The 44633-nt window shown below is 61.1% G+C and carries 39 protein-coding genes (1 of these 39 cut by a window edge); 18 read left to right on the top strand and 21 right to left on the bottom strand.

Annotation, left to right across the window (positions count from 1 at the left end):
• The first annotated feature begins 174 nt into the window (after positions 1-174).
• Complete coding sequence (locus PQQ52_RS14695) at positions 175-1635, top strand: NAD-dependent succinate-semialdehyde dehydrogenase (protein ID WP_408212247.1); 1461 nt, start codon at positions 175-177, stop codon at positions 1633-1635.
• Between the two features lie 864 nt (positions 1636-2499).
• On the top strand, positions 2500-4674 hold the full coding sequence (locus tag PQQ52_RS14690; RefSeq protein WP_408212245.1) for a carbohydrate-binding protein: 2175 nt from the start codon (positions 2500-2502) through the stop codon (positions 4672-4674).
• Positions 4675-4881: 207 nt separating this feature from the next.
• On the opposite strand, the gene PQQ52_RS14685 is transcribed toward PQQ52_RS14690, so the two are convergent.
• From PQQ52_RS14685 to mdlC, 6 genes are all read right to left on the bottom strand, one after another.
• Entirely contained in the window at positions 4882-5544 is a 663-nt protein-coding gene (locus tag PQQ52_RS14685) for a dihydrofolate reductase family protein (protein ID WP_408212242.1), read from the bottom strand.
• A 167-nt stretch (positions 5545-5711) separates the two neighbouring features.
• Positions 5712-6206 (bottom strand): GNAT family N-acetyltransferase, encoded by a 495-nt coding sequence (locus PQQ52_RS14680; RefSeq protein WP_408212239.1) that lies wholly within the window; start codon positions 6204-6206, stop codon positions 5712-5714.
• 97 nt (positions 6207-6303) lie between these two features.
• Positions 6304-7440 (bottom strand): porin, encoded by a 1137-nt coding sequence (locus PQQ52_RS14675; RefSeq protein ID WP_408212236.1) that lies wholly within the window; start codon positions 7438-7440, stop codon positions 6304-6306.
• A 210-nt stretch (positions 7441-7650) separates the two neighbouring features.
• Positions 7651-8922 carry an MFS transporter gene (locus PQQ52_RS14670; RefSeq protein ID WP_408212283.1) on the bottom strand — a complete coding sequence of 424 codons (1272 nt, stop codon included), beginning with the start codon at positions 8920-8922 and terminating at the stop codon, positions 7651-7653.
• A 395-nt stretch (positions 8923-9317) separates the two neighbouring features.
• The gene (locus PQQ52_RS14665) at positions 9318-10769 is read right to left on the bottom strand and encodes an aldehyde dehydrogenase (RefSeq protein WP_408212234.1); all 1452 of its coding nucleotides are present in this window, start codon (positions 10767-10769) and stop codon (positions 9318-9320) included.
• Between the two features lie 56 nt (positions 10770-10825).
• Complete coding sequence (gene mdlC, locus PQQ52_RS14660; RefSeq protein WP_408212231.1) at positions 10826-12445, bottom strand: benzoylformate decarboxylase; 1620 nt, start codon at positions 12443-12445, stop codon at positions 10826-10828.
• Between the two features lie 111 nt (positions 12446-12556).
• On the opposite strand from mdlC, the gene PQQ52_RS14655 reads away from it, so the two are divergent.
• Positions 12557-13465: a LysR family transcriptional regulator gene (locus tag PQQ52_RS14655; protein ID WP_408212228.1), complete on the top strand. Its 909-nt coding sequence runs from the start codon at positions 12557-12559 to the stop codon at positions 13463-13465.
• A gap of 151 nt (positions 13466-13616) precedes the next feature.
• Here the strand turns inward: PQQ52_RS14655 and PQQ52_RS14650 are convergent, their stop codons facing one another.
• Positions 13617-13943 carry a DUF4148 domain-containing protein gene (locus PQQ52_RS14650; protein WP_408212226.1) on the bottom strand — a complete coding sequence of 109 codons (327 nt, stop codon included), beginning with the start codon at positions 13941-13943 and terminating at the stop codon, positions 13617-13619.
• A 271-nt stretch (positions 13944-14214) separates the two neighbouring features.
• Entirely contained in the window at positions 14215-15231 is a 1017-nt protein-coding gene (locus tag PQQ52_RS14645; RefSeq protein WP_408212223.1) for a GlxA family transcriptional regulator, read from the bottom strand.
• 373 nt (positions 15232-15604) lie between these two features.
• On the opposite strand from PQQ52_RS14645, the gene PQQ52_RS14640 reads away from it, so the two are divergent.
• The 5 genes from PQQ52_RS14640 (at position 15605) to PQQ52_RS14620 (ending at position 20243) form a co-directional block, all read left to right on the top strand.
• Positions 15605-16558, top strand: coding sequence for a choline ABC transporter substrate-binding protein (locus tag PQQ52_RS14640; RefSeq protein WP_408212220.1), 954 nt, complete (start codon positions 15605-15607; stop codon positions 16556-16558).
• Between the two features lie 154 nt (positions 16559-16712).
• The gene (gene cdhC, locus PQQ52_RS14635; RefSeq protein WP_408212218.1) at positions 16713-17642 is read left to right on the top strand and encodes a 3-dehydrocarnitine:acetyl-CoA trimethylamine transferase CdhC; all 930 of its coding nucleotides are present in this window, start codon (positions 16713-16715) and stop codon (positions 17640-17642) included.
• Between the two features lie 78 nt (positions 17643-17720).
• Positions 17721-18686, top strand: a complete 966-nt coding sequence (locus tag PQQ52_RS14630; RefSeq protein ID WP_408212216.1) for an L-carnitine dehydrogenase — start codon at positions 17721-17723, stop codon at positions 18684-18686.
• Positions 18687-18786: 100 nt separating this feature from the next.
• Positions 18787-19293, top strand: coding sequence for a thioesterase family protein (locus PQQ52_RS14625; RefSeq protein ID WP_408212213.1), 507 nt, complete (start codon positions 18787-18789; stop codon positions 19291-19293).
• A gap of 2 nt (positions 19294-19295) precedes the next feature.
• Complete coding sequence (locus PQQ52_RS14620; protein ID WP_408212210.1) at positions 19296-20243, top strand: alpha/beta hydrolase; 948 nt, start codon at positions 19296-19298, stop codon at positions 20241-20243.
• A gap of 20 nt (positions 20244-20263) precedes the next feature.
• Here PQQ52_RS14620 and PQQ52_RS14615 read toward each other — a convergent pair whose 3' ends face one another.
• Both PQQ52_RS14615 and PQQ52_RS14610 read right to left on the bottom strand, forming a co-directional pair.
• Positions 20264-21106, bottom strand: coding sequence for an alpha/beta hydrolase (locus PQQ52_RS14615; RefSeq protein WP_408212208.1), 843 nt, complete (start codon positions 21104-21106; stop codon positions 20264-20266).
• Positions 21107-21328: 222 nt separating this feature from the next.
• Entirely contained in the window at positions 21329-22105 is a 777-nt protein-coding gene (locus PQQ52_RS14610; RefSeq protein ID WP_408212281.1) for an NAD(P)H-dependent oxidoreductase, read from the bottom strand.
• Between the two features lie 70 nt (positions 22106-22175).
• On the opposite strand from PQQ52_RS14610, the gene PQQ52_RS14605 reads away from it, so the two are divergent.
• A complete protein-coding gene (locus PQQ52_RS14605; protein WP_408212205.1) occupies positions 22176-23090 on the top strand; it encodes a LysR family transcriptional regulator in 915 nt (304 codons plus the stop codon).
• An 87-nt stretch (positions 23091-23177) separates the two neighbouring features.
• On the opposite strand, the gene PQQ52_RS14600 is transcribed toward PQQ52_RS14605, so the two are convergent.
• Positions 23178-24059 carry an aldo/keto reductase family oxidoreductase gene (locus tag PQQ52_RS14600; RefSeq protein ID WP_408212202.1) on the bottom strand — a complete coding sequence of 294 codons (882 nt, stop codon included), beginning with the start codon at positions 24057-24059 and terminating at the stop codon, positions 23178-23180.
• A gap of 106 nt (positions 24060-24165) precedes the next feature.
• Here PQQ52_RS14600 and PQQ52_RS14595 point away from each other — a divergent pair, with 106 nt between their 5' ends.
• The 5 genes from PQQ52_RS14595 (at position 24166) to PQQ52_RS14575 (ending at position 29933) form a co-directional block, all read left to right on the top strand.
• A complete protein-coding gene (locus tag PQQ52_RS14595; protein WP_408212200.1) occupies positions 24166-25059 on the top strand; it encodes a LysR family transcriptional regulator in 894 nt (297 codons plus the stop codon).
• A gap of 267 nt (positions 25060-25326) precedes the next feature.
• Complete coding sequence (locus PQQ52_RS14590; protein ID WP_408212197.1) at positions 25327-26544, top strand: sensor histidine kinase; 1218 nt, start codon at positions 25327-25329, stop codon at positions 26542-26544.
• A gap of 56 nt (positions 26545-26600) precedes the next feature.
• Positions 26601-27089, top strand: coding sequence for a GNAT family N-acetyltransferase (locus PQQ52_RS14585; protein ID WP_408212194.1), 489 nt, complete (start codon positions 26601-26603; stop codon positions 27087-27089).
• A 551-nt stretch (positions 27090-27640) separates the two neighbouring features.
• Positions 27641-29479: a S10 family serine carboxypeptidase-like protein gene (locus PQQ52_RS14580; RefSeq protein WP_408212192.1), complete on the top strand. Its 1839-nt coding sequence runs from the start codon at positions 27641-27643 to the stop codon at positions 29477-29479.
• A gap of 61 nt (positions 29480-29540) precedes the next feature.
• Complete coding sequence (locus PQQ52_RS14575; protein ID WP_408212189.1) at positions 29541-29933, top strand: 2-oxoglutarate dehydrogenase; 393 nt, start codon at positions 29541-29543, stop codon at positions 29931-29933.
• An 84-nt stretch (positions 29934-30017) separates the two neighbouring features.
• On the opposite strand, the gene PQQ52_RS14570 is transcribed toward PQQ52_RS14575, so the two are convergent.
• The 3 genes from PQQ52_RS14570 to PQQ52_RS14560 all read right to left on the bottom strand — a co-directional run bounded on the left by PQQ52_RS14570 (position 30018) and on the right by PQQ52_RS14560 (position 31904).
• Positions 30018-30413, bottom strand: coding sequence for a hypothetical protein (locus PQQ52_RS14570; protein ID WP_408212187.1), 396 nt, complete (start codon positions 30411-30413; stop codon positions 30018-30020).
• A complete protein-coding gene (locus PQQ52_RS14565) occupies positions 30410-31351 on the bottom strand; it encodes a hypothetical protein (RefSeq protein ID WP_408212184.1) in 942 nt (313 codons plus the stop codon). The genes PQQ52_RS14570 and PQQ52_RS14565 overlap by 4 nt, the downstream gene beginning before the upstream one ends.
• Positions 31352-31703: 352 nt before the next feature.
• On the bottom strand, positions 31704-31904 hold the full coding sequence (locus PQQ52_RS14560) for a hypothetical protein (protein ID WP_408212181.1): 201 nt from the start codon (positions 31902-31904) through the stop codon (positions 31704-31706).
• A 4-nt stretch (positions 31905-31908) separates the two neighbouring features.
• Between PQQ52_RS14560 and PQQ52_RS14555 the strand changes: the two genes are divergently transcribed.
• Positions 31909-33183 (top strand): metallophosphoesterase family protein, encoded by a 1275-nt coding sequence (locus tag PQQ52_RS14555; protein WP_408212178.1) that lies wholly within the window; start codon positions 31909-31911, stop codon positions 33181-33183.
• Positions 33184-33230: 47 nt separating this feature from the next.
• On the opposite strand, the gene PQQ52_RS14550 is transcribed toward PQQ52_RS14555, so the two are convergent.
• Entirely contained in the window at positions 33231-33602 is a 372-nt protein-coding gene (locus PQQ52_RS14550) for a lysozyme inhibitor LprI family protein (protein WP_408212175.1), read from the bottom strand.
• Positions 33603-33930: 328 nt separating this feature from the next.
• Between PQQ52_RS14550 and PQQ52_RS14545 the strand changes: the two genes are divergently transcribed.
• Positions 33931-36261: a patatin-like phospholipase family protein gene (locus PQQ52_RS14545; RefSeq protein ID WP_408212173.1), complete on the top strand. Its 2331-nt coding sequence runs from the start codon at positions 33931-33933 to the stop codon at positions 36259-36261.
• Between the two features lie 20 nt (positions 36262-36281).
• Here PQQ52_RS14545 and PQQ52_RS14540 read toward each other — a convergent pair whose 3' ends face one another.
• The 3 genes from PQQ52_RS14540 to PQQ52_RS14530 form a co-directional block, all read right to left on the bottom strand.
• A complete protein-coding gene (locus tag PQQ52_RS14540) occupies positions 36282-37412 on the bottom strand; it encodes an ATP-binding protein (protein ID WP_408212278.1) in 1131 nt (376 codons plus the stop codon).
• 558 nt (positions 37413-37970) lie between these two features.
• On the bottom strand, positions 37971-38756 hold the full coding sequence (locus PQQ52_RS14535; RefSeq protein WP_408212171.1) for an alpha/beta hydrolase: 786 nt from the start codon (positions 38754-38756) through the stop codon (positions 37971-37973).
• A gap of 186 nt (positions 38757-38942) precedes the next feature.
• Positions 38943-39647: a response regulator gene (locus tag PQQ52_RS14530; protein ID WP_408212168.1), complete on the bottom strand. Its 705-nt coding sequence runs from the start codon at positions 39645-39647 to the stop codon at positions 38943-38945.
• Between the two features lie 225 nt (positions 39648-39872).
• On the opposite strand from PQQ52_RS14530, the gene PQQ52_RS14525 reads away from it, so the two are divergent.
• Together PQQ52_RS14525 and PQQ52_RS14520 are read left to right on the top strand one after the other, a co-directional pair.
• On the top strand, positions 39873-40850 hold the full coding sequence (locus tag PQQ52_RS14525; RefSeq protein ID WP_408212166.1) for a DUF535 family protein: 978 nt from the start codon (positions 39873-39875) through the stop codon (positions 40848-40850).
• 279 nt (positions 40851-41129) lie between these two features.
• On the top strand, positions 41130-41510 hold the full coding sequence (locus PQQ52_RS14520) for a DUF2917 domain-containing protein (RefSeq protein ID WP_408212163.1): 381 nt from the start codon (positions 41130-41132) through the stop codon (positions 41508-41510).
• 180 nt (positions 41511-41690) lie between these two features.
• On the opposite strand, the gene PQQ52_RS14515 is transcribed toward PQQ52_RS14520, so the two are convergent.
• The 3 genes from PQQ52_RS14515 to denD all read right to left on the bottom strand — a co-directional run.
• Positions 41691-42263: a hypothetical protein gene (locus PQQ52_RS14515; protein ID WP_408212161.1), complete on the bottom strand. Its 573-nt coding sequence runs from the start codon at positions 42261-42263 to the stop codon at positions 41691-41693.
• A gap of 559 nt (positions 42264-42822) precedes the next feature.
• Positions 42823-44025 (bottom strand): 3-oxoadipyl-CoA thiolase, encoded by a 1203-nt coding sequence (pcaF, locus tag PQQ52_RS14510; RefSeq protein WP_408212158.1) that lies wholly within the window; start codon positions 44023-44025, stop codon positions 42823-42825.
• Between the two features lie 466 nt (positions 44026-44491).
• Positions 44492-44633 carry the final stretch of a D-erythronate dehydrogenase gene (gene denD, locus PQQ52_RS14505; RefSeq protein ID WP_408212156.1) on the bottom strand. It continues 839 nt past the right edge of the window, so the window shows 142 of its 981 coding nt (coding positions 840-981); its start codon lies off the right edge, out of view; its stop codon occupies positions 44492-44494.

Raw genomic sequence — 44633 nt, 5'->3', positions numbered from 1 at the left:
CAGGGGCGACGCTAATAAACCAATAACAATTCAAGGAAAGGCCAACGCCGCAGGCACACAGACAGCAAGCACCAAACAGCCAAAGGAAAGACCAACGCCACAGGCACACAGAACCAGCAACCGCCGAGCAGGCAAAAAACCCGCCCCCCCAAAGCCCCAGGAGCAAAACCCAAAATGCCGACGCTAGTCCTAAAAGACCCTACTCTCCTAAAAACAAAATCCTACATAGCAGGCGAATGGCAATCCGCCGACGACGCCACAACATTCGAAGTAAAAAACCCGGCCACAGGCGAAACAATCGCCACCGTGCCCCGCATGGGCACAACAGAAACCCGTCGTGCAATCGACACAGCAAACGCCGCATGGCCAGCATGGCGAGCAACCACCGCCAAACACCGCGCCACGATCCTGCGCAAATGGCATGACCTCATGCTGGAAAACGCCGACGACCTGGCAAAGATTCTGACCACCGAACAAGGCAAACCCCTCGCCGAAGCCAAAGGCGAAATCCTCTACGCCGCCTCGTTCCTGGAATGGTTCGCGGAAGAAGGCAAACGCGTCAACGGCGACACCATCCCCACGCCAGCAGGCGACAAACGCATTGTCGTGACGAAAGAACCGATCGGTGTCTGCGCGGCCATCACGCCGTGGAATTTCCCGGCGGCCATGATCACGCGTAAAGTCGGCCCGGCCCTCGCCGCCGGCTGCCCGATCATCGTCAAACCGGCCGAAGCCACGCCGCTGTCGGCACTCGCCCTCGCCGTACTGGCCGAACGCGCCGGCGTGCCGCGCGGCGTGTTCAACGTCGTCACCGGCGAGCCGAAAGCCATCGGCGCGGAAATGACCGGCAATCCGATCGTGCGTAAATTGTCCTTCACGGGCTCGACGCCGGTCGGCCGTTTGCTCATGGCGCAATGCGCGCCAACAGTCAAAAAGGTGTCGCTCGAACTCGGCGGCAACGCACCGTTCATCGTCTTCGAAGACGCGGATCTGGACGCGGCCGTCGCGGGCGCCATCGCATCGAAATATCGCAATAGCGGCCAGACCTGCGTCTGCACGAACCGCTTTTACGTGCACGATAAAGTCTACGACGCATTCGCAGAAAAACTGCGCGTTGCCGTCGAACAACTCAAGGTCGGCCGCGGCACCGAAGATGGCGTCACGCAAGGACCCCTCATCAACGAAGCCGCTGTGCTCAAGGTCGAATCGCATATCGAAGACGCCCTCGCCAAAGGTGCACGCATCATCACCGGTGGCAAGCGCCATGCGCTCGGTCACGGCTTCTTCGAGCCCACCGTGCTCGCGGATGTCACCCCCGCCATGAAAGTCGCACGCGACGAAACCTTCGGCCCGCTCGCGCCGCTGTTCCGTTTCTCGTCGGATGAAGAAGTGATCCGCCTCGCCAACGACACGGAATTCGGCCTCGCCTCGTACTTCTATAGCCGCGATATCGGCCGCGTCTGGCGCGTCGCGGAAGCGCTCGAATACGGCATGGTCGGTATCAATACCGGGTTGATCTCCAACGAAGTCGCGCCGTTCGGTGGCGTCAAGCAATCCGGTCTTGGCCGCGAAGGTTCGCATTACGGCATCGACGACTACGTTGTCATCAAGTACATGTGCGTCGGCGGGATCTGAGTCTTTACTGTAAAGGCGCGAATTCGAGGCTCATGGAGGAACATCCACGAAGGTACCGGCGACCTTCATCGTCTGGGCTTCATTGAATGTGACTCGATGAAGCACTACGATGCACGTTGTCCTGGAGAAGCGCCGACGGAACCCGGAACCGAATCGCCACGCGAAAAGCCAGGACCGCATACCAGAAGCCGCCCGCAGGACCTAATACCGTTCAGCCAAGGTCCTTTTTCAGGTATCGAACTGTGTAACGGAAAGGTCTGGATTTGACGGCCCGAGCGCAAGTGCGCCCGGGCCGTTTTTTCGTTGGGACGTTGCTTGAGGCGTGCGCGCAAAAGCGTGAGCTAGGCGGGGAGCCTGCCGTACGAACGCGTGGTTGCCGCCCGTGTCATTTCGTATTGGATCGTGTGAAGCGCGCGAATGAAGCTCAGGTCCTCCCACGCGCGCCTGGCTTCGAGTGCGGCTTTTGGCAATGATTCCCAGCTTCGATATACAGCTGGTCGTCTATGCGTTGGCAAATGCTGTGACCAACGTTGCCCAGAAAGTCGAGGTTGTCAAACCTTCCGTCGCGGGTCTGTTCATTGGCAAATTCATACAGAACGTGAAAAGAGGTATCGGGACGAACCGCCGCGGACAATCCCCTTAAACACCCCATCGTTCCGACCACCTCTTGTCACTCGAATAACGTCGCTGCATCGATCAACCAAGCAGCGTGCTTTTATCTTTTACGCATAAATTTCTGTATCCCTAAACATTCCCACGTGCTGGGATAACAAAAAAGGTTTTGGAGGTCCAGAGCAGAACTGAATATAGTCACTCCCAAAACAGCCCTGCCGCAAGAGTCAAGAGTTCAACCAGGAGACAGACATGAACCTGCTCGTGTACAGACGTTGTGTCATTTCGCTGTTAACCGCATTAACCGTGAGTGTGTCGCTGGGTTTGTCGGGTTGTGGCGGCGACGCGTCGGACGGTAGTGGCGCCGCCGCTTCGCTGAAGAGTCAGCAGGTCGCGGCAGCCTCTGCCGCGCAAAGCGAGTCCGCGGCGCAGCAAAGCCGCCGCGTCTCGCGTCAAATCGCCGTAGTGCCGCCGCCAATGGGATGGTCGTCATGGAACAGCCTTGCGGAGAACGTGAATTACAACACGATCAAGGCCGAAGCCGATGGCCTTTCCGCACTGAATGCGCAGATAAAATCCGGCGCGCAGTACCAGTACGTGAACACCGATGAAGGCTGGTGGACCTCAGGGACGAGGGACGCCAACGGCAACTTCGTCATCGACAACACGCAATGGCCGGGTGGCATGCAGGCCATCGCGCAATATATCCATAGCAAGGGACTGAAAGCGGGCATCTACATCGATGCCGGCCCGCAGGGTTGCGGCACGCGAACCAATGGCACGCATTTCGTCGGTAGCGATTTCGCGCACTACGATCAAGACTTTCTGCAATTCGCGCAGTGGGGATTCGACTTCGTGAAGGTCGACTTCTGCGGGGGCAGCGCAGCCGGGTATGATCCGCAGCAAGCCTATACGGCCATCGCCGATGCGATCGACAAGGCGTACGTGCAGACCGGCCACCGCGTGACGCTCAGCATCTGCGACTGGGGAACCATCGCCAATAACAGCACGTACCCCGACTTCAACGAGGGGCCGTGGGCGTGGGCCGCCGGGGTTGGCCGGATGTGGAGAACGACGGGCGACATCTATGGGCCGAACAGCGGTGCGCCGAATTTCGGCAGCGTGACCGGCAACTTTTTTGGCAACTACCACCCCGAGGCTCAGCACACCGGCTTCTACAACGACCCCGACATGATGGTGGCCGGTATGGGCATGACGGCGGTTCACGATCAGTCGCACATGAGCCTGTGGGCGATCGCCGGCGCGCCGCTGATTCTCGGCAACGACCTGTCGAAGCCGCTGACCGCGGATGCCACGCGGTTGATGACCAATACCGACGTCATCGCGGTCGACCAGGACCCGCTTGGCACACAAGGCGTAAAGGTCGCACAGTCCGGCGCACAGCAGGTGTGGGCGAAGCTGCTAGCCGGCCAGGGACAGCGTGCTGTCGTGCTGTTCAACAACGGAACGACCGACGCGCCGATGACGATCACGTGGCAGCAACTCGGCCTCGTGCCAAGCGCGCGGGCGACCGTGCGTGATCTGTGGGCCGGCAAGCAACTCGGCTCGTTTGCCGCTTCGTACACGGCACCCACGGTGCCGGCGGGCGGCGCCGTGATGCTCTCGGTAAGCGGACAGGACGTCGCCGCGACGACCTACCAGCCGACCTCACTTGGCGGTGGTGCATCGTACACGCACTGCCCGGACTGCGACGGCGGCAGGATCGTTCGGGGACTTGGCACGGTAACCTTCGGCAACGTCGCATCGACCGGCACCGGCGGCTACGTTGAGATTGCCTATGCGAACCGCTCTCGCGAAACGTTGACCGCACAACTTTCGACAGACGGCGGCCAGCCGACCACCGTGGCATTTCCGCCGACCGGCGGCGAACGGCACGTTGGCACGGTCACGGTCTATGTGCCGCTGCAACCCGGGGCTAACTCGCTGACGTTGTCGAGCGCGGACAGCTCCGCGCCTGCGCCCGAGATTGGCACAGTCTCTGTCGTCGCCGGCCCGGTGACGCTACCGCCATTCAAGGCGGCCTACGAGGCAGAGGCATCGAGCAGCGTACTCGCCGGTGGCGCGCGTATTTCGGCATGCGGCGCTTGTTCGGGCGGCTCGGACGTCGGCTATATTGGCAACGGCGGGACGTTGACGATCAACAACATTAGTGTCCCTGCGGACGGCACCTACACCGTGTTGGTGGGTTATGCGAACGGCGACTCGGCGCCGCGCTCCGCGGACATCAGCTTTAACGGATCAACGCCTGTCACGGTGTCATTTCCGCCGAGCGGTGGGTGGAGCACCATCTCGACTCTCGCTGTAACGGGCACATTCAAGTCGGGCAACGCGAATGCGCTGATCTTCTCGAATCCTTCGGGTTGGGCACCGGACATCGATGGCGTTGGCGCGCCCGCAGCGCAGTAGCTTCAGTTGAAAGAGCCGCGCCGCCGTCTCGAGCGGCGGCGCAAACGTCAAATCAGGGAAACAGGCAGTGTTGATCTGGTCCGCGCGCTGCTTCATGCCGAACTTCCGAACCCGACCCAATGCTGGCGGTCGGTGATTGGAAAAGCGGATACTCAACGTCCAGGCTAAGGCCGCGTCCCGTCAGGGACGTCGGCCTTCAGCGAGTGCTTAGGCGTCCGTGTCCCCCTGGCGCCGTAGGACGACATGCGTGGCCTTCTCTGACGCTACGAATTCAACGCATTCGTATCCCAAAGCCCGCAAGTCAACCCCGCCGAACAGCGATTCTCCCCGACCGAGCAGGACCGGCGAGATAGCAATGTGCAGTTCATCAATCAGGCCCTCACGAAGATACTGCCGGATTGTGTCCGGTCCACCGCCGATCCGCACGTCCATTCCGGCAGCGGCCTCGCGTGCACGGTCGAGCGCCTCGCGAATGCCTCCTGTTATGAAGTGGAACGTCGTGCCGCCCTCCATCTCGATGGGAGGACGAGCATGATGGGTCAAGATGAAGACTGAAACGTGATACGGTGGATTGTCTCCCCACCAGCCTTTCCAGTTTGTGTCCGGCCAGTCCCCACGAATGGGTCCGAACATGTTCCTCCCCAGAATCCAGGCTCCAACATTCTGAAAGCCACGGGCGGCGAAATCATCGTCAACCCCGGTCGTACCACCGTCCTTGCCGAACAGGGACCGCTGGAACGTGCGTGTTGGGACCAGCCACTGATGCAGTTCCGTCCCGCCTACGCCGAGCGGATTGTTGATGTCCTGATTCGGGCCTGCTCCGTATCCGTCGAGCGAGATGGTAAAGCCATTAACGCGAACTCGTGTCATCGTTTGCCCCCATTTAGACGCCTAACGTATTGTGGACAGAAAATCTGCATGGTTTGCCGGAACTACGCAAAATATTCTGGCAGCATATTTCTGCTTAACCCCATGTCTTCAATAGAAATTTTCTGAATTTATAAGCTGGCATGCAGCAGTAAACATCCACCTGAACACTACAAGTACTCTGATTGTGTCAATGGCATTGCACAGCAGCTTTGGGCCCATTTGGCCGAACCCGGCAGTTCGGTAGGACCGAGTTCGCCCCATCGCTGCCACCCGACCCGATGTCGTGAGGTTACGCTGATATAGCGGTAGCCCGCCGCTCTGGCCGAGCGCTCAGCGTATTCCAGCAGGCTGCGGCCTATTCCTGTTCCCCTGGCGGAAGGTGCTACGGCCACGTTGTCCAGTAGCATCGCATCCTGCTCCGGGACGAGCACAAGAATGCCTTGTATCGTGCCTTCCCGCTCGACAACATAGACCCTGCCCTTGCCGATCAAGGCCTCATAGTCATCCAACATGGGCCCCGGCTGCCGCCCGATACGATGCATATAAGGCGAGTAGGCCTGTCGAACGATTTCCTCGATAGCTTGACGGTCGGCAGGAATGGCGAGGCGGGGATCGGGATACATTGTCATGTTTCGCAAGTATTCGACTGAAGGCGCGGTCATGAATATAGTAGCTCGCTCATGAGGCAAAGCACCGATCCGGCGTGACGCAATTGATGGACCTCCGAACGAAGTCCGCGAAGTCCGATCAGCTTGTCCCTCAGAACGAATGGCGAATACCGGCCATCACACCAAGTTGCCCGATGCCCGGCGCCGGCGTCGTGCCACCGCCGCCCTGGCTCACCGTATAAGCGGCATGCGGGCTATTGAACAGATACGCGCCTTGCAGGTAAACCGCGGAACGTTTCGACAACAAATACGTCGTGCGTAGCGCGGCGATTGTGCCACGGGTATCGTCGGCACGATCGATGATGCGGTACACGCCGCCGTCCAGGATGAACGCAGGCGTCACGTTATACGCAGCGGTGACGTAGTACAGATTCGAGCGCACGTCCGGTAACGCCGGAGCCACCGTTTCGACATGACGGCCGAGCCAACCCGCCCCGAGTTTCACCGGCCCGATATGTCCGTAACCGTTCAACTGCATCCGCACGTCCTTGTCGCCAGGTTGCGTCAGTGCAAAAGGCGCCGTGCCGTCGTACAGATTCGCGGCCGCGCCCGGGCCGCCGCGTTGTTCGTCGTAGGCGCTCGCCACGCCGTAGCCGTTCAGGTCATAGCGCAGCATCGCGGACCATTCGCGGCAACTCTGCGAACTGCCCGGAATCGATCCCACACAGGTGCCCTGCCCCGGTGAATTGCCAGTGCCTGCTGAATCGCGGCCGAAGGAATAGGTCGCCCCGAACGTGAAGCCCGAGAACGTGCCTTTGTACGCAATCGTATTGTCGCTGCGCGCGCTCGGCATGTACTGATCGAACGACCCCGTGCCGCCGTAAATGTCCGGACCGAGCAGATCGGAATCGAGTATCGCCCAATACGTCATCGTGTACTGACGGCCGAACGTCAACGTGCCGTACGGACTCTCGAGACCTACGTAAGCTTGCCGCCCAAACAGCCGCCCACCCTGATTGAGCGTGCCGCCCCTGGTGTTAAAACCGCTTTCCAGCACGAATACCGCGGACAAGCCGCCGCCCAATCCTTCCTTGCCGCGAATCCCCCAACGCGATGGAAATTCGCCCGTGATGCCCGGCATGCGCACAAGACTATCACCCGCCGCGTTCGAATGCGTCACCAGTTCGATACCGGTATCGATGATCCCGTACAACGTCACGCTGCTCTGTGCGAACGACGAGGCGCTAATTCCGAGCAACATACTGCCCAAAGCGAGTGTGTATTTCATTGTCTCCGTGTCTCCCTGGCTGGTGCTTTGTATGAGCGCGCACCGATCCGGATGCGTCCCATACGCAGCGTTTTTATGTAGCGATACTAATGACTGACGTGACGATACCGACCGATGTTCAAGCCGTCCGATACGCTAAAGATTGACTGCTTCAGGTAGCGACGATCCGCGCGTCGCGCGCGATCGCCGCGATTCAGGACATTGCGTCCCTCAAACGCCCGGCTTCGGTATATGGCGCTTGACCACCATCAGCGCGAGCATCACGATGACCATCGCGATCCCGAGCATCCACAAGTACGACGATGCGCCGCCGGCCGTAATCACCACCGCGCCCGCAAACGCGCTGGCAATCGCGCCGAGCCGGCCGAATGCCAGCGCCGATGCAGTGCCGGTTGCGCGCACACGGGTCGGATAGACGTAAGCGCACAGCGCAAACATTGTCGACTGGACTGCGTTGACGAACAGTCCATGCACGCCCAGACCGAAGATCAGTAAGCCCGTGTGATCGGAGATGTTCACGCCGAGCAGCAACAACGCGCTCGCCGCGCCACCCGCGCTGCAGAGAATCAACGGCCAGCGCGAACCGGTGCGAGCGATCACCACCGCGCACAGCAACGCGCCCATCACGCCGCCCAGGTTGTAGGCGGTGAGCCCAGAACCCGCTACCGAAACCGACAAGCCCTGCGTGCTCAGCATTGTCGGCAACCAGCTAAAAGCGCTATAGACGGCCAGCAGGCACATGCAGAACGCGCACCAGATCGCCACCGTATCGAGTGCCAGGCCTTCGCGGAACAACGCGGTAAAACCGGTGTGCTTTTCAGCGGCCTGTTCGCGAACGTCGGTAAAGACGCAATGGCTTGCCACAGGACGCGACATACGGCCAAGCAGGCGTTTGAGTTCCGGCCAGCGCTGCGGCCGCCGGGCGAGAAAGCGCGGCGATTCGGGCAACGTGAAGAACAGCAACACGCTGAGCGCCAATGGCAGCACGCCGCCGATCAGGAACAATCCGCGCCATCCATACGTCGGCAGAATTTCGTGCGCGAACAAGCCCGCCACCATGCCGCCGAGCGGCACGCAGACGATCGTCGCGGTGACTGCCAGTGTGCGGCGGCGAGCCGGTGTGAACTCGGCGGTCATGGTCGTCGAACTCGGCAACGCGCCACCGATGCCGAGGCCGGCGACAAAGCGCAGCACGGCAATCGTCACAACGTCGGGGGCGAAGCTGATCCCGCAGGTGGCGGCGCCGAACACCAGCACGCTGCCGATCACCGCCCAGCGTCGGCCGAAGCGATCGGCCAGCAGTCCGGCACATGCGCTGCCTATGCCCATGCCGATCAAACCGGCCGCCACCACCGGCGCAAAAGCCGCGCGCGCGACACCCCATTCCTTGATCAGCACTGGAATCGCAAAACCGATCAGCTGACTATCGAAGCCGTCCAGAACGATCGACAACGCCGCAAGAAACACCACGAGCTTCTGCATCGTGGTGTAGGGGCCTTCGTCGAGCGTGCGGCCGATGTCGACCGCGTGACGTCCCTCTTCGAGTCCTGCCTGATGGCCGGCGTGCGACGTGTCGGCCGCTTTGGTTGCCGCATTGGCCGGGCCGGCTGGTGGTACATAACTACTCATGTAGCTGTCTCCTGGTTTGTGCGCGCGATCTGAGCGCCGCGCTTTTGTCGTCACGCTCTTTTGTCACGCTTCTTTGGTGAAGCTTTTTTGATCACGTTTTTCAATCAGTATGTGAGCGAGCGGCCGGCTTTTGACATTGCCGTTTCGCGCAAAAGCCATGACATGCAGGCATGGCTTTCACGCCACGCACATCGCTGCGGTGAATGAGCGCGTAGCGATGCGCAGCGGCCGCTGCGACACTCGGCCCGTCAGAACGGGTAATGACGTGGCGTGGTCTGCACGGTAATCCAGCGCAAATCCGTAAACTCAGCGATTCCCGCCTGCCCGCCGAAACGCCCAAAGCCGCTGCCTTTCACGCCGCCAAACGGCATGTGCGCTTCGTCGTGAACGGTCGGCCCGTTGACATGGCAAATGCCCGACTCGATGCGCCTCGCGACATTCATCGCGCGTGCCACATCGCGGCTGAACACCGCCGACGAAAGCCCATACTCGTTGTCGTTCGCACAGGCGACGGCTTCGTCTTCGCCGTTCACCCGCACGATGCCCTTCACGGGCCCGAACGATTCATCGGCGTAGATGCGCATGGCGGGCGTGACGTGATCAAGCAGCGTGGCGGGCATCAAGGTGCTGTCCGCCTTACCGCCGCAGACGAGCGTGGCGCCTTTGGCCAGCGCGTCGTCGATCAGCGCATTGCAGCGCTCCACCGTACTCATATCGACGACCGATCCCAGCACTACCGGCCCCTTGCGTGGGTCGCCGAGCGGCAAGCCGCGCGCTTTCTGCGCGAGCCTGGCAACGAACGGGTCCGCGATCCGTTCATCGACGATGATCCGCTCCGTCGACATGCAGATCTGCCCTGAGTTGGCGAACGCGCCGAACGCAGCGGCGTTGACGGCTGCATCGAGATCCGCGTCGTCGAGCACGATCAATGGCGCCTTTCCGCCGAGTTCCAGTACCGACGGCTTCAGATAGCGCGCGCACGTGGCCGCGATGATCTTGCCGACTTGCGTGGAGCCGGTGAAATTGACGCGCCGCACTTTCGGATGCGCGATTAGCGCCTCGACCACCGCGCCAGCATCGGCCGGTGCATTGGTGACGAAGTTCACCACGCCCTGCGGCAAGCCCGCTTCCTGCAAGACTTCGATAATCAGGCCGTGCGTGCCGGGGCAAATCTCCGAGCCCTTCAGTACGACCGTATTCCCGCACGCGAGCGGCAATGCAATGGCACGCACCGCCAGGATCACCGGCGCATTCCACGGCGCGATGCCAAGCACGACGCCCGCCGGTTGACGCACGCCCATCGCGAGACTGCCGGGCACGTCGGACGGAAACAGCTCGCCGCCGATCTGCGTAGTGAGCGCCGCCGCCTCCATCAAACCGCCGGCGGCGAGATGCACGTTGAATCCCACCCACATCGCCGACGCGCCCGTTTCCGCTGCCATTACCGCAGCGAACGCAGCGCTGCGCGCTTCCAACGCATGCGCCGCCTTTATCAGCAGTGCGCGGCGCTCGCTCGGCCCCATCGCGGACCACGCTGGAAATGCCGCCGCCGCGGCATTGGCGGCGGCTACCGCGTCGGCGACAGTTGCCGCGGGGGCACGCGTCGCGACTTCGCCATCGAGCGGATTGCGCCGTTCGAAGGTGGCGCCGTTGCTCGCCTGCACCGCTGCGCCGTTGATCAGCATTGAAATGCTCTGCATCGTGTTTGTCTCCTGCGAAAAGTTTTTTGAATGCGGACGAGAGCTGAGTTCGAGCGTCAAGCCACGACGACTTCGACCAGCATCGGTCCGGACGACGCCAACGCGTCGCGCAAAACGTCACGCAGGCGTTCGGCATCGGTCACGCGCGTGCCATGGCAACCCATGCCCGCAGCAAGTGCCACGAAGTCGAGTCCTGGCAGATCGGTGCCTTGCACCAGATCGTCTGGACCAAAACCGAATTCCGGCGCGAAGTCCTGCAACGCGGCATAGCGTGAATTGTTCAGGATCACGAATGTGAGCGGCAATTTCATCTGCACGGCGCTATAGATCGCCTGAATCGAATACATGCTGGAGCCGTCGCCGATCAGGCCGATCACGCGCCTGCCGGGCTTCGCCAACGCGACGCCGACAGCAGCCGGCATGCCGAAGCCCAGGCCGCCGCTGTCCATCGTGTAGAACGTGCCGCTGCGCGTGAACGGCAGGTAGTTCTGCACCGCCGGCCGCGCGCTCGGCGCCTCCTCGACCACGATATCGTCCGCATTGCGCACCTCGGCGAGCGTCTGCAACGCGAACGCCACCGACATCAATGGCGACGGTTCCGCGCGGGGACGCGCGGCGCGTGGCGCGGGCAACGGGCGTGCCTTTGGTGCAATCCGGGTCAGCAGGTCGGCTACGCCGAGGCGAATATTGCCGACCACCGCGGTGCCGGCCGGCACCCACGCCGCAATAGCCGGATCGTCGATCAACTGGCATAGCGTCGCACCGGCGGGCAGATGCGGTCCGTGGCCTTCGACGTGATATGTGAAAGCCGGCGCGCCGATCACGAAGATCAGGTCATGGCCGCCGAGCAGCTCGACGATCTTCTCGCGCATGGCCGGCAGGAAGCCGGCGAACAGGCGATGGTCTTCGGGGAACGCACAACGGCCTGTCATCGGCGCGACGAACACGCGGGCATTGTGGCGTTCGGCGAGACTCACGACTTCGTCCCAGCCGCCGGCGCGATCGACTGCGCCGCCCACCACGAAAGCCGGCCGCTCGCAGGCATCGAGCGCCGCGCCGATCTGCTCCAGCACGAACGGTTCCGGGCGCGTCTCTGTACTGACCACGCGCGCCGGCACCGGCTCGGCAGCACGGTCCCAGTCGTCGACGGGAATCGACACCAGCACCGGCCCGCGTGGCTCCTGCATCGCGACGTGATAAGCGCGCGCGATCGCCAGCGGCACGTCTTCGGCGCGCGCCGGTTCGATGCTCCATTTGACGTACGGCTTCGGCAATTCGGTGGCTTGCGTCGATCCGAGAAACGGGTCGAACGGCAGAATCGAGCGGGCCTGCTGGCCGGCGGTGATCACAATCGGAGTGCGATTGCGGAACGCGGTAAAGATATTGCCCATCGCATTGCCCACACCCGCCGCCGAGTGCAGATTGACGAATGAAGCGTTGCGGGTAGCCTGCGCGTAACCATCGGCCATGCCGACCACGGACGCTTCCTGCAAGCCCAGCACGTAACGGAAATCTGGTGGGAAATCGCGGAACAGCGGCAATTCCGTCGACCCCGGGTTAGCGAACACCGAAGTCATACCGACGCGTCGCATGAAATCGATCACGGCGTGGCGCACAGTGAACGGTACATGTTGAGAGAGCCCCAATGCGTCTGAACGGGGCGCGTTGCTGGTCATGCCTGTCTCCAATAGTTGCGGCCGATGAGCGCCGTTTCCTGATGGCTCATTATCTGAAGCTCGAGGTTGATTGAAAATTGCCTTTTTTGAGAAAAGGCATTACTTTTTCGCATGACTTTCAATCTTCAGCAATTGCACGCGTTCGCAACCATCGTCACGAGCGGCAGCCTGGGCCGTGCCGCGGAGGTGCTGCACGTCACGCAGCCCGCGCTGAGCCGCACCATCAAGCGGCTCGAGGATCAGGTCGGCGCACCGCTGTTCGAACGGCACTCGAAGGGTATGCAGCTTACTGCGATCGGCAGCGCGCTGTTGCCGCACGCGACCCTGCTGCAGCGCGAAGCCGATCATGCACGCGAGGAAATCGATGCGATGCGCGGCCTCGCGAAAGGGACGATTCGCGTCGGTGCGGTGGCGAGCATCGCAACGCTCGTGCTGCCGCTCGCGGTGAGCGGCGTGCTCGCGCGCTGGCCGAATCTGCGTGTGGAGATTATGGAGGGCGTGTGGGACCGGCTTGCGGACAGTCTGATGAAACACGAGATCGATCTCGCGCTCAGCATGGCCGTGCCCGACACGGACGAGATTGCCGCGATCGCCGACTGCAGGTGGGAAGACACGAGCTTTGTGGTCGCGGCACTCGATCATCCGCTGCGAAACAAGGTGGATTTATCGCTTGCCGACACGCTCGACCAGCAGTGGTGTGTGCCGCCACGTGGCACGGGTCCGTTCGAGCACATGCAGCATGTGTTTGCCGAGCATGGGCTCGGCATGCCGCCGATTGCCGTCGAGACGCGCTCGATCACGGTGCTGAAAAGCCTGGTGACACGCGCGGGATTTCTGAGCTGGATGGCTACGCCGATGTACGACACCGAAAGCGCGGCCGGCGTGTTCGATACGCTGCCGATTCCGGGTTTGGTCGCACGCCGCACGTTGACGGCGTTTCGGCGCCGTCAGGGGATTTTGCCGAGTCCGGCGGTGAAGTTGCTGGAACAACTCAGACAGTTGACTGCCGTTCCGGGTTGAACGGCTGTACGCGTCCGGAAGAAACTACGAGCGCCGATTACTTCGGTTAACGCTCGATCGCGCAGCCGCCTTCCACTTTGCGATGAAAGCAGGCCTGCTGCGCGTTCTTGCCAATCAAACAGGCGCGAGACGACTGCTCACGCCTCGGTCATTAATGACCGACGTTGACGACCGGAGCCGAGTACGAACTCGGCGTCACTTCGGTGCGGCTACCTGCTTGCGACGACCCGTTCGTGGCCGAACCATAACCGCTGGCTTGACCCGCGCCGTTTTGTGCGGCAACACGCGCCTCAGCAGCCTGAATGTTCGCCGGATAATCGTCGGTATTCGCTGTTGCCGGGTTGTAACCGGCCTTTTCCAGTTGGACCAGTTCCGCACGCACCTGGGCGCGAGTCACCGGCTGGCTGGTTTGGGAAAAAGCAGCGAGCGGCGCAGTGATAAGCGCAGCGATGACAACAGCTTCGATCAGGGATTTCATGACGACTACCTCCAGAGATTGTTTTTTGCCGTGCTGCAAATCTGTTTACTTGCAGCCAGTGGAGACAGTCTAGAAGTCAGTGTACCTAGGGTAAACACCTAATTAACGAATTCACTGTTGCTAGATACGACACAATCGCCGCGAAAGATAATTGAAAGCTCGACGATGATGCCGGCTCTCAATGCTTGAAGTCTCGTGCGTCACGTATCGACTGGGTCGGACGAGCGTGGCGCCGCCTTCGGCGAGCAGTCATCGCTGGCACGCAACGAAATCAGCTTGCCGACAATGCGGGGGCCGATACCTGCGTTGCCTCGCTCGATGACAACACCGCGCTGCCATTCCTGCCGCCCGTCGCCTGCCGGTCACCCCTCGGGCTCACGCCGAACCGCGCGCGATACGTCCGCGAAAAATGCGAAGGGGACTCGAATCCGCATGCAACGCAAATCGACGTGATCGACATGTCGGTCTGTTGCAGCAGCTCGCGCGCCCGGGTGAGGCGCAGTTGCAAATAGAAATGCGTCGGCGTGTCTTTCAGCGACGCGCAGAACAGCCGCTCCAGTTGCCGCCGCGTCACGCTGATCTCGTCCGCGAGTTGATCGGGCGTCAGCGGCTCTTCCATATGCTGTTCCATTGCGCCAATCACCTGAATCAGTTTGCGGTTGTGCACACCGTAGCGAGCCGCAATTTCCATGCGTTGATGGTCCGAACGCTGACGGATCCGGCTCACGACGAACTGTTCCGATACCGCCGAGGCCAACGCTGCGCCGTGCTTGCGGCCGATCAGGTCGAGCATCATGTCGATCGACGCCGTGCCGCCCGCACACGTGATGCGCCGCGCGCCGATTTCGAACAGTTCCTGGCTTGCGTTCAGTGAACCATAGCGCTCGCGGAAGGCCGACAACGCTTCCCAATGGACGGTCACGCTGTCCGAGCCGCTGAGGAGGCCTGCTTCCGCGAGAACGAAGCTGCCCGTGTCGATGCCGCCGAGCGTTGCGCCGGCGCGCTCGAGCCGCTTCAAACAATCGCCGAGCACGCGCGTATAGCAGGCGAGCGGCTCGAAGCCCGCGACGACGAATACCGTCTGCGTTTCGCGAACGTCGACGATTGCCGCCTCTGCATTGATCGAGATACCGTTGCTGGCTTCGACCGGCGCGCCATCGAGACTCAAAATGCGCCAGCGGTAGAGATCACCGCGAAAGCGGTTCGCCACGCGCAAAGGCTCGACCGCCGACATGAAGCCGATCGCCGAAAAGCCAGGCAGCAGCAGGAACGACATATCTTCGGGCATCTTGCGCAGACTCGATAAGGGACACAAACCGCAAGCGGACGCGGGATTCCGGGCGAGCGTAGCAAGCAGGGCGCGAGCCGGCAAGGCACACCAAAAATCACTGCGCCCATCAATGCTGCACTGCAATGACACACGATGCTGGTTTTCCCCCGCTGTCGCGTGGAAGCAAGAACGGGTCGCTGGCGGTCGCTTTGGCAGGAATATGGGGCATTAACGTTACGTCACTCGTGCAGATCAAGCCTGACTCAAGTCCGACTTAAGCATTGCTCGAACATAACTCAAGCCGTATCGCGCAGGTCCGGGGGCCGCCGTGTTTTTCTCGCCGCGGCCCGGTTCAAAACACGCTGTCTAACGTGTCCGAAGGGGGAACGTCATGAAGTTACGCGTCAAAGCCTTGCTTGCCCATCTTGCCTGTCTGGCAGCCGTTGTCGCTGCGTCGCCGGCGTTTGCGCAGGATCCCTCCACTTGCCGCGCGGTGCATTTTGCCGACATTGGCTGGACGGACATCACGTCGACCACTGCGCTCGCGTCGACCATATTCGAGGGACTCGGCTATCAGCCGGTTACGACCGTCGCCTCGGTGCCGATTTCGTTCGCGGGCCTGAGGAGCAAACAACTCGACGTGTCGCTCGGCTACTGGTGGCCCGTGCAGGAGAAAGCGATCGCGCCGTTCGTCGATTCGAAATCGATCCAGGTGCTGCAACCGCCTAACCTGACCGGCGCTAAAGCGACCTTCGCGGTGCCGGGTTACGAATACGACGCAGGGCTCAAGACTTTCGCCGACATCGCGAAACATCGCGATCAACTCGACGGAAAGATCTATGGCATCGAACCCGGCAGCAGTGCGAACGCCGCGATTCAGAAAATGATCGCCAACAATCAGTTCGGCCTCGGCGGCTTCAAGCTGATCGAATCGAGTGAAGCGGGCATGCTGGTTTCGGTGGATCGCGCCATTCGCGAGAAAAAATGGGTAGTGTTTCTCGGCTGGGAACCGCATCCGATGAATATCCAGATCGATATGAAATATCTCACCGGCAGCGACGGCGTATTCGGTCCGAATGATGGCGAAGCACGCGTTTATACACTCACCTCTCCCGACTTTCTGACGCGTTGCCCGAACGCGGGCAAGCTCGTCAGCAATCTGCGCTTTTCGACCCAACTGGAGAACGTGGTGATGCAGTCGGTGATGAACAAGGAAAAACCCGCCGATGCCGCTAAAGCGTATCTGAAGAAGAACCCGCAAGTTCTGGATGCGTGGCTCGCGGGCGTGAAGACCTATGACGGTAAAGACGGCTTACCGGCAGTGAAAGCCTTTCTCGGACTTTGACGGGGTCGCCTAGACGGGGTCGCCTGGACGGGGTCGCCTGGCCGCGGTCGACCTGGAAGAGATCACCTGGGCGCGGTCGGCTCAGACGCGGTTTTAATCCAGTCCAGCGCTCATCCATCAAGCCGCGCATTTCAATCCACAGGAACTAGCACGTATGAATCATGAAGTCATCGTGACCTGCGCCGTCACCGGCGCGGGAGATACAGTCGGCAAGCATCCGGCCATTCCCGTCACGCCGAAGCAGATCGCCGACGCCGCCATCGAAGCCGCGAAAGCCGGCGCCACTGTCGCGCATTGCCACGTCCGCGATCCGAAGACCGGCCGCGGCAGCCGCGATCCGCAGTTATACCGCGAAGTAGTCGACCGGATCCGCTCGTCAGGCACCGACGTGATCATCAATCTGACGGCTGGCATGGGCGGCGATCTCGAGATCGGTCCCGGCGAAGACCCAATGCGCTTCGGCGCGGGAACCGACCTGGTGGGCGGCCTGACGCGGCTCGCGCACGTAGAGGAACTGCTGCCGGAAATCTGCACGCTCGACTGCGGCACGCTCAATTTCGGCGACGGCGACTACATCTACGTGTCGACGCCCGCGCAATTGCGCGCCGGCGCAAAGCGCATCCAGGAACTCGGCGTGAAGCCGGAACTGGAGATCTTCGACACCGGCCATCTATGGTTCGCGAAGCAATTGCTCAAGGAAGGCTTGCTCGACGCGCCGCCGCTGTTTCAGATCTGCCTGGGCATTCCATGGGGCGCGCCCGCCGATACCACGACGATGAAAGCGATGGCGGACAACCTGCCGCCCGGCGCGCAATGGGCCGGGTTCGGCATCGGCCGCATGCAGATGCCGATGGTCGCGCAGGCGATGCTCCTTGGCGGCCATGTGCGTGTCGGCCTCGAAGACAACGTCTGGCTCGATAAAGGGGTGCATGCAACGAACGGCACGCTGGTGCAACGCGCGGTCGAGATCATCGAACGGCTTGGCGGGCGCGCGCTGACGCCCGCGGAAGGCCGCCGCAAGCTCGGCCTGCCCGCCCGTGGCGAGCGGCAGTTGGAGCGGCGTGCGGCTGGACAGTACGCGTGAATACAGCGCGTACCCGTTGCGCCTGATATGGCGCGCTTCGGGACCTGAGAAAACTCATAGGCAAAGGAAACGTCAGCAATGGCAGTGATCGTCGATATCAAAACATTTGCGGCAATCGGCGTGGGCGTGATCGGCAGTGGCTGGGTGGCGCGCGCGCTCGCGCACGGGCTCGACGTCGTCGCATGGGACCCCGCTCCCGGCGCGGAGAAGCAGTTGCGCGAGAACATCGCGAATGCGTGGCCGGCATTGGAACGCGTCGGCTTGTCGGACGGCGCGACGCCCGACAGGCTGCGCTTCGTCGATACGATTGAAGCCTGTGTCGAACACGCGGATTTCACCCAGGAAAGCGCGCCCGAACGCGAAGAATTGAAGCTCGCCTTGCACGAGCAGATCAGCCGTGCAGCGAAGCCGGATGCGATCATCGCTTCATCCACTTCCGGCCTGCTGCCGAGCGATTTTTACGCACGGGCCGTGAATCCGCAGCGTTGCATCGTTGGGCACCCGTTCAATCCGGTGTATCTGCTGCCGCTCGTCGAAGTGGTTGGCGGCGAACTCACCGCACCGGCAACCCTCGACGCCGCGATACAGGTTTATCGCTCACTGTCGATGCGACCGCTCCTCGTGCGCAAGGAAGTGCCCGGATTTATCGCCGACCGTTTGCTCGAAGCGCTGTGGCGCGAGGCGCTGCATCTGGTCAACGAAGGCGTGGCGACCACGGGCGAAATCGACGACGCGATTCGCTTCGGCGCGGGCATCCGCTGGTCGTTCATGGGCACGTTCCTGACGTACACACTAGCGGGCGGCGATGCGGGCATGCGCCACTTCATGCAGCAGTTCGGGCCGGCTTTGGAGCTGCCCTGGACTAAACTGGTAGCGCCGCAGCTCACTGACGAATTGATCGATCGGGTGGTGGACGGGACGTCCGAACAGGTCGGACCGCGCTCGATCAAGCAGCTCGAACGCTATCGGGACGATTGCATTACAAGTGTGCTGGCGGCGATTGAAGCGGCTAAGGCGCGGCATGGATTGCTTCCTGCGGAGTGAGGCTGTGTGCGGGACGATGCGCCGCCCCGCCTGAATGCGTCTGCGGCGCATGATCGCTGCGGCCAGTGCCATTCACACGGATGAAGGAGATTGATTGCATATGCCGGACCACGCTTTGCTGCCCTGCTATCGCGACATCGTTCGCGCCGAATGGGTCGATTACAACGGCCATCTACGCGACGCGTTTTACATGCTGATTTTTAGCTTCGCGACGGATGCGTTGATCGATGTGATCGGGTTGCCCGATGCGGTGCGCAAGGAGCGTGGCCGCTCGATCTACACGCTCGAAGCGCATATCAACTATCTGCATGAAATCAAGGAAGGGGCTCGGGTTCGCGTCGACATGCGCGTGCTGGGGCACGATGCGAAGCGGCTGCATCTTTACCTCGAGATGTTCGCTGACGATGGCGTTGAACCGGTGGCCGCAGGCGAGCAGATGCTGCTGCACGTGGACACGGGCGGCCCGCGCGCTGTTGCCTTCGACCCGGACGTCGAGGCGCAAGTGCGGGCATTGGCAGAAGCGCATACCGTGTTGCCAGCGGCCAGGTTTGCAGGCCGCGTGATCGGCTTGCCTGTCAAGGCGCCGCCTAATAGTAGCGAGGAATGAGCATGCTTGAGCCCGAGATCGCCGCGTTTATCGAACGGACCGCTGCCATCTATGCGGGACATTCGACTTCATTGCCGCCGAGCGAACAGCGCGCGATTTACGATCGCTATGCGGCGGCACTCACGCCGCCTTTGCCAGCCGATGTGATAACCGAAGACGCTGTGTTTCACGCGAGCGCCGGCCATCTGATCAGGCTGCGGCTTTATCGGAATTGTAGAAAGGCGAGCGGAACACCCGTCGGCACCGTGTTGTACTTTCACGGTGGCGGCTTCGTGCTCGGGTCATTGGAAAGTCATCAGATCGTAACCGCACGCATTGCCGCGGATACCGGACTCGATGTGATTGCGCTCGATTACCGGCTGGCCCCGGAACACCGCGCTCCGGCAGCTCATGACGATTGTCTGGAGATAACGTTCGCCGCACTGGCCGGCCAGCTGCCGTTCGACTCGCTCTCAGATGGCGCACTGCAGTTAGCGGGTGACAGTGCCGGCGCCACGCTCGCGGCCAGCGTCGCGATGCGGTTGCGCGATGACGGTATTCAAGGCGTGCGCGGACTTGCGCTGGTCTATCCAATGCTCGGCACCGAACCGCAAATGCCCGCGCGCGAAAGCGAAGCGCACGCACCGATGCTCACGCTTGCCAATGTCCATGCGTTTCGCGATCTGTATTGGGGCGAACGGCCGCCCTATCCCACGTGGACGATACCGCTCGATGCGGCACGCTTCGACCGACTCCCGCCGACACTTGCCGTAGGTGTTGAACACGATCCGCTGCGGGACGACGCGAGGGTGTTTGTCGAACGCGTCAATGCGGCCGATGGGCAGGCCCGGTTGTGGATTGGAACCGGGCTCGTACATGGGTGCTGGCGTGCGCTCGAATCGAGTCCCGGCGTAAAGGCAATGCATCACACTGTCTGCCAGTTTCTAGGCGAGCATTCACGTATGCAGTGATGGCTCGAGCCTTGCACGCGTCACGTCTGCGCCACGCCCCCATTCCGCTTGAATGAACTGGCAAAGAACAGCACCTGATACTGCACCGCATTCGCCCAATACTTCCACGTATGCCCGCCAGGCCGCTCCGCGTAATCATGCGGCACGCCCAGTTCGACAAGCCGCGCATGCAGCATCCGGTTCGACTGAACAAGCGAATCGTTCACCCCGCAATCGATCGTCAGTGCAATATGCGCGTTTCCGAAATTGCGCGCGTTCTCAACAATCGCCTCGTTGTTCCAGAAGTCAGCGTGACGAGTCGGATCCCCGAACACCTGATCGATCCCAGGCTCATCCTCGCACCCGCGTGGATCGACCGCTCCGCTGATACTTCCCGCTGCGCCGAATTCGTCGGGCCGGTCGAGCGCGATATGCAGCGCCCCGAAGCCGCCCATGCTCAACCCCGTAATCGCGCGCGCCTGGCGCGTCGCAATCGTGCGGAAATGCGTGTCGATATATCCGACGACTTCTGTACCTACATAGGTTTCGTAACGGCTGCGCGGATCAACAGGGCTGTCGATATACCAGCTCTCGTGACCGCCATCGGGCATAACAAGGATCACGTGATAGCGGTCGGCCAGTTTGCCGATGTGCGAATTCGTGGTCCAGTCGGTGTAGTCACCGCCTGAGCCGTGCAGCAAATAGACGACGGGAAAGCGATCGGCCGCTTTGCCGTGCGTGTATTGGTCAGGCAGCACCACCGTCGCCTCGAACGACTTATGCATGGCCGCGCTGGGAATGGTGACGACCCTGGACTGGAACGCCCAGACCGGGTTCGTGAAAAGCAGCGTCAGAATCAGCCAGAACGCACGATTCATTTTCATGGTTTGTCGCTCTCCCCCTTTCTATGTGTCCAAAGAACACTGTCTGGCATCTGGCGGCAAAATTCTGTCAACGACTCTAACAACGGCGACTTACAACCAAATTTCAGCGAAGCATACGGTCTCGTCAGCTTGGCGCCATTCCAGGGGGAGTTGGAACGGCCCAAAACCGAACGTCTATTCAACCATTACGCCCGCCACGTGAATGCAGGGACGGCAACGCGTTTATTCAATGTGCGCTGAAAAGCCAGTCTGATCCGGCGCAACATCAGCTCGCAATGTGAGCGCCGGGATGTCATATGCACCAGCGTTCTGCGGGCGAAAGGGAATCGGCGCAGTCGTCCAAAGGTCATCGAGACGTTGCCCGAGCGCGTCTTGCACGTCTGAAAATCGTCCTTCGTCGATCCGGCTTGTCCGATGGATCACGAACGGAGGCAAAACGTCGAAACCAGGGTAATACAGAATGCCGTGCTGGATGGGGAACAACACATCGTCGATCGGACCGTTGATACCACGCGGGCTGTAATGTGACGCCCAACCACCCGTTGTCACGACCAGCATCGCCCGCTTGCCTGCCATGCTGCCTTCCCCGTAACGGTCGCCCCAGCGCGCGTCGGAGTGCTCCCCGACGCCATACGCGAAGCCATATGCATAGACGCGCTCTACCCAGCCTTTCAGAATCGCTGGCATCGAGAACCACCACAGTGGAAACTGCAAAATCACCGCATCCGCCCACTTCAGCTTCTCCTGTTCGAGCGCGATGTCCTGGCTTTGCCGTCCGTCTTTGAAAGCACGCTTTGAATCGAGAGAGGGATCGAAACGCGCGCCGGGTTGCTTATCCAGGCTGTCGTTCGCATCGAGCGATGCCTTCCAGTTCATCGCATACAGATCGGATACCTGGACGACGTGCCCGGCATTCTCGAGACGCTTGACCGAAAAGTCCTTAAGGGACCCGTTCAACGACCGGGGTTCCGGATGTGCATAGACGAGAAGAACATTCATGGCCTGACCTCCATTGCGAGAAAGCACCAAGATAGGTCTCTTGCCGGTATATTGGAAATGAATAACCAATATGTCAGGTATTGCCGTGAATAATCTCAGAAGACTGGATCTCAACCTGCTGGTGACACTCGATGTCCTGTTGTCGGAGCACAATGTGACCCGCGCCGCCGAACGCCTGAACTTCTCTCAGCCGTCTGTGAGCGTGCATCTTGCCAAGCTGCGGGATGTCTTTGGCGACCCGTTGTTGCTGCCAGGTCCCCGGGGCATGCGCCCCACCGCGAGAGCCGAAGAATTGCGCGAACCTTTGCGCCAGGCGCTCGATGCACTTGAGCATGCGGTGTCGCCGGCCAACCCGTTTAATCCAGCCGAAGCGAGTCATACGTGGCGCGTCGCCGCGACCGACTATGCCGAATCGACGATCCTGTTGCCTGTCCTGTCCAGGTTGCGCGCGGCGGCGCCCGGCACCCGGCTCGCGATTGTGGAAGCTGTTCCGCCGCGTATCGCGAAGCAGGCGGAACAGGGAGACATTGATCTGGCATTCCACACCAGCGCAGGCGCGCCGCCCGGATTACGCGGGCGATTGCTCTTCAAGGAGCGGTATGTGCTGGCGGGCCGTGTGGATCACCCGCGCCTGAAGCGCCGGCCAACGCTTGCGCAGTTCTGCAAACTGGAGCACGTGATCGTGTCGCCCGATGGTGGCGGGTTTACCGGCGTCACGGATGATTCACTGGCCGAGGTGGGTCTCACGCGCAGGGTTGCGCTTTCGGTTCCGCACTTCCTGTTCGTGATGTCAGTCCTGGCGAGCACGGATCTCGTGGCGATGGTGCCGGCGCGATTGGTGCGCGGCAACGGCGCGCTCAAGGTCGTCGAGGCGCCGGTTGACGTGCCGGGCTACGAAATGGCGATGCTTTGGCACGAGCGGTCTCATCGCGACCCGGCACATCAATGGCTGCGGGAATGCATCGCGGACGCGGTCGCAACGTGACCATCCATGATTTAGCAGCGGGACCAGACGCAACGAGGCCATCGTCTGGTCGACTCTGGTCGATCCTGAGCAGCTCCGGCCGCTGGATCACGCTTGCCCATTCCCCGCGCCGATTGCATCCAGTTCAGCGCGCACCTCGTCAGTCAATCTCAAGCGCGCTGCGTGCATGTTTTCACGCAAATGCCCGAGCGACGAAGTGCCCGGAATCAGCAAAATGTTAGGCGCGCGATACAGGAGCCAGGCAAGCGCCACCTGCATCGGCGTCACGCCGATCGTTTTCGCAATCGTGGACAGCGCTGACGACTGGATCGGCGTAAATCCGCCAAGCGGGAAGAACGGTACGTAGGCAATGCCCTTCCCCGCCAGTTCGTCGACCAGTGCGTCGTCTTCCCGGTGAACCAGGTTGTAGTGATTCTGTACGCAGACGATCTCCGCGATGCCCTGTGCCTCGGCGACCTGGGCCGCGGTCACATTGCTCAAACCGATATGGCGAACCAGTCCTTGCCGTTGAAGTTCGGCAAGCGCCGCAACCTGCTTTCCGATCGACCCTTCGGCGGGTGCATGCACGCTGCCCATGATGCGCATATTGACGACGTCGAGCGCGTCGACACCGAGATTGCGAAGGTTGTCGTGAACACCGCGCTCGATATCTTCCGGCTCGAGTGCCGGCAGCCACGAGCCATCGTTGCCACGGACCGCACCCACCTTGGTGACGATCATCAGATCGTCCGGATAAGGATGCAGTGCTTCGCAAATCAGCTGGTTGGTGATGTGGGGTCCGTAGAAGTCACTCGTATCGATGTGATTGACGCCCGACGCCACCGCTTCGCGCAGCACGGCGATCGCGGCGTCACGGTCTTTCGGCGGTCCAAATACGCCGGGGCCGGCCAGTTGCATGGCGCCATAGCCCATGCGTTGCACGGGGTGGCCAGCCAGCGAAAACGTGTCTGCAGGGGTGAAGTTCGACATAGCGCGCTCCTTGATGTGAAGTGTTGAGCGCCAGTATGGCGGGGATTGCGTTGTTCGATAATCCGACATAAATTGCACGGGTTGTTAAACATTTTGAACAATGGCCATGGAATTCAACGATCTCGCCGCATTCGTTTCGGTTGCTCGTGCCGGCGGGTTCCGCGACGCCGCGCGCATCAACGGCGTCTCCGCCTCCAGCCTGAGCATTGCTGTACGCCGTCTCGAGTCGAAGCTCGGTATGCGCCTGCTCAACCGAACCACGCGCAGTGTGGCCCCGACCGAAGCCGGACTGCGTCTGATCGAAAAACTGACGCCATTGTTCAGCGAGATGGAAGCCGCGCTGGACGTCCTGAACGGCTTCAGGGACAAACCGACCGGCACACTCAAACTCAACGTCCCGTCGAGCGCCGCGCGCATCGTATTGCCGACCGTCATACCCCGGTTCCTGAAGGCTTATCCCGACATACGCGTAGAGGTTGTGGTGGAGGATGGCTTTGTCGATGTGCTGTCCATCGGCTGCGACGCGGGCATCCGCTATGACGAACGGCTCGAGCAGGACATGATCGCGATTCCAATCGGCCCGCGTGTGCAACGTTTCGCTACGGCTGCGGCGCCGGGCTATCTCGACACACATGGCAGACCTGACCATCCGCGCGACCTGCTCTCTCATGCGTGCCTGCGGGGCCAATTTGCCGGCGGCGCTACGCCGACCTGGTATTTCGAGCGTGACGGCGAGGTAGTCCAGTTGAATCCGTCGGGACCGCTCCTCGTCAGGCCCGGCGCGGCAATCGACCTGGCTGTCAGTACAGCCGTCGCGGGCGTGGGGGTAATTCATCTTTTCGAAGACATGTTGCGCCCGCACCTCGACAGCGGCGCCTTGGAGCCGGTCCTGGAGCCGTGGTGGCAGCCCTTTTTGGGGCCGTTTCTTTACTATCCTGGCCGTCGTCACTTGCCCGCACCGCTGCGCGTCTTTGTCGATTTCCTGAAAGCGGATGCCTAGCCGGATGCGCCGGGCGCTTGCATGGCGGGCGAGTTACGCACGTGATGTTCCGCAAGCGGCAATTGCGGCGATAATGACGCCAGTTATCGGCTGCGGCGGCTCGGCTTCGGAAACCCGGAAGCCATGAGATCGCTGGCCCCAAGCCTCTAATTCATTCCAGCCGAAGTATGTTTCCCGCAAGGCGTAGGCATGTGCCCTCGTGTCCGACGCGTCTGGTGTGGTTCGAGCATATGTATGTTGTAGCACCTTCGCACCGATGCACCCAATATGACCGAAATACGCCTTAGCCCGCTGCGCAAATTTGCCGATTTCATTCGTGCGCAACGGTCCCGCCTCACCGAGCAATGGATGAATGCCGTTTTCAGCGATGCAGACCTCGTCGAAGCGGACAAACTTACCTATCAGCAGCTCGCCGATCATCTGCCGGAAATTCTCGAAGGACTCTGCCTCGCGCTCGACGTCGAAGATCTCGAACGCGTCGAACCGGCGATCGAACGTAATGCAAGAAAACACGGCATAGTCCGCTGGCGTCAGGGCTACCGGATCGAGGAACTCGTGCGCGAGCTCGATCTGTATCATCAGGTGCTCGCCGACGCACTGGAGGAATTCGCCGACCAGGACAGCACCTTCACACGCCGCCACGAAAGCCGGGCACGGCGCCTGGTCGCCGAAGCACTCAGCATGGTGACGCTCACGTCGATCCGTGAAGTGGTCAGCGAACGGGACCGCACGATCGATGAGTACACAGGCAGGCTCGAGCGCGCCAATCACGAACTAACGCTCAAGCAGCGGCTGGTCGGCGATCTTTACGACTCACGCATGCAGATCACTCGCAGCGTGGTCCATGATCTGCGCAATTTTCTGAACGCGTTTTCGATCGCGCTGCAACTGATCGAACGGGCGCCTTCAAAGGCCGATATGGCGCTGACGCTGGCCAACCGGCAGGCCGCGGACATGAAACAACTCGTCGATCAGATGGTCGAGTACTCCGTCGTGCTCGGCGACGAGACGCCTCTCACACGCGAACCGGTCGAACCTCATGCGCTTTACGACGAGCTCGTCACCGCCTCGCGGCCAGCAATCGAGGCCAAGGGACTGAAGTTGCACGCCACCTTTGATCCGGCGCTATCCACTGTCACGTCCAATCGTCTCAAGCTCAAGCAGATTGCAACCAACCTGCTCTCCAACGCGACGAAGTACACGAAGTCCGGCGAGATCGAATTCAGCTTTGCAACGGCCGGCCCGGAGCACTGGTCAATTCGCGTGTCGGACACCGGCGTGGGCATTGCGCCTTCGGATGCGAACCGGGTATTCGACGAATTCGAACGCGCTGCCGGCGAAGATATTCCCGGCACGGGCCTCGGCCTCGCGATCGTCAAGGAGCTTTGCCGCGTGTTGAATGGTCAGATCGATTTTGTATCACGCGAAGGCGTTGGCACCCGGTTCGAAATCCGCTTCCCGATGGTGCTGGCTGAATCCGCATAAATAGTCCACCGGCCGCTGGCTGCCGGAACCGGTGATGAAGCGATGGAGACGTGGGAATGGTTGAGATTCATCCCGCTCGATTTCCCGAACAGCTTGAAGTTGTGCGGGCGATATTTCGCGAGTACGCCGACAGCCTGGGCATCGATCTGGGCTTCCAGAATTTCGAGTCGGAACTCGCGGAGTTGCCTGGCAAGTTTGCCGCGCCGCGGGGGCGCGTTCTTCTCGCCCTGAACAATCAGAACGTGGTCGGTTGTGTTGCAATGCGTCCTCTGGATGAATTGACGTGCGAAATGAAACGTCTTTATATCCGTCCAGCTGGGCGTGGCCAGCAGATCGGCAGGCAATTGGCAGCGCTGATTTGTCGAATGGCACGGGAGTCCGGATATACGCGTATTCGTCTCGATACGCTTCCTGACATGCAGGCCGCGCAACAGCTTTATGCGTCGCTTGGTTTCGAGCCGATTCCGGCTTACGTCTTTAATCCCATCGCCGGCACGATCTTTATGGAACGCGATCTGACCCGCCCGGAAAATCAAGCCGCGTAGGCATGCAGCGCAGCATTCATCGCCGCAGCGGTACGCCGGGCCACGCGCAGCCCGCCCGACCCGGCCAATTCACGGAACGTCACCACTTCACGGACAAGCGGAACGCTTGCGCTTCCCGCCACCATTTAATTATTACGATTAACAAACAAAAACATTTAATTTCGTAATAAATAATCGATTAACTCACACAGCCTCAAACGACCCAACTGATTGAATCACATACGAATTCGAGTGCAACTTTGCGGATTGCAATTACGGAAATTCGGCACATCCTTGACAAACTCCGGTTGCGTCACCTATTTTTCTTCTGCCGCCAATATACGAATATCCGATTAAGGAAACGTATCCAGAAAAGCACTGGAATATCTAATTCAGATATTTAGTTATTCTACGCATACCGCATAGAACTCTATATCTATGCGCTTTGAAGTAAGTTGGTCTCAACCGCTGCATGCCGACGATGCACCACCAATAGTTCGAACTCCGACATATCTTTGTCGGCGAGAGCGGCCTTTGTGAAACGGTATCTGAACCCACCACCAAGGATAGAGATGAAACGAGACGAGCGTCTTTCCGGCCATAGCCATCATCGCCAAAGCAGGCTGCCGGTCCTGGGAACCTTAGCGGTCACGATCATGCTTCTCGGAGGTTGCGGCGGAGAGGACGGCAGTTCGTCCTCGGGCACGGCTGTGAGCATGCAGCAGGCCGCAGCGAATCAGCAGCTCACCGCGCAACAGGCCGCCGCGCAATCGCAAGCACCAACGGCCAATCAAACCTATGTCGACCCGGTGGCCTATTCCGGCAATGCCACAGACGGCCTCGCGCCGGCTCAGGCCTCGGAGAAGACCGCGGTCATGCACTACAAGTGGACGTTAGGCAAAACACCGATCAACTACACCACGACGACTGGCCATTTGACGGCCGCCGATTCGAGCGGCAACCCCGAAGCCACGATGTCTTATGTCGCGTACACCGCGCCGAGTACGAATGGCTCGCCGCGACCGGTCACGTTCGTCTACAACGGCGGGCCGGGCTCGGCCTCCATCTGGCTGCGGCTTGGATCGTTCGCGCCAACGCGGGTCGCCACGCCCGACCCCACGTTCGGGAACTGGCCGAACTATCCACTCGTCGACAATAAGGACAGCCTGATCGATACCACCGACATGGTCTTCATCGACCCACCGGGAACAGGCCTTTCCGAGGCGATTCTGCCGAATACGAACCAGAAGTTCTGGACGACCGATGCGGACGTCAACATCATGCGCGACTTCATTGAGCGCTATCTGGCGGTCAATAATCGCAGCAGCTCGCCGATTTATCTGTACGGCGAGTCGTACGGCACGCCTCGCACCGATATGCTCTCGTTGGCGCTCGAATCGGCCGGCGTGCATCTGACCGGCATCGTTCTCCAGTCTTCAATCCTGAACTATTTCGCGGATGCGATCGAAGCCGTCGCTATCACGAACTCGACGAGCGCCCTGGCATTGGACACGGATACGCTGGCCGGCTATTTCCCCGGCTACGCGGAAGTCGCGGCTTACTACAATCAGGTGTCGCCGGCGCCACTCAATCAGGACCTGTACGCATACCAGGCGAGCCTGTTCGCCACGGCCGAATACGACCGGTTCAAGCGGTATTCGCAATCCTGGGTGCTCAGTCAGCTCGGCATACCGGACGCTTTGGGCACGCCGGTGTTTCCCAATGCCAAAACGCTTCAGTCGTGGACCTTGCCATCCAGTTTGACCGTGCAGGCGCTGCAGGGCTACTTCGGCGCCAACCCGTTCTCGACGAGCCTCGTGCCTGGCACGACGATCGGCCGGTACGACGGACGCGTGTCATTGCCGAACTCGGATCCGCGTCTGCAAAGCGATGGGGACCCGTCCGACATTCTCATCTCCCAGCCGTTCACCACGGCGCTGGCAACGCAGATGCCTGACTACCTCGGATACACGGCGCCGAACGCGACCTATTTGCCGCTGAACGACAACATCATCCAGGTCTGGGATTTCTCGCATGACGGAAAGCCGCTGCCCGATACGATCCCCGATCTGCTGGGCGCGCTGACGCTCAACCCGAAACTCAAGGTGCTCTCGGAAAACGGCTTTCATGATCTGGCCACTCCATTCTTCAATACGGAGAAGCAACTGGCGCGGTTGCAGACAGTACCCGGTCTGAATCCGGACTTGCAGGTCAATTTCTTCCAGGGCGGACATATGATTTATCTGGACGACGTCGCCCGTCCGCTGATGAAACGGGATCTGGTGCGCTTCTACCGGGGCACCCCGCTTCCGGATGCGCTCGCGCTCTGGACGCTGCCGCCGCCGTGGCACGACGAAAGCCCCGCCAGTCAGCCGACCGCTACCGCCACAGCGCAAGCCACGGCACCCTGACTGAACTGACGCAACGTGCCTCGTTCGCGATACTCTATTCACTCAATCAATGCGAGTCATCATGTCTCTTTTAGATAGATTGCGGCGTGTTTCCCCGTTGATCGTCCTCGGCTGTCTGATTGGCAACGCGCATGCGTTACCGCCGCAAGCGGTGGCGCCGGCGACGCCGCCAACCGGCTCCAGAGGCGTCGACGGTCCGTTCTTCCCTCAAACCCGTGCTGCCCCCGTCGCGCCATCGACCGGCACGGCACTGCAACAGGAAGCTCAGCAGCGGCTCGAAGCGCGGCTGGGGGCCAATACGGCCCTTAGCAATGGCGCCGCGGTCACAAAAGCGCAGGCCCAGACCCAGGGGCTCGGCTATGTCGCCAAGCACTTCGATCAGATCGATACAAGCCACAAAGGCAGTGTGACCTTGAGCGACGTCAGGCAGTATCTGCAGCAGCAGGGCCGCTAGCGACGGGCCATGACTACTCAGGTCTTCCTGCTTTGGAAGACCACGTTTGACAGGCGCGAATGGCCGCTCGGGCCATTCGCGCGTCTACCTCACCCCCGCGTTCCCGTCGATCGGCAAACAGTCACTCATTGCGCCGCCGCGGTCGCTCAGCCCGCGCACCACGACCTCGGACGATTTGCCATCACGTCTCGCCAGTTCGGCGAGATCGAGCAACGCTGCGTATTTCGCCGAACAGTCCTGTTCGGATTCAATCGCCCGGTGCATAGCAAGCGTTTCAGTGTCGGTGACGCTCTCACCCACTGCAATCGCCACACCTGTAGCAACGATCATCGTTGCCAACACGGCGACCTTGCACAACGTCCGCGTGCGTGTCGCATTGAAACGTGACTGGACCGCCTGCGCACTGCCCTGCCCCCTTATCCACGGCGGACCGATTCGTCCGGCTTCATCGCCGGTTCTCACTCGCAGGTTTTCGCTCATGACCAATGCGCCGGCACCCAGACATTCCCTGCCCAGTGAGCCGACACCCACACGACAGGGCGCGGCGCAGGCGCCACATAGACGACGCGCGGGGCGACATACACAGCAGGCGGCGGGGGCGGCGGAACGTAGACAACCGGAGGTGGCGGCACATACACAACCAGCGGCGGCACAACTACAACTGGCTTCGGCGCAACGACAACCATCGTGCTGCCTGTCGTAACGACACCCGCGGTCACGACGGTCCCGCCTGTCATCACCGTGTTGCCGTACGTACCCGTCGTACTGGTCGACGTCGTAACGACGCCCGGTGCAACACGCGTCGCCGTACCGGAGTGATCGACGGTGCCGCCATCGGACCCTGTCACCGTGCCGGAACGCGAACACGAAGCGCCCGCACAGTTTGTGGATGCCGCATGGTTGACCGTGCTGCCGTTTGATCCGGTGACCGACCCAGAAGACGAATACTGGCCAGGCGCGGTTCGGGTCACATCGCCGGCGGTCGTGGCTGTTTTGCCGTCCGGTCCGGTGAGGGCGCCGGTATGCGAACAGGTGCCGCCCGCGCAACTGGTGTCGCCCGCATGCTGGACCTGGTTGCCATAACGCCCCGTCGCCGTGCCTGAATTCGAGAACTGGCCAGGCGCGTTGCGGGTCACCGTGCCGGTGTTGGTCGCGAGGCCGCCGTAGGGGCCCGCCACGCCGCCAGCATGCGAACAACTGCCGCCGCCACACGAGCCGTACCGCGCACCGTTGTAAGTGCCGCGCGAGGTGTACGCGGTGCCGTGTTGTGACCAGGCGAAAGCCGAAGCACTGCCCAGCGCGAGCACGGCGACGGTTGCGGTGAGCATGAGTTTGCGCAGCGCGCCGCGCATGGATGCGGTCGTGACGGAGACAGGGGAAGCAGCGGTGGCTGGGACGACGAACGAATAGTGTTTCACGGAATATCCTTCCTGATTTCGGGCCACTTCTGCGCACAGCGGCGTGGCGACGAACGGACTATAGAAGGACGCGTGGCTTTAATCAGCAGCGAAGATATGTCACCCTGTTTCACCACAAAGGAGGCCTGCTGGACAAGGGTTTGCAGGCAATTCGAAGGTACCGCGACATAGGCCGACATAAATTGTTTCAGGTCGGGTTCCGCGCGCGGCGGCGCACGTGCCGCACACAGCGTCAAGCGTGACGGCAAACCCTGTTCGACATCACCGCGACACTTTTCCGAAATACACATGTCGTAGGGTTCGATGAATGCAACGGCGAACGCCGCTTGCGGACCACCCCGCTTACTTTTCTTCAAGAGGCGCTCATGCCGGCAAAACGCGAGTCGAAATCCAAAGCCAAGGCGAAAGAAAGCACGGCGAAAACTGAGGTCAAACGAAAACCAGCCAGCAAGGCAGCCGCATCCGGTAAAAAGGCCACTGCGGCCGCCCGCGGCTCAAACCAGCCTGCCGCAACGGCCACCACGCTGGCGCTGCGTCCGCGGATGCTGGACAAGCCCGTGTTCGCCCAGCCTCAGCCGACCGCGGACCCCACGGTGTTTCGTGTGCCCCATCCATCGGACGATACGGCCTACAAGGAGATCGACAAGCTCAATGCCGAGCACAAACTGTTTCCGCTGCCATTTCCCGCGCCGAGAGGCGGCGTGGAGCCCCAACTCACCCTGGCCGAAGTCATGGGCGGCAACGCAACCGCCATCGACAGAATCACAGCCAACGGACAACTGGTATTTCACGCGCTAGGCGATTGCGGCAATACGAAAGGTCCGGCGACCCAAAACGAAGTCGCCGACAAATTGACTGCGGACTTCAACGAAACCAATGCCAGTGAGGTCCCGCAGTTCGCGTTGTTACTCGGCGACGTCGTCTATAGCTTCGGCGAAGGAAAGTACTACTACGATCAGTTTTACGAACCGTATCGGGACTACCCCGCGCCGATCCTCGCCTGCGCCGGCAACCACGACGGCATGGTTTCGCCGGAAGCGCACGCCGCGAGTCTCACCGCGTTCCTGAGAAATTTTTGCGCGGATACGTTCACCGTTTCGCCCGAAGCCGGCGGATTGTCGCGCACCGCGCAAATCCAGCCCGGCGTGTTCTTCACGCTCGATGCGCCGTTCGTGCGCGTGCTGGTGATTTACAGCAACACGCTTGAAGATCCCGGTGTGATTTCAGATCCAACCATCGGACGCACGCAGCTCGACTTTCTCGACGCCGCGCTCAAGCGCGTCAAAGCCGAGAAGTTCGCCGGCGCACTGTTGATTGCGGATCATCATCCGCCGTACTGCGCAGGCGGACATGGATCGAGCGTCGATATGCTGGCGCAGATCGACAAGGTGTGCGAAGCCAACGGCGTGTGGCCGCATGCATTTCTTTCCGGCCACGCTCACAACTATCAGCGCTTCACGCGCACGCGAAATGCTGACGGCACGCAGATTCCCTACCTTGTGTGCGGCAACGGCGGACATGGTTTGATCAAGCTCGCCGCGCAGGGCGCACCCGCCATCCGCGCGCCACAGGTCATGCAGTCGGCGTCGGCCACCACGGATCAGGTCGTACTGGAAAACTACGACGATACCAATTACGGTTATCTGCGCGTGGTCGTCACCACGACGCAATTACGTATCGAATATCACTCGGCGTCCGACGGTCTCAACACGAAAGCGCCGAACGACTATGTGACGGTCAACCTTGCCGAGCGTAAAGTGGCTCATTTCGTTGCGCCGGATATGGGGCACCCGATGGCAGCGAGGGCCGTGCGTGCGTTGGTGCGCCGCTAGCTAATGATGGAGCGCGGGACGTTCGTGCCGATGCCGTCGGCTGCTCGTCAGAATGGCCCGCGGCTCGCAAGATTCGCGTACTCATCTTTGAGCCTTTGAATGCGATTGCCGTAAGCGGTCGCCAGACACGCCTGATTTCCGCCACACACCTTCCTTGTTTTCAGCCACGCCTGTTGCTCATCCTGCATGTCCCCACGCGTGCCCATTGCCACAAGGCCCGTCAACATCTGATAGCGCACGGACATCTCGACATCCAGTTCGCTCAGGTGCCGGGACGCACATATGACCTTTTCGTCCGGCATACGTGCCCGATTGCAATCGAAGCTCGCCGCGACGCTCGAAACAGAACTGAGCGCGAAAGTGACGAGCAAGGCCCGACACACATGACGGCCGATCCAGCGATTGGGTTCTCTCTTCATCGTTTCTCTCCTCCAGGCGTGGCGGACCCTCTCGCCCTGGTGCACCTATGACAGGATACAGTCGCGCAGCGACGCCCAACGGGGTAGCCGCCGACTATCCTGCATGTGACGACATCAGGGAACCCATCGTTCCGGCCTGGCTTATCAGTTTCACAAAAAATCGCTGTTTCATGGACAACGCTTGAGGCCGCAGGACACAAGCCGTCGCGATGCAAGATAAAAAGCACCGGAACTACGCTTTCCCGTAAACCCGCGTTTATGCAAAATCACCTGTTTTTACCGGGGCAAAACGATGTAATCTCTCGGTTTTCTTCCTGCGTCAAAACAGATGAGTCGAGCGTCGGCGAGCGAACAACTACAACAAACGGCGGCCCACACGTGGCGCCGCCCTACCGTTCTTCGTTTGCGCTGCACCGTGGTGCTACTGGCGTGCGGGATCGCCGCCTTCGCACGCCCCGCTCTCGCAGCCGAATCCGCGTGCGGCGCCGAAGCCGGGCCGGCCGCCCGCCCATCCGTCGGTCTCGTGCTCTCAGGCGGAGGCGCGCGCGGCTACGCACACCTCGGCGTATTGAAGGTGCTTGAGGAAAACCGCATTCCGGTCGACTGTATCGCCGCCACCAGCATGGGGGCGGTAGTCGGCGGCCTGTACGCGAGCGGCATGACCGCGCAGGACATGCAAAAACGCCTCACCGGAATCAATCTCGCGGACATCGCGTTCGACGTTACCGAACGCGCCGATCTGCCGCAATCGCGCCGCGAGGACGAGCGGCTGTATGTGAATAGCCTTTCGCTCGGCTACGGCGCTAACGGCTTCCGCTTGCCGGTGGGGCTCGTCCAGGGCAATCGTTTGCAAGCGCTGTTGCAGGACTGGACCTCCTCCGTGCCGGGACGCGTGTCGTTCGACCGGCTGCCGATTCCCTATCGGGCCATCGCTACCGATCTGCGCACCGGCCAGAAGGTGGTGCTGGATCACGGTTCGCTGCCGCAGGCGATTCGCGCCAGCATGGCATTGCCCGGCCTGTTCGCGCCGGCCGATATCGACGGGCGCACGCTGGTGGACGGCGGCATCGTCAGCAATCTGCCCATCGAAACGGCGCGTGACATGGGCGCGAACGTCGTGATCGCCGTCGATATCGGCTCGCCGCTGCGCCCGCTCGATGCACTGGCTTCGCCCGCCGACGTGATGCAGCAGATGATCGGCATCCTGATTCATCAGAACGTTGCGCGCCAACGTGAACAGTTGCAAGCCGGTGACGTACTGATCGAACCGGCACTCGGCTCGCTGAGCTTCACCGATTTCGCCAACGCGGGCCAGGCGATCGCGGCCGGCGCCGCCGCCACACGCGCGGCACTGCCGCAGCTTCAGCATCTGGCGCTCTCGCCCGCCGACTACGCCGCGTGGCGCGCCCGGCACGCGGTGCCCGCGGCGCATCCGGTGCGGATCACGCAGATCGAGATCGCCTCGCAAGGCGTAGTGCCCGAGGCGCGCATCCGTGCCGCGTTGCATGTCAAACCCGGCGACGTGTACGATCCCGCCGCACTCAACAAGGACTTGCTGGCGCTCTCCACTGCCGGCGATTTCGACAGCGTGAGCCAGCAACTCGTCGACGACGGCGACGAACACAAGCTCGTGATCGTCGCGCAGCAGAAACAGTGGGGACCGAATTTCCTGCTGTTCGGACTCGGTCTGTCGAGCAGTTCGACAGATGAAGGCGGCTTCCGGCTGCATCTCGGTTATCGCCGGCCGTGGCTCACTTCGTCAGGGCTCGAAGGGCGGGTGGACGGGACCGTCGGCAGCGACCTGATTAATCTGCATGCGGAGCTGCGGCAGCCGCTGTCGAGTTCTTTCGGCTATTACGTGGCGCCCTATCTCGAGTTCCAGCGCCGCTACGCCAACCTCTACGACGACTCCGGCGACGTCAAGGTCACGCAATACCGCTTGCAGACCGAACGCGTCGGGGTCGATTTGGGTTTGCCACTCGCGCGCCTCGGCGACTTCCGGATCGGTGTGGCATACGCGCATGGCTTTGCCTCGCCGCAATACAACTTGCCGCTCGAGGACGGACCTAACTCGCCGCTGCTGTTCCCCGATATCTACGGCCGGCAGCTTAGCGCGCGCGCCCGTCTCGTGATCGATCAGCTCGACGATCCACTGTTTGCGCGCAAAGGTTATTTCGGCGAGCTACGCGTAGAACGTTCGCTGTTCGCGGGCAGCGACAGTTTCACCGAGGTGTACGGCAAAACCATTGTCGCCGCGAGCTACGGCCGGCATAGCATCAACGCCAGTATCGAAGCGGGTAACGACTTCGGCGGCACCAACCTGACGAATCCATTCGGCTTCACGCTGGGCGGTTTTCAGCATCTGTCGGCCTATGCCGCCGATCAGCTGTCCGGCAATTCAATGGCGTACGGCCAGGTCACGTATATGAATCAGCTCGCCACGTTTAACGCGTCGCCGATTCGTGGCCTGTATGCGGGATTGAGCATTGAAGCCGGGAATGTCTGGAACCGCGATTCGCAGTTCGGAAGCGGACCGCTAAAGCGCAGCGTGACGGCTTTCACCGCGCTGACCAGTTCATTCGGACCGATCTATCTGGGCGTCGCGTTTGCACCGGGCGGCCGCCATAACTTCTACTTTCAGTTGGGACATACCTATTGACGCTGCGTAGGAAGGGGGGTTCACGCCACCGTGCCGATCGGCCAGCTCATTTCGAAACGTGCTCCGCCGAGCGTCAATGGATCGGTCACGGCGATACGGCCGTGATGGGCGCGCAGCACCTGTTGCGTAATCGCGAGACCTAAGCCGTAGCCGCCGGTCTGGCGGTCGAGTCGCACGAAGGCATTGAAAATGCGCGCGCGTTGATCGGGTGGCACGCCGGCGCCGTCGTCTTCCACATAGATTTCCACGTTGCCATGCTTGACGCTCAGGCCGACCATGATCCGCGAATGTGCGTATTTGCTGGCATTGCGCAGCAGGTTACGCATTGCGTAGGACATGAGGCGCTTGTCCATCACGACGCGGAGCGACGTGTCCACGTCGACTTGCGGAACGAGTTGCTTGTCCGCGTACAGCAGCGTGGCGTCGGTAATCTGGCTGTCGAACCATGCCGTGAGCACGGTGGATTCGAGGTTGGATTGCAGGGAGCTGTATTCGAGGCGCGCGTAGGTCAGGCTCATGTCGATGAGCTCGTCGAGTTCGGTGACGTCCTGGGCGATGCTTTCCAACGCGCTGTTGTATTCGGCCGCGGAGGCGGGCTCGCGGAGGTTTTCCAGCGCGAAGCGCACGCGGGCCAAGGGCGTGCGAAGTTCGTGGGAGATGCCATTGGTGAGTTCGCGCTGCGCGGCGATCAGGCGTTCCATGCGCTCGGCCAAGGCGTTTAGCGTGCGGGCCAGTGGGCCGATGATGACGCTGTGCGATTCGCGGGCGCGGGTGTTGAAGCGGCCGCCCGTGAAGTCGATTGCGCGTTCGCGGACCATGACGAGGTCTAGCCAGACTGGGCGCATCCAGCGGTAGGCTGTTATCGCAGGTAGCAGTAGTGTGACCAATGCGATGGGTATCGACGCTTTTGCTGTGATTAGTGCTTGCCAGAGCGATGGCGACGTTTTTAGTGTCAGGTTTAAGGTTGTTATTGATGCTGCCAGGACTAGCAGTGTCAGTGTTAGCAGGCGTGTGTAGACGCGGACGTATAGGCGCGACCAGCTGGGGATTCTGTCTGCTCTGGTGTCTGTCCAGTTGCGGCGGAAGCGGAGCCAGCGCCATTTTCCATAGCGGTAGGGGGTTAGTTTTTTTTGCTCCGCTGGGGGTGGCATTTTGGTTTCTTCGCTTTTTTTGATGCGGTTGTGGTCTGTTGGTGTTTGCCCATGTGCGGGGCGGCGCTTTGTTTTCTTCGCTTTGTTTTCTTCGCTTTGTTTTCTTCGCTTTGTTTTCTTCGCTTTGTTTTCTTCGCTTTGTTTTCTTCGCTTTGTTTTCTTCGCTTTGTTTTCTTCGCTTTGTTTGTTGCGGTTGTGGTCTATTGGTGTTCGCCCCTGTGCGGGGCGGCACTTACTTTCTTTGCCGCCGCAAAGAAAGATAAGCAAAGAAAGCGGCTTCACACCGCTAGTTCTTAAGCGGGTCCCCCGCGCAGTTGCAGTAGTGGTGCATCTGGAATCTGTGTTCTCGCACATTCCACGTGAGTGACAAGGGTGTCATTCTTCCGGCGGCGCTGCGCGCGCCGACGCGTAGTTCTTAAAACCGCCGGGACGTTCGCTTGGTTCCTCCGGCTGCCGCTGGCCGTTTAACCGGCCGCTGGTAGTTCACTTTGCTCTCGTGCGCGTTTTTGCCTGCTTTTCCGGTTGTTCCTTGTTTCCTCTGTGCGATTCCTGTTGCCCTTACGTCCTCTGTACAAATGCCAGTGTTCGCTCCGCTACCGTGTCACGCTCGTTGTCTAGTGTGATCATGTGGTAGCTGTCGGTCAAGCGCACAAAGGTCACTGAGCGACTTCCCAAGTGCTCGCACACGAATTCCGCGGAGCGGATGCTCGTCACCTCGTCCTCCTCCGAATGCATGACCAAGGTCTCGCATGTCACACGTCCCAAGGCCCGCTTCACCGCGAAGCGCATCCAGTCGACCTGCTCAATCGCCGCCAACGGCACGTACGGATAGTGGATGCCGCTCCCCTTCTGCAAATGGCGGCGAATCAGGTTGCGGATGCGCGTGTTCTTGATGCCAAACGGCTCGCCCTCCGGCACGCGAATCAATCGACGTAGCCCCGGCACGCAATACATCAGGTAGCGCAAGGGTCGCAGACGTGAACCGCCCCAACCGTCAAGGAATAAGGGCGGCGACAGCAGAATCAGGCGCCCCGTCGTCATGCGCTCGCGCGCACCCAGCATCAATGCAAGCAACGCTCCCATTGAAATGCCCGCCACGTCGACTCGCTCATAACGCCCCATCAGGTCACGGTACGTGCGGCTCAACAATTGCATGTAGTCGCTCAACGTCACGCGGCTCAACGCGTCCGGGTTCGAACCGTGGCCCGGCAGCGACGGTAAATGCACGTCGCAACCGATCTGCTCGAACTTGCGGTCGAGCGCGCCGAAATCATGGCGCGTGCCACCCAAGCCGTGAATCATCAACACAGCATGGCGGGAAAGAGGGGAAACGCGAGCGGACATCACTAAGCCTGTCGTTGCACAAGCTTGCGATGCTAATCATCACCGCCTCGAATGACTGTCAATTTGAGACGGTGTTTGTGGAGTTTTGTCGGCCGATATTTCGACGTATTACGCAATCGAAACTCAACGCGACGTCATCTCACCGGAACCGGAACCCCGTCGCAACGATGGCCGCTGCGAGCACCGTTAATCCCATGCCAGCTTGCTGAACTGATATCCCTTGCCGCGCACCGTCTTGATGCGCTGCGGCGTGCCCGCGTCGTCATGCAGCTTGCGGCGCAGCTTGGAAACGCCGCCGTCGATCGTGCGGTCGAGGCCATCGAACTCGATACCGCGCAGTTGCCGCATCAACTCATCGCGGCTCACGACCTCGCCCGCGCAACTCACCAGCGCCCACAGCAAATCAAATTCGGCCGATGTCAGATCGGGCAAGCTGCCGTCCGGCAGTTTGACCGTGCGGTTTGCCCGGCTGATCTCGAACTTGCCGAACGTGTAGCTCTCGGGTTGGCTAGCCTCCGGCGTGCGCGCGGTCACGCGGCGCAATTGCGCCTTGATGCGCGCCAGCAGCACGCGTGGCTCGACAGGCTTATGCACGTAGTCGTCCGCGCCGAATTCCAGGCCCAGCACCTCGTCGAACTGCTCGTCGCGTGCGGTCACCATGATGATCACGCCGTCGAATTGCTCGCGCGCCTCGCGGCAAATCTGGAAACCGTCCTTGCCAGGCAGGTTCACGTCGAGAATCACAAGGTCCGGACGGCGCTTGAGAATGGCAGGCACGGCGTCGTTGCCGTGCAGCACGGTCTCGACTTCGTATTCGTGTTTGCGCAGATAACCGGCGACCAGGGCGGACAGGCGGTCATCGTCTTCGACAAGCAGGATCCGGAATGGCATGGGACGAATCGTTCAGGGCTGACTGTTTCAATAGCGGTAGGCAACGGTACGGCGCAGACCGCGCGGACAACTGCCGGACGAGTCGGCTCGACGCACAGCATAGCGGATGCGCCGCACATCGTGCGACACGCTCGACAAAACTCGACAAACGCACAAGCAATTCGACACGGACGCGCAATCCGCGCCGCTAGCATCCCCTCGGTCGAAAGAGCCCAAGGATCTGCCGTGACGACTGTTTCCAACGAAGGGGCCCGCCCCCGCTCGCCATGGTTCGCGAGAGCCATTGCGTCCTTTGCGGTCATTCAGCAAGCCGCGCATGCACTCTATCCCGGCACCGGCGTATTTCATCGCTGGCGCCGCATGCGCCTGTGGCTGCGCTCGCTGATGTCGTGGCGCTCGACGCAGGTATGGCTCCAACGCTGCGCCATTTCGCCTTTGCACGATCTGGTGCAACGTCATCCTACTGCGCTCGAGCGCATGCACCGGCCGTTCCTCCATACCCGCTTCAGCCCGCGAGAACGCCTCACGGCCAGCCTCGATCATCATGCGCTAACACAGCAGCGCGTGCCGGAACTCGCTGCGCGCATCGCCGCAGACGGCTCGGCGCCGATCGCTTTTTTCGACGTAGGCGCCGAACGGTGGCATGTGTCGCTCGAGTCGATCGAACAGTTTCAGAAGGAAGGCGACTGGACCCTGTGCATCCGCGACGCACGGGACCAGCGCATCGTCTCCTGCACGTTCAGTCTCGCCTACCTCGGCGGCAAAGTACGGCGGCCACGTCTGTGCATCGGCTCCGTACAGGGCCCGGACCACTCGGTCAACGGCCGCGAGCTATTTCGCGCGCTCACCAAGCGGTGGTGCGGACTGCGGCCGAAAGTGCTGGTGATTTACCTTGCGCAATGTGTCGCCGCGGCGCTCGATGCGGGCGGCACCTTCATCGTCTCGAAGCAGGCGCACGTCTACGCGAACTGGCGCTATTGCCTGAGAAAGCGCCGCGTGGCCGCCGACTACGATCGACTGTCGATCGAGTGCGGAGCGCTCGCGCGCTGGAATGGCTGGTTCGTTCTCGCGCCGCCGGCGCGCTATCTGGCAGAACGCCAGGGCGACAATGCCGGCAACGCGACCCGCCGCAAACGCTACGCATTGCGAAACGCACTCGCCGCGCAGATTCGCCGCAGCGTCGCGGCAAGCAAGACGCGTTGACCCTGTACGCCTCGCGTTGCTGCTTGAATCCATTGCGATCTTTTTATTGACAAGACATGCGGCAAAACGGCACACTCATTCGCATGTTGACGCACGCCTCCATCGCCCTCGCGATTAAAACCCGAACAATGCATGCCACGATCGGCAGGCATTTGGGAGCATGTGCGCGTTAGCAGTCTGAATCTGCAAAACAAGACCCAAAGGCCCCGCCGGTAACGGAAGGGGCCTTTTGTTTTGTGGGTGCCTCCTCCGTCTTCCGGCTCGATGACGGAGAGCAAGATGGATCAGGCAAGCCCGCAGTGCATGGATGACGACGCAAGTCTGTCCGCATATCAAGAGGACGAGCGTCTGCCGAAGGTAGTCGTGCATTTTTCCGTAGTGCCAGGCGCAACGCTCACATGGCGCGCCGATGCCGACAGCACGCTCCGTGTGCAAGGCGCGCGCCTATGGCTCACGCGCGTCAACTCGCCTTACGATCATTGGCTCGAACCGGGCAACGAGTTTCGGGTGCAACGCGGCGAACGCATGTGGCTCAGCGCGGATGGCGAACGCACCGCGCGTGTGTCATTGAGCTACGCGATGCCCATCAGGCCTGGCCTCGTCAGGCGTTGGCTAGGACGGCTCGCAGGGTTGGGGCTGGAGGCGCCGGCGGTCCGGTAACGTGCCTCGTCGCGACGTGATGGTCGAGCCTTCGTACCGCAGAAAAGCAAACACCCCTGCAGTGAGGGGTGTTTGCCGGTCAGCCATGCCGGTTTCAAGGAACCACGTACGCCGTGCTGCGCGGCTGCGTCGCACTGTGTGGACGGGTGCCGCCTACTGGCATGGCAGTTACCGCGCCGCCTATTGCGGCGTCACCTGCACGGCCGCGGCTGAAACGAAAACCGCATGAATCGTATCGCCGACCTTGACGCCCTTCAGATCGACGTCCGGTCCGACTTCAAGCGTTTGCGTCTGATACGCACCGCGCAGTGTAACGAGGCGCTTCTTGTGGTCGATCTTCTGCACGGTGGCGAGCACTTCGACCTGACGCGCGGATTCATAACCACCCGAGGCCGGGGCATAGACCTGCGTATCGACGCGGGCACGAATGCCTTTGTCCGCGCCGGTGACCTTGTCGGCCTTCACCAGCAACGCATTCTTGTACAACACGTCCACCCGATCGCCGATCTTCAGTTGATCGAAACCGGCGACTTGCTGGCTCACCAGCACGACCACCGCATTGCCGCCCGGCCCTTTGAGCGTGAGCGTGCGGCTGCCCGGATCGATACCGACGATCTCCGCCTTCACATGCACCGGTTGCACTGCGCTGACGATGCCCTGTGCGGCACTGGCCATCGCATCTTGCGCCCACACCGGTTGCGCCGCGGCGAAAGCCGCTACCACCAACGCTGCTCCAATCGTCGCTGCTTTCATCTACGCTCTCCTCGAGAAATTGTTCGATCCGGCGTTGCGGCGATCTGAAACTACAGGATGCCGATTAACACCGCGAATACATACATCTTCAGGATGTCGCTTATTAAAGCGGGGTACGGCGCAACGATTGTACATGCCTTACAAGAAGCTACGATTGTTTATGTCGTGATTTTCGAATCAGCGCGCAACGTGATGCGAAAGCGCCGCGACGCGTCGTCGCAGCGGCATCTTACCGGTTGACAGTGCCGCTTTAAATTTCTCGACCATGGATATGCGGAGACAATTCTTAATATGCGAAAAGCATTAAACGCATACTGCATGACAGCGCGATTGTTCATTATTCTTTTGATCAACGGCATTCGCTGCAATGAAATCGGTGAGCGTCATTAACATCGATTAAACACAAACTCAATAGACAGTGAATTCATGCACTGCGCAAAATAAGACAGCCCCGTCGCCTGAGCGAGGGGGCTGTTCATCATGCGGTCACAGGCGCGCTATCCGCGCAGCCTCAATACTCACGACGCTGCGACGCTTCCCGGCACAGACCGCAATCCATTTACACCCGTTCAATAGCGATCGCGATGCCTTGACCGACGCCAATACACATCGTGCACAGCGCAAAACGGCCCTGCGTACGATGCAGTTGATACATCGCGGTCGTGACCAGACGCGCGCCGCTCATGCCGAGCGGGTGGCCGAGCGCAATCGCTCCGCCGTTCGGATTGACGCGCGCGTCGTCATCCGCGACGCCGAGCGTGCGCAGCACAGCGATGCCTTGCGAGGCGAATGCTTCGTTCAGTTCGATCACGTCGAACTGGTCGATGGTCATGTTCAGGCGAGCCAGCAACTTCTGCGTGGCGGGCGCCGGGCCGATGCCCATCACGCGCGGCGCGACACCTGCTGTTGCGATTCCCAGCACGCGCGCACGCGGCGTAAGACCGAAGCGCTTCGCGGTTTCTTCGTTGGCAAGCAGCAAAGCCGCTGCGCCGTCGTTCACGCCCGATGCGTTGCCTGCCGTGACGGTGCCGTCCGGACGCACTACGCCCTTTAGTTTGGCGAGCGCTTCAAGGCTGGTTTCGCGCGGGTGTTCGTCTTGCGACACGGTGATCGGATCGCCCTTTTTCTGCGCGATCGTCACGCCGACGATTTCCTGCGCGAGCGTGCCGTCGCGTTGCGCGCGTGCGGCTTTCTGCTGACTGCGCAGCGCAAATGCGTCCTGATCGGCGCGGCTGATCCTGTAGTCGGTCGCGACGTTTTCGCCGGTCTCCGGCATCGAATCGACGCCGTACATCTGTTTCATCAACGGGTTCACGAAACGCCAGCCGATCGTCGTGTCGAAGATGTCGGCCTGGCGCGAAAACGCGCTGCTTGCCTTGCCCATCACGAACGGCGCGCGGCTCATGCTTTCGACACCACCGGCCAGCATCAACGCGGCCTCGCCCGACTTGATCGCGCGGGCGGCGATGCCGACGGCGTCCATGCCCGAGCCGCACAGGCGGTTCACCGTGGAACCCGGCACGCTTTGCGGCAAACCGGCCAGCAACAGCGACATGCGCGCGACGTTGCGGTTGTCTTCACCGGCCTGGTTGGCGCAGCCGTAGATCACGTCGTCGATCGCGTTCCAGTCGACGTTCTTGTTACGCTCCATCAGCGCTTTGAGCGGCACCGCGCCCAGATCGTCGGCGCGAACCGACGACAGCGAACCCGCATAGCGGCCGATGGGGGTGCGAATTGCGTCGCACAGGAATGCTTCGGTCATAGGATGTCTCCAGTTGGTGTGCTGCGTGCGCTGCGCCGCTTCCGGTATCCGTCAGCGGCGCCGGCCGCCTGCGCGTGGCGCGAGCCGGATGCTTCGCAGCATCGACCCGGTGAGCACAATGGGAAATGAGAAATGGCCGCATGGCAGCCGTCACGTCAATTCAGCTTAGCGCAGGAAGGTGAACGGTAGGCCCAAGACTGTGGCCGTTTGTTCTTTATACGAACTCACGGTCATATATCGAACAACTAGACCCGATAATAGGCGCGTGCGCGAAATCATGTCAAGCAAAGCCATCGCCGCATCAGGGAAAACGCGCATGCTGTCGGCCCGATTGCAATGGCGACGCAAAGGATCTGAAGATTGACGCGCTCGTGCCGCCAAACGGACTTTTAGCCCTGCCGGCACGAGGCCTGGGACCGTTCTGCTGTCCAGGATCGCGCTGAAATACCAATCCCGATACGCGCGCTCAGCGGGTCTGAATCCGCTCGTCCGCGATATAGGCACGAATCACATCGGCGAAGCTGCGGTCGCCGGTCAAGCCGAGCCGTTCGGCACGCGAGGGATCCCACTGCCCCGGCCAACTGCCGACAATCTTCTCGATCCGCGCA

The sequence above is a fragment of the Paraburkholderia sediminicola genome, assembly GCF_046030555.1.
GTDB lineage: Bacteria > Pseudomonadota > Gammaproteobacteria > Burkholderiales > Burkholderiaceae > Paraburkholderia > Paraburkholderia sediminicola_E.
Note: the sequence above shows the minus strand (reverse complement) of the source record. Positions and strands in the feature narration are given on the sequence as shown.

Bases quoted from the DNA above. Each gene is read 5' to 3' on its own strand.
- PQQ52_RS14530 (WP_408212168.1), bottom strand. From the start codon at position 39,647: ATGCCATTCCGGATCCTGCTTGTCGAAGACGATGACCGCCTGTCCGCC.
- PQQ52_RS14550 (WP_408212175.1), bottom strand. From the start codon at position 33,602: ATGAAGAGAGAACCCAATCGCTGGATCGGCCGTCATGTGTGTCGGGCC.
- PQQ52_RS14680 (WP_408212239.1), bottom strand. From the start codon at position 6,206: ATGACCGCGCCTTCAGTCGAATACTTGCGAAACATGACAATGTATCCC.
- PQQ52_RS14570 (WP_408212187.1), bottom strand. From the start codon at position 30,413: ATGAGCGAAAACCTGCGAGTGAGAACCGGCGATGAAGCCGGACGAATC.
- PQQ52_RS14625 (WP_408212213.1), top strand. From the start codon at position 18,787: ATGCCGGACCACGCTTTGCTGCCCTGCTATCGCGACATCGTTCGCGCC.
- pcaF (WP_408212158.1), bottom strand. From the start codon at position 44,025: ATGACCGAAGCATTCCTGTGCGACGCAATTCGCACCCCCATCGGCCGC.
- PQQ52_RS14645 (WP_408212223.1), bottom strand. From the start codon at position 15,231: ATGCCCGAAGATATGTCGTTCCTGCTGCTGCCTGGCTTTTCGGCGATC.
- PQQ52_RS14520 (WP_408212163.1), top strand. From the start codon at position 41,130: ATGGATCAGGCAAGCCCGCAGTGCATGGATGACGACGCAAGTCTGTCC.
- PQQ52_RS14650 (WP_408212226.1), bottom strand. From the start codon at position 13,943: ATGAAATCCCTGATCGAAGCTGTTGTCATCGCTGCGCTTATCACTGCG.
- PQQ52_RS14575 (WP_408212189.1), top strand. From the start codon at position 29,541: ATGTCTCTTTTAGATAGATTGCGGCGTGTTTCCCCGTTGATCGTCCTC.
- PQQ52_RS14695 (WP_408212247.1), top strand. From the start codon at position 175: ATGCCGACGCTAGTCCTAAAAGACCCTACTCTCCTAAAAACAAAATCC.
- PQQ52_RS14685 (WP_408212242.1), bottom strand. From the start codon at position 5,544: ATGACACGAGTTCGCGTTAATGGCTTTACCATCTCGCTCGACGGATAC.
- PQQ52_RS14675 (WP_408212236.1), bottom strand. From the start codon at position 7,440: ATGAAATACACACTCGCTTTGGGCAGTATGTTGCTCGGAATTAGCGCC.
- PQQ52_RS14540 (WP_408212278.1), bottom strand. From the start codon at position 37,412: ATGCCACCCCCAGCGGAGCAAAAAAAACTAACCCCCTACCGCTATGGA.
- PQQ52_RS14610 (WP_408212281.1), bottom strand. From the start codon at position 22,105: ATGAATGTTCTTCTCGTCTATGCACATCCGGAACCCCGGTCGTTGAAC.
- PQQ52_RS14670 (WP_408212283.1), bottom strand. From the start codon at position 8,922: ATGCAGAAGCTCGTGGTGTTTCTTGCGGCGTTGTCGATCGTTCTGGAC.
- PQQ52_RS14620 (WP_408212210.1), top strand. From the start codon at position 19,296: ATGCTTGAGCCCGAGATCGCCGCGTTTATCGAACGGACCGCTGCCATC.
- PQQ52_RS14630 (WP_408212216.1), top strand. From the start codon at position 17,721: ATGGCAGTGATCGTCGATATCAAAACATTTGCGGCAATCGGCGTGGGC.
- PQQ52_RS14690 (WP_408212245.1), top strand. From the start codon at position 2,500: ATGAACCTGCTCGTGTACAGACGTTGTGTCATTTCGCTGTTAACCGCA.
- PQQ52_RS14580 (WP_408212192.1), top strand. From the start codon at position 27,641: ATGAAACGAGACGAGCGTCTTTCCGGCCATAGCCATCATCGCCAAAGC.
- PQQ52_RS14515 (WP_408212161.1), bottom strand. From the start codon at position 42,263: ATGAAAGCAGCGACGATTGGAGCAGCGTTGGTGGTAGCGGCTTTCGCC.
- PQQ52_RS14665 (WP_408212234.1), bottom strand. From the start codon at position 10,769: ATGCAGAGCATTTCAATGCTGATCAACGGCGCAGCGGTGCAGGCGAGC.
- cdhC (WP_408212218.1), top strand. From the start codon at position 16,713: ATGAATCATGAAGTCATCGTGACCTGCGCCGTCACCGGCGCGGGAGAT.
- PQQ52_RS14615 (WP_408212208.1), bottom strand. From the start codon at position 21,106: ATGAAAATGAATCGTGCGTTCTGGCTGATTCTGACGCTGCTTTTCACG.
- mdlC (WP_408212231.1), bottom strand. From the start codon at position 12,445: ATGACCAGCAACGCGCCCCGTTCAGACGCATTGGGGCTCTCTCAACAT.
- PQQ52_RS14595 (WP_408212200.1), top strand. From the start codon at position 24,166: ATGGAATTCAACGATCTCGCCGCATTCGTTTCGGTTGCTCGTGCCGGC.
- PQQ52_RS14640 (WP_408212220.1), top strand. From the start codon at position 15,605: ATGAAGTTACGCGTCAAAGCCTTGCTTGCCCATCTTGCCTGTCTGGCA.
- PQQ52_RS14655 (WP_408212228.1), top strand. From the start codon at position 12,557: ATGACTTTCAATCTTCAGCAATTGCACGCGTTCGCAACCATCGTCACG.
- PQQ52_RS14585 (WP_408212194.1), top strand. From the start codon at position 26,601: ATGGTTGAGATTCATCCCGCTCGATTTCCCGAACAGCTTGAAGTTGTG.
- PQQ52_RS14545 (WP_408212173.1), top strand. From the start codon at position 33,931: ATGAGTCGAGCGTCGGCGAGCGAACAACTACAACAAACGGCGGCCCAC.
- PQQ52_RS14605 (WP_408212205.1), top strand. From the start codon at position 22,176: ATGTCAGGTATTGCCGTGAATAATCTCAGAAGACTGGATCTCAACCTG.
- PQQ52_RS14535 (WP_408212171.1), bottom strand. From the start codon at position 38,756: ATGTCCGCTCGCGTTTCCCCTCTTTCCCGCCATGCTGTGTTGATGATT.
- PQQ52_RS14590 (WP_408212197.1), top strand. From the start codon at position 25,327: ATGACCGAAATACGCCTTAGCCCGCTGCGCAAATTTGCCGATTTCATT.
- PQQ52_RS14600 (WP_408212202.1), bottom strand. From the start codon at position 24,059: ATGTCGAACTTCACCCCTGCAGACACGTTTTCGCTGGCTGGCCACCCC.